The organism is Brachybacterium sp. GCM10030267 (genome assembly GCF_042666875.1).
Taxonomy (GTDB): domain Bacteria; phylum Actinomycetota; class Actinomycetes; order Actinomycetales; family Dermabacteraceae; genus Brachybacterium.
Genome location: NZ_JBHTCX010000003.1, coordinates 226,793 through 284,463, shown reverse-complemented (window position 1 = coordinate 284,463; position 57,671 = coordinate 226,793). Strand labels below are relative to the sequence as shown.

General features: G+C 68.3%; 51 protein-coding genes (1 of these 51 cut by a window edge). 29 read left to right on the top strand and 22 right to left on the bottom strand.

What is annotated here, in order from left to right; translation table 11 throughout:
- Positions 1–260: 260 nt before the first annotated feature.
- The 6 genes from ACFQS2_RS03750 (at position 261) to ACFQS2_RS03725 (ending at position 6,713) form a co-directional block, all read left to right on the top strand.
- Positions 261–1,952, top strand: coding sequence for a purine-cytosine permease family protein (locus tag ACFQS2_RS03750; protein WP_377018988.1), 1,692 nt, complete (start codon positions 261–263; stop codon positions 1,950–1,952).
- A gap of 3 nt (positions 1,953–1,955) precedes the next feature.
- A complete protein-coding gene (locus ACFQS2_RS03745; RefSeq protein WP_377018989.1) occupies positions 1,956–2,675 on the top strand; it encodes an urease subunit gamma in 720 nt (239 codons plus the stop codon).
- Between the two features lie 3 nt (positions 2,676–2,678).
- Positions 2,679–4,382: an urease subunit alpha gene (locus tag ACFQS2_RS03740; protein ID WP_377018991.1), complete on the top strand. Its 1,704-nt coding sequence runs from the start codon at positions 2,679–2,681 to the stop codon at positions 4,380–4,382.
- A 3-nt stretch (positions 4,383–4,385) separates the two neighbouring features.
- On the top strand, positions 4,386–5,054 hold the full coding sequence (locus tag ACFQS2_RS03735; RefSeq protein ID WP_377792775.1) for an urease accessory protein UreF: 669 nt from the start codon (positions 4,386–4,388) through the stop codon (positions 5,052–5,054).
- A 127-nt stretch (positions 5,055–5,181) separates the two neighbouring features.
- Positions 5,182–6,006 (top strand): urease accessory protein UreG, encoded by an 825-nt coding sequence (gene ureG, locus ACFQS2_RS03730; RefSeq protein WP_377019698.1) that lies wholly within the window; start codon positions 5,182–5,184, stop codon positions 6,004–6,006.
- Positions 6,003–6,713: an urease accessory protein UreD gene (locus ACFQS2_RS03725; protein WP_377019652.1), complete on the top strand. Its 711-nt coding sequence runs from the start codon at positions 6,003–6,005 to the stop codon at positions 6,711–6,713. Before ureG ends, ACFQS2_RS03725 begins: the two co-directional genes overlap by 4 nt.
- Positions 6,714–6,724: 11 nt before the next feature.
- Here ACFQS2_RS03725 and ACFQS2_RS03720 read toward each other — a convergent pair whose 3' ends face one another.
- The 5 genes from ACFQS2_RS03720 to ACFQS2_RS03700 all read right to left on the bottom strand — a co-directional run bounded on the left by ACFQS2_RS03720 (position 6,725) and on the right by ACFQS2_RS03700 (position 12,923).
- Complete coding sequence (locus tag ACFQS2_RS03720; RefSeq protein WP_377792774.1) at positions 6,725–8,731, bottom strand: GMC oxidoreductase; 2,007 nt, start codon at positions 8,729–8,731, stop codon at positions 6,725–6,727.
- Positions 8,718–9,560, bottom strand: coding sequence for a carbohydrate ABC transporter permease (locus ACFQS2_RS03715; protein WP_377019654.1), 843 nt, complete (start codon positions 9,558–9,560; stop codon positions 8,718–8,720). Before ACFQS2_RS03715 ends, ACFQS2_RS03720 begins: the two co-directional genes overlap by 14 nt.
- A gap of 2 nt (positions 9,561–9,562) precedes the next feature.
- Positions 9,563–10,426: a carbohydrate ABC transporter permease gene (locus tag ACFQS2_RS03710; RefSeq protein ID WP_377019655.1), complete on the bottom strand. Its 864-nt coding sequence runs from the start codon at positions 10,424–10,426 to the stop codon at positions 9,563–9,565.
- A gap of 37 nt (positions 10,427–10,463) precedes the next feature.
- Positions 10,464–11,774 carry an ABC transporter substrate-binding protein gene (locus ACFQS2_RS03705; protein WP_377019656.1) on the bottom strand — a complete coding sequence of 437 codons (1,311 nt, stop codon included), beginning with the start codon at positions 11,772–11,774 and terminating at the stop codon, positions 10,464–10,466.
- 129 nt (positions 11,775–11,903) lie between these two features.
- A complete protein-coding gene (locus tag ACFQS2_RS03700) occupies positions 11,904–12,923 on the bottom strand; it encodes a LacI family DNA-binding transcriptional regulator (protein ID WP_377792773.1) in 1,020 nt (339 codons plus the stop codon).
- 126 nt (positions 12,924–13,049) lie between these two features.
- Here ACFQS2_RS03700 and ACFQS2_RS03695 point away from each other — a divergent pair, with 126 nt between their 5' ends.
- Positions 13,050–14,474, top strand: coding sequence for an Nramp family divalent metal transporter (locus ACFQS2_RS03695; protein WP_377019658.1), 1,425 nt, complete (start codon positions 13,050–13,052; stop codon positions 14,472–14,474).
- On the opposite strand, the gene ACFQS2_RS03690 is transcribed toward ACFQS2_RS03695, so the two are convergent.
- The 5 genes from ACFQS2_RS03690 to ACFQS2_RS03670 form a co-directional block, all read right to left on the bottom strand.
- The gene (locus ACFQS2_RS03690) at positions 14,444–15,928 is read right to left on the bottom strand and encodes a four-carbon acid sugar kinase family protein (protein WP_377792772.1); all 1,485 of its coding nucleotides are present in this window, start codon (positions 15,926–15,928) and stop codon (positions 14,444–14,446) included. The genes ACFQS2_RS03695 and ACFQS2_RS03690 overlap by 31 nt on opposite strands.
- A gap of 38 nt (positions 15,929–15,966) precedes the next feature.
- Positions 15,967–17,469, bottom strand: a complete 1,503-nt coding sequence (locus ACFQS2_RS03685) for a GntP family permease (protein ID WP_377019660.1) — start codon at positions 17,467–17,469, stop codon at positions 15,967–15,969.
- A gap of 124 nt (positions 17,470–17,593) precedes the next feature.
- Positions 17,594–18,313 (bottom strand): FadR/GntR family transcriptional regulator, encoded by a 720-nt coding sequence (locus ACFQS2_RS03680; protein ID WP_377019661.1) that lies wholly within the window; start codon positions 18,311–18,313, stop codon positions 17,594–17,596.
- Between the two features lie 60 nt (positions 18,314–18,373).
- Positions 18,374–19,723, bottom strand: coding sequence for an NAD(P)H-dependent oxidoreductase (locus ACFQS2_RS03675; protein WP_377019662.1), 1,350 nt, complete (start codon positions 19,721–19,723; stop codon positions 18,374–18,376).
- Positions 19,724–19,899: 176 nt separating this feature from the next.
- Positions 19,900–20,634, bottom strand: coding sequence for a GntR family transcriptional regulator (locus ACFQS2_RS03670; protein ID WP_377792771.1), 735 nt, complete (start codon positions 20,632–20,634; stop codon positions 19,900–19,902).
- 94 nt (positions 20,635–20,728) lie between these two features.
- On the opposite strand from ACFQS2_RS03670, the gene ACFQS2_RS03665 reads away from it, so the two are divergent.
- From ACFQS2_RS03665 to ACFQS2_RS03600, 14 genes are all read left to right on the top strand, one after another.
- Positions 20,729–21,556, top strand: a complete 828-nt coding sequence (locus ACFQS2_RS03665; RefSeq protein WP_377019664.1) for a sugar phosphate isomerase/epimerase family protein — start codon at positions 20,729–20,731, stop codon at positions 21,554–21,556.
- A gap of 28 nt (positions 21,557–21,584) precedes the next feature.
- Positions 21,585–22,358, top strand: coding sequence for an SDR family NAD(P)-dependent oxidoreductase (locus ACFQS2_RS03660; protein WP_377019665.1), 774 nt, complete (start codon positions 21,585–21,587; stop codon positions 22,356–22,358).
- A 46-nt stretch (positions 22,359–22,404) separates the two neighbouring features.
- Positions 22,405–22,923: a TRAP transporter small permease gene (locus ACFQS2_RS03655; protein ID WP_377019666.1), complete on the top strand. Its 519-nt coding sequence runs from the start codon at positions 22,405–22,407 to the stop codon at positions 22,921–22,923.
- Between the two features lie 21 nt (positions 22,924–22,944).
- Positions 22,945–24,258: a TRAP transporter large permease gene (locus tag ACFQS2_RS03650; protein WP_377019667.1), complete on the top strand. Its 1,314-nt coding sequence runs from the start codon at positions 22,945–22,947 to the stop codon at positions 24,256–24,258.
- Positions 24,259–24,316: 58 nt separating this feature from the next.
- Positions 24,317–25,345: a TRAP transporter substrate-binding protein gene (locus ACFQS2_RS03645; RefSeq protein ID WP_377019668.1), complete on the top strand. Its 1,029-nt coding sequence runs from the start codon at positions 24,317–24,319 to the stop codon at positions 25,343–25,345.
- A gap of 44 nt (positions 25,346–25,389) precedes the next feature.
- Entirely contained in the window at positions 25,390–26,256 is an 867-nt protein-coding gene (locus ACFQS2_RS03640) for an NAD(P)-dependent oxidoreductase (protein ID WP_377019669.1), read from the top strand.
- A gap of 192 nt (positions 26,257–26,448) precedes the next feature.
- Complete coding sequence (locus ACFQS2_RS03635) at positions 26,449–27,807, top strand: NAD(P)H-dependent oxidoreductase (RefSeq protein WP_377019670.1); 1,359 nt, start codon at positions 26,449–26,451, stop codon at positions 27,805–27,807.
- A gap of 173 nt (positions 27,808–27,980) precedes the next feature.
- On the top strand, positions 27,981–28,850 hold the full coding sequence (locus ACFQS2_RS03630; RefSeq protein WP_377019671.1) for an NAD(P)-dependent oxidoreductase: 870 nt from the start codon (positions 27,981–27,983) through the stop codon (positions 28,848–28,850).
- Positions 28,851–29,133: 283 nt separating this feature from the next.
- Positions 29,134–30,465 (top strand): purine-cytosine permease family protein, encoded by a 1,332-nt coding sequence (locus tag ACFQS2_RS03625; RefSeq protein WP_377019672.1) that lies wholly within the window; start codon positions 29,134–29,136, stop codon positions 30,463–30,465.
- A 37-nt stretch (positions 30,466–30,502) separates the two neighbouring features.
- Positions 30,503–32,053 (top strand): hydantoinase/oxoprolinase N-terminal domain-containing protein, encoded by a 1,551-nt coding sequence (locus ACFQS2_RS03620; protein ID WP_377019674.1) that lies wholly within the window; start codon positions 30,503–30,505, stop codon positions 32,051–32,053.
- Positions 32,050–33,138 (top strand): DUF917 domain-containing protein, encoded by a 1,089-nt coding sequence (locus ACFQS2_RS03615; RefSeq protein ID WP_377019676.1) that lies wholly within the window; start codon positions 32,050–32,052, stop codon positions 33,136–33,138. The genes ACFQS2_RS03620 and ACFQS2_RS03615 overlap by 4 nt, the downstream gene beginning before the upstream one ends.
- Positions 33,135–34,226: a DUF917 domain-containing protein gene (locus ACFQS2_RS03610; protein ID WP_377019677.1), complete on the top strand. Its 1,092-nt coding sequence runs from the start codon at positions 33,135–33,137 to the stop codon at positions 34,224–34,226. Before ACFQS2_RS03615 ends, ACFQS2_RS03610 begins: the two co-directional genes overlap by 4 nt.
- 41 nt (positions 34,227–34,267) lie before the next feature.
- Complete coding sequence (locus ACFQS2_RS03605; RefSeq protein WP_377019679.1) at positions 34,268–35,386, top strand: DUF917 family protein; 1,119 nt, start codon at positions 34,268–34,270, stop codon at positions 35,384–35,386.
- The gene (locus ACFQS2_RS03600) at positions 35,383–36,885 is read left to right on the top strand and encodes a PucR family transcriptional regulator (RefSeq protein ID WP_377019680.1); all 1,503 of its coding nucleotides are present in this window, start codon (positions 35,383–35,385) and stop codon (positions 36,883–36,885) included. The genes ACFQS2_RS03605 and ACFQS2_RS03600 overlap by 4 nt, the downstream gene beginning before the upstream one ends.
- Positions 36,886–36,968: 83 nt before the next feature.
- On the opposite strand, the gene ACFQS2_RS03595 is transcribed toward ACFQS2_RS03600, so the two are convergent.
- Genes ACFQS2_RS03595 through ACFQS2_RS03580 form a run of 4 tightly spaced genes read right to left on the bottom strand, consistent with a single transcriptional unit; the run spans position 36,969 to position 40,664 of the window.
- A complete protein-coding gene (locus ACFQS2_RS03595) occupies positions 36,969–38,000 on the bottom strand; it encodes a glycine betaine ABC transporter substrate-binding protein (RefSeq protein WP_377019681.1) in 1,032 nt (343 codons plus the stop codon).
- 6 nt (positions 38,001–38,006) lie between these two features.
- A complete protein-coding gene (locus tag ACFQS2_RS03590) occupies positions 38,007–38,780 on the bottom strand; it encodes an ABC transporter permease (protein WP_377019682.1) in 774 nt (257 codons plus the stop codon).
- Positions 38,773–40,029, bottom strand: a complete 1,257-nt coding sequence (locus ACFQS2_RS03585) for an ATP-binding cassette domain-containing protein (RefSeq protein WP_377019683.1) — start codon at positions 40,027–40,029, stop codon at positions 38,773–38,775. The genes ACFQS2_RS03590 and ACFQS2_RS03585 overlap by 8 nt, the downstream gene beginning before the upstream one ends.
- Entirely contained in the window at positions 40,026–40,664 is a 639-nt protein-coding gene (locus tag ACFQS2_RS03580) for an ABC transporter permease (protein ID WP_377019700.1), read from the bottom strand. The genes ACFQS2_RS03585 and ACFQS2_RS03580 overlap by 4 nt, the downstream gene beginning before the upstream one ends.
- A 363-nt stretch (positions 40,665–41,027) precedes the next feature.
- Here ACFQS2_RS03580 and ACFQS2_RS03575 point away from each other — a divergent pair, with 363 nt between their 5' ends.
- Entirely contained in the window at positions 41,028–42,068 is a 1,041-nt protein-coding gene (locus ACFQS2_RS03575; protein WP_377792770.1) for a hypothetical protein, read from the top strand.
- A gap of 35 nt (positions 42,069–42,103) precedes the next feature.
- On the opposite strand, the gene ACFQS2_RS03570 is transcribed toward ACFQS2_RS03575, so the two are convergent.
- The 3 genes from ACFQS2_RS03570 to ACFQS2_RS03560 all read right to left on the bottom strand — a co-directional run bounded on the left by ACFQS2_RS03570 (position 42,104) and on the right by ACFQS2_RS03560 (position 45,388).
- On the bottom strand, positions 42,104–43,348 hold the full coding sequence (locus ACFQS2_RS03570; protein ID WP_377019685.1) for a HipA domain-containing protein: 1,245 nt from the start codon (positions 43,346–43,348) through the stop codon (positions 42,104–42,106).
- Entirely contained in the window at positions 43,345–43,884 is a 540-nt protein-coding gene (locus ACFQS2_RS03565) for a helix-turn-helix domain-containing protein (protein ID WP_377019686.1), read from the bottom strand. Before ACFQS2_RS03565 ends, ACFQS2_RS03570 begins: the two co-directional genes overlap by 4 nt.
- Before the next feature lie 256 nt (positions 43,885–44,140).
- On the bottom strand, positions 44,141–45,388 hold the full coding sequence (locus tag ACFQS2_RS03560; RefSeq protein ID WP_377792769.1) for an MFS transporter: 1,248 nt from the start codon (positions 45,386–45,388) through the stop codon (positions 44,141–44,143).
- 253 nt (positions 45,389–45,641) lie between these two features.
- On the opposite strand from ACFQS2_RS03560, the gene ACFQS2_RS03555 reads away from it, so the two are divergent.
- Positions 45,642–45,971: a hypothetical protein gene (locus ACFQS2_RS03555; protein WP_377019688.1), complete on the top strand. Its 330-nt coding sequence runs from the start codon at positions 45,642–45,644 to the stop codon at positions 45,969–45,971.
- Positions 45,972–46,013: 42 nt separating this feature from the next.
- Here ACFQS2_RS03555 and ACFQS2_RS03550 read toward each other — a convergent pair whose 3' ends face one another.
- A complete protein-coding gene (locus tag ACFQS2_RS03550) occupies positions 46,014–49,235 on the bottom strand; it encodes a DEAD/DEAH box helicase (protein WP_377792768.1) in 3,222 nt (1,073 codons plus the stop codon).
- Between the two features lie 287 nt (positions 49,236–49,522).
- Here ACFQS2_RS03550 and ACFQS2_RS03545 point away from each other — a divergent pair, with 287 nt between their 5' ends.
- From ACFQS2_RS03545 to ACFQS2_RS03525, 5 genes are all read left to right on the top strand, one after another.
- Positions 49,523–50,632, top strand: a complete 1,110-nt coding sequence (locus ACFQS2_RS03545; protein WP_377019690.1) for an alcohol dehydrogenase family protein — start codon at positions 49,523–49,525, stop codon at positions 50,630–50,632.
- Complete coding sequence (locus ACFQS2_RS03540) at positions 50,622–51,653, top strand: proline racemase family protein (RefSeq protein WP_377019691.1); 1,032 nt, start codon at positions 50,622–50,624, stop codon at positions 51,651–51,653. The genes ACFQS2_RS03545 and ACFQS2_RS03540 overlap by 11 nt, the downstream gene beginning before the upstream one ends.
- Positions 51,654–51,747: 94 nt before the next feature.
- Positions 51,748–52,083, top strand: coding sequence for a CHY zinc finger protein (locus ACFQS2_RS03535; RefSeq protein WP_377019692.1), 336 nt, complete (start codon positions 51,748–51,750; stop codon positions 52,081–52,083).
- Positions 52,084–52,201: 118 nt separating this feature from the next.
- On the top strand, positions 52,202–52,465 hold the full coding sequence (locus ACFQS2_RS03530; protein WP_377019693.1) for a type II toxin-antitoxin system Phd/YefM family antitoxin: 264 nt from the start codon (positions 52,202–52,204) through the stop codon (positions 52,463–52,465).
- 5 nt (positions 52,466–52,470) lie between these two features.
- Positions 52,471–52,845 carry a type II toxin-antitoxin system VapC family toxin gene (locus tag ACFQS2_RS03525; protein WP_377792767.1) on the top strand — a complete coding sequence of 125 codons (375 nt, stop codon included), beginning with the start codon at positions 52,471–52,473 and terminating at the stop codon, positions 52,843–52,845.
- A gap of 187 nt (positions 52,846–53,032) precedes the next feature.
- On the opposite strand, the gene ACFQS2_RS03520 is transcribed toward ACFQS2_RS03525, so the two are convergent.
- From ACFQS2_RS03520 to ACFQS2_RS03505, 4 genes are read right to left on the bottom strand one after another with little or no spacing between them, the layout of a single operon-like run.
- A complete protein-coding gene (locus tag ACFQS2_RS03520) occupies positions 53,033–53,986 on the bottom strand; it encodes a ribokinase (protein WP_377792766.1) in 954 nt (317 codons plus the stop codon).
- Entirely contained in the window at positions 53,983–55,038 is a 1,056-nt protein-coding gene (locus ACFQS2_RS03515; protein WP_377792765.1) for a phosphotriesterase, read from the bottom strand. The genes ACFQS2_RS03520 and ACFQS2_RS03515 overlap by 4 nt, the downstream gene beginning before the upstream one ends.
- Positions 55,035–56,081 carry a DMT family transporter gene (locus ACFQS2_RS03510; RefSeq protein WP_377792764.1) on the bottom strand — a complete coding sequence of 349 codons (1,047 nt, stop codon included), beginning with the start codon at positions 56,079–56,081 and terminating at the stop codon, positions 55,035–55,037. The genes ACFQS2_RS03515 and ACFQS2_RS03510 overlap by 4 nt, the downstream gene beginning before the upstream one ends.
- Before the next feature lies 1 nt (position 56,082).
- On the bottom strand, positions 56,083–56,847 hold the full coding sequence (locus ACFQS2_RS03505) for a glutamine amidotransferase (RefSeq protein WP_377792763.1): 765 nt from the start codon (positions 56,845–56,847) through the stop codon (positions 56,083–56,085).
- 144 nt (positions 56,848–56,991) lie between these two features.
- Between ACFQS2_RS03505 and ACFQS2_RS03500 the strand changes: the two genes are divergently transcribed.
- Positions 56,992–57,671: the 5' portion of a LacI family DNA-binding transcriptional regulator gene (locus ACFQS2_RS03500; protein ID WP_377792762.1), read on the top strand. 319 nt of this gene lie beyond the right edge of the window; the window shows 680 of its 999 coding nt (coding positions 1–680); the start codon lies at positions 56,992–56,994; its stop codon lies off the right edge, out of view.

Below are 57,671 nucleotides of genomic sequence, written 5' to 3'. Positions count from 1 at the left end.
ACACAGGCCGGCGGGCTCTCGGAAGGCGCGCAGCACGTCGCCGGATCGATTCAAGAGCTGCATTCATGAGACGGCGGGTCACGGTCGGGTCACGGCGCATTCCGCGGGAGGCGTCGGCTCCACAACATCCCTACGGTTCCCAGGTCGCGGGCGAGGCGGTTCCTCCTCTCGCCCGCGGCACGTCCCCGCACTGCTCCCCGCAGCATCCGTCCCCCGCAGAGTCTGTCCCCGCAGGCCCCGTCCCCCGAAGGAGAGGCGCGATGAGCATCGACGCCGACAACGCGACCCCCGCCAGCCCACCGCCCGGCGCTCCGGCCCCGACGGTGTCGGCCGACGCCCGCGCCGCCACCGCCGAGAGCCTCGAGGACTACACCCTCCGCTTCGCCCCGCGCTCCTACCGCCAGTGGACCCCGGCCGTGGTCGCGACCTCCGCCCTCGGAGGCATCGCCTACCTCGCCGACTTCTCCATCGGCGCGAACATCGCCCTGAACCACGGCACGATCAACGGCTTGATCGGCATCCTCGTGGCCGCCGGGATCATCTTCCTCAGCGGATTCCCGCTGGCCTACTACGCCGCCCGCTACAACCTCGATCTGGACCTCATCACCCGCGGCTCCGGGTTCGGCTACTACGGCTCGGTGATCACGAACGTCATCTTCGCTTCGTTCACGTTCATCTTCTTCGCCACCGAGGGCTCGATCATGGCCCAGGGTCTCTTCCTCGGCTTGGGGATCCCTCGCTGGATCGGCTATCTCGTCTCCACCCTGATCATCTTCCCGCTGGTCATGTACGGCATGAAGGCTCTGTCCAAGCTGCAGGTGGCCACCACCCCGGTGTGGCTGGTGCTGATGGTCATCCCGGTCGCCTACCTCGTCTTCTCCCATCCCGGCTCGGTCGAGACCTTCTTCGACTACGGCGGCGAGGACGGTGAGGGCGGTGTCAGCTTCGCCGCCGCGATGCTCGCCGCGGGCGTGTGCCTCTCACTGATCGCGCAGATCGCCGAGCAGATCGACTACCTGCGGTTCATGCCGCCGCGCACCGCGGAGAACCGCCGTTCGTGGTGGGCGGCGACGATCCTGGGCGGGCCCGGCTGGGTCATCTTCGGAGCGATCAAGCAGATCCTGGGTATGTTCCTGGCTGTGTACCTGGTCGCCAACATCCCCGGCGCCCGCGATTACGCCAACGAGCCCGTCCAGCAGTTCCTGACCACCTACGAGCAGCTCATGCCCGGGTGGATCGCTCTGGTGCTCGCGGTGATCCTGGTGGTCATCTCGCAGATCAAGATCAATGTCACCAACGCCTACTCCGGGTCCCTGGCCTGGACGAACTCCTTCACCCGCGTCACCAAGCGCTACCCGGGCCGGCTGGTGTTCCTGGGCGTGAACCTGGGGATCGCGCTGATCCTCATGGAAGCGAACATGTTCGACTTCCTCGATTCGATCCTCAGCTTCTACGCCAACGTGGCCATGTCCTGGATCATCGTGGTGGCCACCGACATCGTCATCAACAAGTACATCCTGAAGCTCTCGCCGAAGAAGCCGGAGTTCCGCCGCGGCATGATCCACGACTGGAATCCCGTGGGGATCGTCGCGCTGGTGCTCTCGGCCGGTGTCTCGATCGCGATCTTCTTCGGAGCCTTCGGCCCGGCCGTCCAGCCCTTCTCCCCGCTGTTCGCCGTCGGCATCGCCGTGGTCGTCACGCCGCTGATGGCGATCGCCACCCAGGGCCGCTTCTACCTCCGCCGCACCGACGACGGCATCGAGGAGCCGATGTACGACGAGGACGGCAACCCGTCGGGCGAGACCCTGTACTGCCATGTCACCGGCATGGACTTCGAGCGGCCGGACATGATCGCCTCCGCCAAGGTGGGCCCCGAGGGTGAGAAGCTCTACCTCAGCTCCCTCGCCCTGACCACCGACCGCACCGGAGAGCATGTTCTCCCCAAGGAGTGATTCGTGAAGTTCACGCCGGCCGACACCGAGAAGCTGCTGCTGGCCACCGCGGGCATGGTGGCACGGGACCGTCTCGAGCGCGGGGTGCGTCTGAACCACCCCGAGACGGTCGCGCTGCTGAGCTGCTGGGTGATCGAGCGTGCCCGTGAGGGCCGCAGCGTCGAGGAGCTCATGGTGGAGGGCCGGCGTGTTCTGACCCGGGAGCAGGTGATGGAAGACGTTCCCTCTCTGCTGGCCGACGTCCAGATCGAGGCGACCTTCCCCGACGGTCGCAAGCTGGTGACCATCCACGACCCCATCGACGGAGCCGGCGCCGGTGACGGCCCCGGCGCGCTGAGGACAGCCGACGGGGAGCGCGTCCTGAACCAGCGCGCGGAGGAGGACCGGCTGACCCTGGTGTTCGAGAACACGGGGGATCGACCGATCCAGATCGGCTCGCACATCCACCTGCCGGACGTGAACTCCGCGCTCTCCTTCGACCGCGAGGCCGCCCGGGGGTTCCGGCTCGACATCCCTGCCGGCACCTCGATGCGCTTCGAGCCCGGCGCCTCCCGCGAGCTGGACCTGGTGCGGCTCGGCGGGGCGCGCCGCGTGCCCGGCATACAGATCCGACCAGGGGAGCCCTCGGCCGACGGCAGGCAGTCGGCCCCAGCCGTTGACGGGGCCGGCCCGTCGGCGAACGGCGGATCCGCCCCGTCGCCCGCTCGCAAGAAGGAGGTGTGAGTGATGGTCACGATCAGCGCTGCACGCTACGCCGCCCTGTACGGCCCCACCGCCGGCGACCAATTGCGCCTGGGTGACACGGACCTGTGGATCCAGGTCGAGGAGGACCGCACCGTCGGCGGTGAGGAAGCCGTCTTCGGCGGAGGCAAGTCGATCCGTGAATCGATGGGCCAGGGCGGGACGACCCGTGCCCAGGGCGCACCGGACACGGTCATCACGAATGCTGTGGTGCTGGATCACTGGGGTGTGGTGCGGGCCGACGTCGGCCTGCGCGAGGGGCGCATCGTCGCGCTCGGCAAGGCAGGCAACCCCGACGTCTCCGACGGGATCCACCCGGATCTGCAGATCGGCCCGTCGACCGACGTCATCGCCGGGGAGGGCAAGATCCTCACCGCGGGCGGCTTCGACATGCACGTACACCTGCTCTCGCCGTCCCAGATCCACGAGGCCCTCGCCACCGGGATCACCACCGTCGGCGGCGGAGGCACCGGCCCCTCCGAGGGCAGCCGCGCCACCACCGTCACGCCGGGTGCCTGGCACCTGGCCACCATGCACCAGGCCTTCGATCAGTTGCCGGTGAATCTGCTGCTGCTGGGCAAAGGAAACACCGTCTCCGCCGAGGGGCTCGCCGAGCAGGCGCTCGGAGGCGCCGCCGGGTACAAGGTCCACGAGGACTGGGGCGCGACGCCCGCCGCCATCGATGCCTCGCTCCGAGCCGCCGGGGAGCATGGCCTGCAGGTCGCCCTGCACTCGGACTCGTTGAACGAGGCCGGGTTCGTCGAGTCCACGATCGAGGCGATCGGCGGGCGCAGCATCCACGCCTTCCACATCGAAGGCGCCGGCGGCGGTCACGCCCCGGACATTCTCGAGATCGCCTCCCTGCCCAACGTGCTGCCGGGTTCGACGAACCCGACCCTTCCGCACACCGTGAACACCGTCGCTGAGCACCTGGACATGCTCATGGTGTGCCACCACCTCAAGGCGTCCGTCCCCGAGGATCTCGCCTTCGCCGAGTCCCGCATCCGCGCCACCACCATCGCCGCAGAGGACATCCTGCACGACATGGGCGCGCTGTCGATCACGTCCTCGGACGCCCAGGCGATGGGCCGGATCGGCGAGGTCATCACCCGCACCTGGCAAGTCGCCCACGTGATGAAGCAGCGCCTCGGGTCGCTCGGGGACACCCTCCCGGCCGACAACGAACGCGCCCGCCGTTACGTCGCGAAGTACACGATCAACCCCGCGGTCGCCCACGGCGTCGATGCGCACATCGGATCCGTGGAGCCGGGGAAGATGGCTGATCTCGTGCTGTGGGATCCGAGGTTCTTCGGCTCCCGCCCCTCGCTCGTGCTCAAGGGCGGCACTATCGCCTGGGCAGCGCTCGGGGACCCCAACGCCTCGATCCCCACCCCGCAGCCGGTGCTCATGCGACCCGCCTTCGGCGACGCGATCGGGGCACGCACCTCCGTCTCCTTCGTCGCGCCGTCGGCCCTCGAGGACGGATTGCGCGATCGCCTGGGGCTGCAGCGGCAGCTGCTCCCGGTCGCCTCGACCCGCGAGGTCACCAAGGCGGACCTGAAGAACAACGATGCCCTGCCGCGCATCGACATTCGGCCGGACACCTTCGAGATCAGCATCGACGGTGAGCCGGTCGAGCCCGCGCCCGCCACAGAGCTGCCCCTCGCCCAGCTGTACCAGATGTTCTGATCGATGAGTTCGACCCTGGCGATGCTGCTGGCGGATTCCCGTCTGCCCGTCGGCGCCCATGTCACCTCCAATGCGCTCGAGGCAGCTCTGCGCACCGAGCTCGAGCCTGCCCAGGTGGGGGACTACCTCACTTCGCGGATGCTCACGGTCGTCCCGGTCGAGGCGGGCACCGCCGTGGTCGCCCGGCAGCTCGGGCTGCTGAGCCCGCGTGCGCCCACGGCTCCGGAAGACGCGCGGATCGAGCATCTGCACGCCGAATGGGCCGCCCGCACCCCGAGCCGCGCCCAGCGCGAGATCACCGTGGCCCTCGGCGATGGCCTGCGGCGCCTGGCCGACGTGCTCTGGCCGGGCGCCGTCCCCGCCGCCGGCCTGCCCCGACCGATCGTGCTCGGACTCATCGCCGCCGCGGCCGGTCTCGGCGCCGCCGACCTCGTCCGTCTGGTCGCCTACGACGACGCCCAGACCGTCGTCGCCGCCGGATTGAAGCTCGAACCGTCCGATCCCCGCGCCGCCACCCGCCTCGTCCTCGAGGCCTGCGTGCGGCTTGAACCCCAGGTGGCCGCGCTCGCCGCGCTCACCGACCCGGCGCAGATCCCCTGCACCGGGGCCCCGCTGACCGAAGGCTGGGCCGAAGCCCAGACGCAACTGCCCAGGAGGCTCTTCCGTGCCTAAGAACACCGCCGCCACGTCCACGACTCCCGCCACGTCCACGACTCCCGCCACGTCCACGACTCCCGCCGCGTCCACGACGGCCGCCACGACCCGCGCTCCGGCTCCCGGAGAGACGCCCCAGCGCGCCCTGCGCCTGGGCGTGGCCGGCCCCGTCGGCACCGGCAAGAGCTCGCTGATCGCGACCATCTGCCGCGCCCTGGCCGATGAGATCCGCATCGGTGTGATCACCAATGACATCTACACCGACGAGGACGCCCGCTTCCTCCGCTCCGCCGGCGTCCTCGATCCCGACCGCATCCGGGCCGTGGAGACCGGCGCCTGCCCGCACACCGCGATCCGCGACGACGTCACCATGAACCTCACCGCCGTCGAGGACCTCGAACGCGACTTCGCCCCGCTCGACCTGGTTCTCGTCGAATCCGGCGGTGACAACCTCACCGCCACGTTCTCCCCGGCACTGGTCGACGCCCAGATCTTCGTGCTCGATGTGGCCGGAGGCGGCGACGTGGCCCGCAAGGGCGGTCCCGGCATCGGCCGCGCGGATCTGCTCGTGGTCAACAAAGTCGACCTCGCGCCGCACGTCGGCGTGGACGTCGAGCAGATGATCGCCGATGCCACCGAAGCCCGCGAGGGCGGGCCCGTTCTGGCCGTCTCCCGCCAGCTCGAGGACACCGTCGCCGCCCTGAAGGCGTGGGTCCTCGAGGTGCTCGCCGCCCAGCGCTCCGGCACCCACGAGCCGCAGGACCCGGGCCCGATGGCCCCGCACTTCCACGCCGATGCGGACGGCGGAGTGCTCCATTCGCATGAGGACGGCGATCACGACCATGCCCATGCAGGCGACAGCGCCGGCGGCGGGCACGACCACGCCCACCCGGCCGAGCGAGCCGGATATGACGGGGCTGTGACGAGCGAGGCGGAAGGCAGCGCACCGGCTCCGACTGCCTCCGCATGACGCGGATCTGTATCGAGCCCTCGGGTGGCGGAGCGGTCCGGCTCGACCTGGAAGCCGGCCTGTTGCAGCCGCGGCTCGTCACCCGGGGCCCGAACTCGGCGCATGTGGCCCTCGTCGCGGCCGGAGCGATGCTCCTCGGCGGCGATCATGTGACTGTGGACGTGCACGTCGGAGCTGGATGCGCCCTGGAAATCGAGGACGTCGGCGGCACCGTCGCCTACGAGAGCCGCGGTTCCCGCAGCCGTTTCGACGTGCGCATCGTCGTGGAGGACGGCGGCTCGCTGATCTGGCGGGCGCACCCCTTCGTCGTCACCGACAGCGCCGAGGTAGACCGCGACACCACCATCGCCCTGGGGGAGAACGCGTGGCTGCTGCTGCGCGAGACGCTCGTGCTGGGCCGCACGGGAGAGCAAGGTGGCGAGCTCGTGGCGCGCATGCACGCTCGCACTGCCCTGGGCGCGCCCCTGCTGCTCGAGGACCTGGCGCTGTCCGGGACAGAGCCGCGGGCCGGAGTGCTGGGCGAACATCGGGTGCTCGACAGCGCGATCCTGCTGGGGCGGCGGCCGGAGTCCGGAGCGCAGGGCAATGCAGCCGTAGCCGCGCCGACCATTCTCGAACTCGACGCGCCCGGCGCGATCGCGCGGGCGGTGGCGGACCGAGCGCACAGCACCGGGGTGGAGGCGCAGTTCGAGGCGTGGGCGCTGTGAGCCCTCTGGGGTCAGCTTGAATTCACGAGGCCCTCGCTGATCCGCAGCGCGTTCGCCAGGATCGTGAGCACGGGGTTCACCCCGCCGTTGGTCACGTGCGTCGACCCATCGGCGATCACGATGTTCTCGTGCCCCCATACTCGGCCTTCTGGCGTGACGACCGAAGTAGCCGGATCCGTGCCCATGCGACATGTGCCGGCCTGATGCTGACCGCCGCTCGGAGGAGTCGGGCCTTCGAGTGTCGGCATCGGGCGAACTTCGGCTGCGCCGGCCGAGCGCAACCACGCCGTGGCGCGGTCGCTCAAGAGATCACGACCGCGAAGATCTTCCGGGTGCAGGCTCCCCTCGAGTCGCACGATGGATCGTCCGATGCGATCCGTTCGCGCCCGATCGAGAGTCACCCGTGACTGGCTCATAGTGACCTCTTGGACAGGGCCCATGACTCGGGCGAACCGCAGCATGGCCCGTTCCATGGCGGGCGAGCCCAGCGCAGTGTCCGCATTTATCAGCCCGGTCTCGTAGAGATAGCGTTGTGTGCTCGCAGGCGTCGGGACGAACTCATTGGCGAGGATTCCGCCGCCGACGACGCCATCATTTCCGTGACGGAAATCAGATGTCGAGATGACAGGGCCGGGGCCGCGGAGATCGACGACCTCCTCGGCGAACAGGGCCGATGCCCCGCCGTAGGCGTGGCCCTGCAGATGCCGCCCTACCTGGTCGGAGTGATTACCCAGGCCCGTAGGGTGATAATCGTCAGCACTGTCCAGCAGCAGCCGTGCGGTCTCGATAGCCCCGGCCGCGAGCACGACCGATCCGGTGGCAATCGTTCGCCGCCAGATCCGACCGTCGCGCTCGCCGACGAGGTCGACGCCGTGCGCCTGCCCGTCGCGCCCGACGAGGATCCGGGATGCCTGGGTGTCAGGCAGGAGAATGGCGTTCCCGGTCTGGAGCGCCGCGGGCAGGGTGGTGTTATGGCTGCCGGCTCTCGCCCCGACCGGGCAGTCGAATCCGACGCACTGAGAGCACTGGATACAGGCCGCGCGCCCGCCGTACGGCCGAGTGTTGATCAACAGGGGCACCGGCTGGGTGCTGACACCGAGGCGTTGGGCAGCCCGTTCGAGCCGGGTACTGATCGGGGATGCGGGAAGCGGTCCCATCGGCAGAGGTGCGCTGCGCGGCCCGTCCCACGGATCCCGAGATGGGCCCCCACTGACGCCGAGCTCCTGTTCGATGCGGGTGTAGTAGGGCTCGAGGTCGCGGTAGGTGATCGGCCAGTCGGCCAGGCTGCTGCCGTCGGGGACGCCGTAAGTCGAGGCCATGGTGAAATCCCGAGGAGTGAAGCGCCAGGCTTGCGCGCCGTACACGCGGGTACCACCGCCGATGGTGATGGCGTTGTTGTTCCACAGCGGGTCCGAGGCGCGTACGGTGCGCAGCTGATCGGAGGGGAAGACCACCTGACGCTCCTCGGAGGTCCGCCCGGGGCCGGAATTGGGGAATTGACCGGATGCGGCCCGCGGCGTGTGCAGGTGCTCGGTCAGGAGCGAGGAACGCTCAGGCAGCGTCCCGCGCTCGATGATGAGAACGCGCCATCCGGCCTCAGCAAGCGTCTTCGCAGCTATTCCGCCCCCCGCGCCGGAGCCTACGACGATCACGTCGTACTGGTCCTCGAGATCCTCCGGGCCCGCGAGACTCCGTGGCGAGATCTGCAGCGGTTCGAGTTGGGCGGGACGGGGTGCGGTCCACTCTCGGACGTGGGGGGCCAGCGTCGGTCCGACACGCTCGATGCTGAGTCCGTGCTCGTACAGCGCATCGCCGATGGCCGCGCGCACGGCGGTTTCCGAGGTGCTGGGATCGCCGCCGGACGCGAGGATCGACTGCCGCATGGCCGGCGCATCCTCGGCGCCGAGGTCGAGGATGCGAGTGGCGAGGTGATCGATGAGCGAGTCGCGGGCGACCGCGGGGTCCAGGGCTCCTGCGACGAGGCGGCGTACGGCGGGGAAGAGGTCACTGTCCGGCAAGCGAGCCTCCGATGCCGCCGACGCTGAAGTAGCGATTCAGGAACGCGAAGACCAAGACCGGGGGAACCATCATCACCACGGCGCTAGCCATCACCGGTCCCCAGTCGGTGGCGTTCTGCTGGAAGAAGGTCTGCAGTCCGATGGGCAGGGTGAAGTTCTCATCGGAGCGGAGGAAGACCAGGGCGATTAGATAGTCGTTCCAGGCGAGTAGGAAGGAGTAGATAGCCGTGGAGAGTACCCCCGGTAGTGAATTGCGCAGGATGATCCGCACGAATCCTCCCAACACGGAGCAGCCATCGATCCAAGCCGCCTCCTCGAGGGAATCAGGAATCGAGTCGAAATATGCAGCCATCATCCACGTCGCCACAGTCAGCGACGAGGCCACGTAGATCACGGTGATCCCGGACAGTGAATCGACCATGCGCAACTGCGTGAACACCATGAACAGCGGGATCACGAAGATCACCACAGGCAGTGACTGGACGACGAAGATACCCAGGGAGAACACCGAGACGGCGCGGGATCGGCCTCGGGAGATGACGTACCCGGCCGGGGCGGCGACGACCACCGAGATCAGAGTCGCGGCCAACGTCGAGAGCAGGCTGTTACGGAGCCAGATCGGAAGGTTCGTTCCGGTCAGGACGTGGCGGAACGATTCCAGCGTGGGCCCTTGAGTGGCCGACGAGACCAGTGGGCGGAATGCCAGACCGACCACCACCAGGATGGGGATCAGACAGATCAGGGCGATGATCGCCAGGACGATCGGACGCCAAAGATCGGAGCGCCGGGTCGATGGCCGTACGTGCACGGCGGGGGAGACGGTGGCCATGGTCAATCGGCCTTTCGGATGCTGCGGAACAGAGCCAGGGAGATGCCGATCAGGGCGGCGGTCATGATGAATGCGACGGCGACGCCGTATCCGGGCTGGAAGGACTGGAACACGGACTGGTACGCGAGGACGACCAATGAGGTCGTCGCTCCGACGGGTCCTCCGCCGGTGAGCAGGAAGATCGTCGGGAAGTCGTTGATGGTGAACATCGACATCAGTACCCAGCTGATGTACGTCGACTTCGCCGTCAGCGGCAGCGTGATGTATCGCAGTGCGGAGACGCGTCCAGCGCCGTCGACCCGCGCCGCCTCGTAGACGGTCCCGTCGATCCCTTCGAGTGCGGCGGACATCATGAGAAACATGAAGGGAAAGCTGATCCAGATCTTGAACAGACAGACGATGATGACCGCCATCGTCGGATCAGCCAGGAAGAGCACGTCGGGCATGCCGAGCGCCGCGAAAAAACGGGGAAGCGGGCTCGAGGCGGTCGCAACGAGCCAGTTCCAGCTCATCGAGGTGACAACGACAGGCACCACCCACGGCAGGAGGAAGGCGACTTTGAGCGCGGTCCGGCCGCGGAACGGCCGGCGGAAGGCCAGAGCAAGGGCGTACCCCACCACCCAGCTGCCCAGCACGCCGCACAGTGTGAACAGGATCGTGAAGCGGACGGCCTTCCAGAAGGTCGCATCGCTCAGCACGGTCGCATAGTTCTTGAGGCCAACGAAGGGCCCCTGGGCGATCAGTGAGCCGTCGTGGAGGGACTGCTGCGCCGCGTAGAGCACGGGGTAGGCGTTGACGGCCACCATGAGGACCAGGGCGGGGGCGGCGAGGGCGGTCATCGTGAGGGCACGCTGGTGTCCTCTCATCGAGCGACTCCTGACATCGGTTCCGGGCACGACGTGGTCAGACGAGCTTCTCGAGCTCGCCCTGCAGCGTTTCGAGCATTTGCTTCGAGCTCTGCTCTCCCTGAACCACCCGCTGCACGAAGGCTGCGGCAGCTTCGCCGCCATCGACCGAGTTCAGCGCTCCGAACGCGGCAGGTGCCTTCGCGCCGAGCGTCTTGCCGACCGGCTGCCACTCCTCGATGGCGACCACCGCGTTCGGATTCGAGGCGATCTTCTCGTTCGCCGCGAGCCGCTCGGTCACGGGCAGATCGATCATGACGTCCTGCAGCCAGAACTCGTCGGTTTGCGTGGCCCACCAGGCGGCGAACTGATCACTGGAGGTCTGGTCGGGAGTGTTCTCGTACAGCATGATTGCGTTGATGTAATAGATGGTGCCCTGCGAGCCGTTGGTGCTCGTCAGAGGGCTCATCACCTTCAGGTCCGAGGAGACGGGGTCCTTCATGACCTTGTCGAAGCCGGTCTGTCCGAAGCCCATCGCGATGCGGCCGTCCGCCCAGTCGGAATCGAGATTGTCCGAGGTGTAGCTAGCGGCGCGGGGGTCGATGATCCCTTCGCCGACCATCTCGAGCACGAAGTCCAGGGCCTCGATGTTCTCGTCGCTGTCGGCATTCGGCTCGCCGTCCTCGGTGAACAGACCGCCGCCATTGTTGATGAAGAGTCCGAAGATGCTGTGCTGGGCGTCGGTGGCGCTACTGCTGGCGGCCATGCCGAAGCCGATCTTCCCTGCGGCCTTGAGCTTCTTGCCAGTGTCGAGGTATTCCTGCCAGGTCGTAGGGACGTCGGCTCCGGCCTCCTCGAGCATGGACTCCCGGTACCACAGCACTCGCAGGTCCAGGCCCCAGGGGATCCCGGCGTAGCCGTCGTCGGTCTTCATCGCCTCCAGCAGGCCCGGCAGGAAGTCGGCTTTACCCTGCTCATCAAGGATCGAGACCGCTCCATCGGCCGGGACGACGGCGCCGTCCTCCATGAAGTTGAAGGGCTGGAATGCTGCACCGGTCGAGACTGCGGGGCCGGTACCCGAGGCCACCGCGGAGGTGAAAGTCTGATACCAGTTGGCCCAGGGGATCGACTGGTACGTCGCCCCTAGAGCTTCCCCTTCCGGCGTGTAGCCGGCGGCGAGCTCCTTGGCGACGGCGGTGTAGTCGCTTCCGGTTCCCCAGACCATGTCCCAGAAGACCAAGTTCTCGCCGGATGACGTGGGGGACCCGCTTCCTGAGCCACAGGCGGCGAGTGCTGCGCCGGCGGTGAGGGCGGTGGTGCCGGTCAGCAGCGATCGGCGGGTGATGGGGTGGTGGCGGTGCGTGGACATGTTCGCTCGTCTCCTTTGATGGCGGAACACCGGGCGCTGCGAACGCTGCGCAACCGGTTGCGTAAACTGTAGGAGGCGTGGGTCACGTCATCAAGAGACGGCGGGGGATGGAGCCGAGACGGGGTGGATTCAGTCCGTCGAGGCGCGGGCGTGCAGGATGGGATCGGCCGGAGGAGTGGACGTGCCGGGCTCGTCGGAGTAGACCTTGGCGAGCAGCCCGCGCGTCCACAGACGGCCGAGCCCGGCGATGTCGTGCTGGAGCGACGTGAGGGTCGGATCGCTCAGCAGGCAGAGGTCCGAGCCGAGCCATGAGACCACCGAGACATCTCGGGGGACCGCGCGACCGGCAAGGCGCAGCTGGGCGATGGTCTCGATCGCGGCCAGCTCGTTGTCGACGACCACCGCGGTGAGGTCGTGGGCGTCCTGCATCGACACCGCTTCTTGTGCGATGTCCGTGGGACCGTGAGAGGTGCAGGCGGTGGTCACGGTGTCGAATCGGGTTCGCCAGGCGTCGAGCGCGTCCAGGCGACGCCGGGTGGCGACGAACTGAGCCGGCCCGCCGATCCAGCCGATCCGGCGGTGCCCCTTCTCCAGCAGGTGGCTCATGATCTCCCGGACCCCGGTCGACTCGTAGTCGGCCGCGCCGGCGGCCGCATTCGCGTCGGAGGGCTCAAAGTCGACCAGATCGGCCACCGTGGACATCGGGATGTCGCGCTCACGGAGAAAGGCGGTGCGGGGATCGTCGATCTCGAGATCGGGGAGCAGGATGCCGTCGACACGTCGCTCAGCGTGCCACTGCGAGTACACCTGCAGCTCGTCCTCCATGGTGTCTACGAGCTTGAGCACCAGGTTGTACGGCGTGCGGGACAGCTCCATCTGGACGCCGATCAACTGATCCATGGCGAACGGGTCCACGGTCGAGGACTTCGGGGTCCGCCGCATCACCCATCCGATCGCACCGGATTGGGCACGCGAGAGGGACCGGGCCGTGGAGTTCGGCCGCCATCCGAGTTCGTGGGCGAGATCGAGCACGCGGCTTCGCGTCTCCTCCGAGACACCCGGCTTCCCGGACAGAGCTCTGGAGACAGCTGACTTGTTGACACCCGCCTCCCGTGCGAGGTCGGCGATGGTGACGCGATTTTGCGGCATACCCCAGTATGTCTGTGCACACGGCATGGCCGACGCAGGCGTCGAAGGCAGCGGGGAGCGGCCGACAGTTACGCTTCGGGATGCCCTGACCACTCATGCGCACGTGCTGAGACAAAGGAGTCACCGATGACTGCCTCTTCCCCCGCCCCGGGCCACGACGGCCCGCCCCCGGCGCGGTTCGTCCGCGGCGACCCGTACCACCTCGATCACTCGGAGGTGAAGGATCCGCCGACGGGCTGGATCGCTTCCTCGAAGTTCTTCGGCCCGGGCCTGATCGTCTCGGCGTCCGTGGTCGGCGCCGGCGAGCTGATCACGGCCACCTCCCTCGGTGCCGAGGCCGGGTTCGTGCTGCTGTGGCTGGTATTCATCTCGACCATCGTCAAGGTGGCGGTGCAGGTGGAGATGGCTCGCTACGCGATCGTCACCGGTGAGGGCGCGATGGAGGGCTACAACCGCGTCCCGCCCCGGTTCGGCCGCATCAGCTGGGTCTTCGCGATGTGGGCGCTGATGGCGATCAGCAAACTGGTCCAGACCGGCGGACTCATCGGCGGCATGGCCGCGGCCCTGTCGATCCTGCTGCCGCTGGGCTTCGGCCCCCTCTCACCGGCGGCCATGACGATCTGGGGCATCGTGGTCACCGCCGCCGCGATCGCCACGTTGATCGCAAACCGCTACGGGCTGATCGAGAACGTCGCCACCTTCCTGACCATGGCGTTCGTGGTGGTCACGATCTTCGTGGTGATCGGCCTGCCCTTCAGCGAGTTCGCCTACAGCGGGGGCGACCTCGCCTCCGGCTTCAGCTTCCAGCTGCCGCTCGGCGCACTCGGCATCGCCATGACCATGTTCGGCCTGACCGGCGTCGCCTCCGAGGAGATCACCGCCTACACCTACTGGTGCCTGGAGAAGGGCTACGCCCGCTGGTCCGGCCCCAACGACGGCTCCGAGGCCTACCGCCGCCGCGCCAACGGCTGGATCGCCGTGATGCAGAAGGACGCCATCGTCTCCTGGGTCATCTACACCGTCTCCACGGCGGCGTTCTACATCCTCGGCGCGGCCGTGCTGAACCCGCAGGGCCTCGTGCCCGAGGGCAACGAGATGATCCGCACCCTCTCGGAGACGTTCAGCGGCGTCTTCGGCGAGACCGGCCGGATCGTCTTCCTCATCGGCGCCCTCGCGGCGCTCGGCTCGACGATCTGGGCGGCGATCCCCTCCTGGTCGCGGTCCTGGACCAACGCGCTGTCCATCGTGGGCGTCTTCGACTGGACCGACAGCCGACGACGCAACTGGTGGATGCGGTTCTTCATCGCCGCCCTGCCGACGGTGTGGCTGCTGACCTTCCTGTGGATCAACGAACCGCTGGTGATGATCATGGTCGGCGGTATCGCCGGGGGCATCTTCCTGGCCGCGGTGGCCGTCTCCGCGCTGTACCTGCGCGGACGCATCGAGCCCGTGCTGCGCGGTGGCGGGTTCATCAAGGTGGCCCTGATCGTCAGTGCGGTCGCGATCATCGCCCTGGGGATCTACTCCGCGGTGACCACGGTGGTGGGGTGAGCTGCGGACTGCTGAACCTGGCTGAGCCGGTCGACCACCTCGCGCAACGACGCGTCATCCCCGACATTGCCGGCGAAGACGACGAACGGCAGCCCTGCGATGTCGCCGTCGACGCTTTCCCACAGAGAGACGATGCCGGGCAGCATCGGTCCGCGAACCAGAGCGCGCTTGATACCGAGTCCCTGGGTGGCGACATCGGACGAGGTGATGCCGCCCTTGGCGATGATGAACGACGGGGGGCAGAGCTCCACGACGCGCTGCGTGAATCTCACGAGGGCGGCAGAAACTCGGCGCGCGATTCGCAGCGAATCATCCTCATCTATCCCGCGGATGACATCGCGGGACGTGCTCACCACCACGTGGCCTTGGTGCAATCCGTCTACGGCCGCGGCCACGGCGGCATCGACGGCGTCATCCAATGAGGAGGCGAGCAGGGCGCGCACATCGATCTCCACGTCCCGGCAATCACCTCGGGCTGTGAGCACGGCGAGCTGTCGCGTCGTCATGGGCACATGGGATCCGACAACTATCATCCCACCCCGCCCACTCGGTGCGTTGGCTGCCGTAATCTCTTCAAGCTCGGAAAGGCCGAGCGGCTCCGCGACGGGCTGCGCGATGAGCGCACGCACGAACGGGGGGCCGACTCGGTAGACGAAAGTAGCGCCGGCTGCGCGCCGCTTATGAAGCGCAGCAGCGAGAACCTGCATGTCGGCTTCAGTCACCACGTCGGCCGTGACCCATCGTCCACCAGTGAGATCAGCCAGGGCCTCGACAACCGCGGCCACTCCGTCCCGGATGGTCGGCAGGGAAAGGTGCACGACATCGTCCTCACGAATCGCTCCACCCGATTTCTCCTCCACCCAGGCGCGGAGCTCCGAGTTGCGGTATCCGAAGGTTGCGTCCTGCGCGAGGGGAGTGCTCGCCGCTGGAGTCGCTGACCCGTCGCTTGAGCAGACGTAATGGATCCCGTCGATGGTCACTCGTCCGGCATCGGGAAAGGCCGGCAGGACGATCACCGCATCGGGAGAGTGCGGTGAGGAGGCGGAGTCGGCGAGCGCCTCGTCGATCACATCGATATCCAGCGGAAAGTGCCCACGGAGAGTCGAGTCGGTTCGGGAGACCACTTCGATATCAAGGCCTGCCGCCGATGCGGTCGTCGCGGCAGTGGTGACGACGTCACGCATGACGGACGCCGCGGCGCGAGGTTCCAGGCTGCGCGCGTTCGTCTGCACGTAGATCGCGGGGCAGCCAGTCTCGAACGCCCAGAGGAAATCCTCGGCCTTCCACCTGGTGAGAACTGGGAGCCCTCGCACCGACTGGGTGCCGGTGGGATCGTCATCCAGGACGATCCACCGGATGGGGGGAGCGGACGTCAGCTCTCTGGCTACATCTCGTTCTGAGAGCGCAGCGGGAGCGGGCTTGTCGCGGACGAGGTCGTCGAGTGTGGTTGTCATATGCGTCTCCGAGAAGTTGTCGATACGGGGAGAAGAGCTCAGAAGATGAGGTCCAACACCAGGCAACTGACCAACCCGATGACGGACATGGTGGATTGAGCCAGGGTGTAAACCTGCAGCGCACCGCGGGTGGTAAGGCTGAGCATCTGCTTGAAGATCCAGAACGTGTTGTCGGTGACATGCCCGCCCAGACCGGCTCCCGTTCCCGCAGCGAAGAGTACGAGGATTAGCGGTGCCCCCATGGAGGCGACGATCGGTCCGACGAGCGCGGCCGCTGTGATGGCCGAGACGGAGCCCGAACCTTGTGCGAGTCGGAAGAGAGCCGCGATTATCCAGGTGAGCAGGATGGGCAAAGAAGCATTGGCCGAGAACAACGAGCTGAGCATGTCGCCGACGCCGACTTCCGAGATGATCAGCCCCAGGGACCCGGCAACGCCGTTGAACAACAGGATCGAGCCCGAGATCTGGGCACCTCGAGTGAGGATTCCGTCGACTTCGTGCCGTCCCATCTGTGGCCACACCATCACGATGCCCACAAGGAGACCGATCATCAGCGCCACCACGGGTTCCCCGAGGAAGGTGACGGCGTTGTCCTCCATGCCGGTGGCGACGGCAATGGTGCGAGTGATGATCAGGACGAGGGGAATGATCACCGGAAGCAGGGCCATGACGAGCGGGTATCGATGCTCGACGTGGTGGGATGACGAGGCGTCGGTGGCCCCGGAATCCTCATGCACGGTGCTGTCGTCGCCGCCAGGTGTATCCACGGAGATGGCACCGGACCCGTTCTTCGTCTGCGGCTCGCGTGAGGCGTCATCCGCCAACCCCGACTCGGAGCGGGAGCCGGAGGCCGGGTGCACGGCACCGACCCCGGCGGATTCTGCCCCGACGTGCGCCTCCGCGAAGCTCTCCATGTCTCGCGCCGGATTCCAGGTGTACGTCATGATCGTCGAGTGCAGCGCCACGCTCGTGCAGATCAGGAAGATCCCGTACGGGACGCCGAGAGCGATCACCATGCCCACGTCCAGTGAGAGCGAGCTCGCCATGGCGAGCGCGACCGCACCGGGAACCACCATGTGGAGACCGACCTGCAGCCCGATCGCCAGGGCCCCGGCAAGCGGAGCGACTGACTTCCCGGTCCGCTTTGCGATCGTGTCTGCGATGGGCGCAAGGATCACCAGAGCGACATCGAAATAGATCGACGGGAAGATGATTCCCGAGGACAGGCCGAGGACATATTTGGAGCCTCGGGGGCCGACAACGCTCAGTAGGGCGTCCACGACGCGGACCATGGTGCCGTTCGCGGTAAGGATCGTACCGATGAAAACGCCGAAACCGATGATGAGCCCGATCTCGGCCATGAGGTTCCCGAAACCGGTGTTGACGGCCGCAACGGTCTCGGAGAACCCGAGTCCGCCCGCGATCCCCAGATAGAGGGCGCCGACGATGAGGGAGACGACGGGATTGATCTTGGCTTTGGCGATGAGGACGATGATGCCGACAACGGCGATTACCAGGTGTACGAGGATGATGGTGTCCATGGGACAGTCCTGTCTTCGGACGACGATGTTCGAAAAGACGTGCGCAGAGGTCACGGCCTGCCCGGCGTACGGGCGGCCGCCTCGGCGGATCTAGTATTGGTCGCGCTTCGTTGCGCGAACGAGCTCAGGCCCGGCCGCGGAAGAAGTCGGAGATGTGGGCAACGACCAGGGCGGACGCCCGCTGCCCATCGCGGTCGCGAATCGCAGCGAGAATCGCCCGGTGCTCCTGCCGTACGTCCTCCGCGCGGTGTCGCCAATCTGGCAGCGCGTTATACGCATCAATGATCTGCGAGTGCACGGCGTGACGGAGGATCTGCATGAAGTCGCGAGTTAGGGAGTTGCCGGCCGAGCGGGCGATGGTCGCGTGGAACTCGACGTCGAGACGGTTGAACTCTCGAACCGCGATGTCGGGGACATCCATGGCCTGAAGGATGGCATCGAGTTCTTCGATCGTCTGCTCGTCAGTGACAGATGCGGCTCGGAGGCAACTCCAGGATTCCAGCGCCATTCGGGTCTCGACGATGTCGTCGTAGGAGTACTGGCCAAGCGCGAGCTGCAACTCGAGGACATCGCCCATCGAGCTGCGGGGGCTGCCCGTGATCACGGCACCACTGCCTCGCCCCCCACCGACCCGTACGTCGATGATGCCCTGCGACTCGAGAATCCGCAGTGCTTCCCGCAAAGAGGCCCGAGAGCAGCCGAGCTGTTCGGCGAAGTCCCGCTCATTCGGCAAGTGCATCCCTGCGGTGAGCCGGCCATCGAGGATCCGTTGGCGGATCTGGTCGACGACCTGTTCATAGGTGCGCGTGCGGGTGACGGAGGACCATCCTTCAGTCTCAGACATGAGTCCTCCTTACGGCGTAGGGGCGTCCGGGCCAGCGGATGACCGGCAAGAGACGTCGATCTAGGCTGCCATCGTACGGAACTCCCCTTCCAGCTCCCTGCGCAGGGTCACGGCAGCTGTGTTCTCGTCGACTTCTACGTCATCCCATGTGACGATGTCGCCCTGCGCGACCGGGCGCACCACCCTTGCTCCGTGTGAGAGGCCGAGCGGGAGTGCGCCTACCGCAAGAGAGCGACGAGCAGGGGCAAGCTTCCCGAAGACGGTGTATCCGCCTTCACCGTCCAGGGTGTCGCCAGGGGACACCGGTTTCTTCGTCGTCGTCACGACGTCCCCGCGAAAACCGGTGGGGTGGCCGGTCGGCTCGCCGCGCAGAACGGCGGAGGCGATGCTGACACCGAGTTCGAGCCCGATCATGTGGTACGGGCGGTAGAGCGAGCCGTATCGGCCTGATTCGTCCGTGTGAAGCCCATATTCTGCGAAGCACTGGACTGCGTAGTCGGTTCGTGCCTCGAACGTGACGTAGACACCCCACCGCAGGTGCCGCTCGATCTCTGTGCCGTCCCGATTCATCGATGAGGCGATCTCGACTGTGCCACGCCGCGAGAGGCTGCCGCCCCGTGCCCGTTCACGAAACACCGTCGGCAAGTCGTCGATACCGGCCGGAGGGAAGAGTAGGCCCTCATTTTGCGGTTCGAGGCCCGTGCCGTTGGCGACAGCGGCCATCTCGATTGCAGACTTCGTGCCATCGAGGAAGGAGTTGAACATCTTGGGGTTATAGTCGCCGCTGGCGAGCTGCTCCTCGGTAAAGCCGTAGTAATTCCATACGGTGTCAGGTGTTGACGCGTTGTACTCCGGCAGATACTTCGTGCCTTTCCCGGCAGCCACGATGTCGAAGCCGACGGTCCGGCCCCAGTCGACCATCTCGGCGATCAGAGCAGGTTGATCACCGTAGGCCATGGAATACACGACGCCTGCCGCCTCGGCGCGGCGCTGGAGGAGCGGACCGAGCATGCTGTCCGCCTCCACGTTGACCATGATGACGTGCTTGCCGTGATCGATGGCCGTCAGTGCGTGATGGGTTCCCACGAGGGGATTGCCCGTGATCTCCAGGATCACCTCCACTGAAGGATGGGCAATGAGGGCTTCGCTGGATTCGAGCAAGCAGGTGTTTCCCGCCTTCGCCGCGGCATCGAGCGTCGGCGCCCCGAACCGCTCTTCGTGCCATCCGGTGCGCACCATCGCCGCGCGCGCTTTCTCGAGGTCCAGATCCGCGACCCCGACGACATGGAATCCGTCGGAGGTCGCGGCTTGGGTGAGGAACATCGAGGCGAACTTGCCGGCGCCGATGACCCCGACCCGTATCGGACCGTCAACTTCCCGGCGTTTCTGTAGCAGCGTATAGAGGTTCATGATCAGGGCCTCCTGGGCGTCGTTGGCGGGAGATCGGTGGTCATATGGTCTGACCATCAGTCCGAAGGTACGGGCAGGTCGCGATGGCGTCAAGTACGAGGAAGGTTTCTCGTCGGGGTCAGGACCGCTTTCAGTCCAGGAGGTGGCCGGGTCCCCTTCGCGCGGCGCGCAACGCCCTATGGGCGAGTGCTGAGCCGGCCTGCATCGCGCTGGTCGAGCTCGAAATCCTCGAGCACGTCGAGGATGTGCGCGTTCATGCGCTTCTCGAGGTCGTCTGGGTTCTCCGCGACCAGATCGATGACCTCCTGGTGACGTGGAGCGGCTACGTTCCTACGAGCCCTCTCAGCGCCGGCGAACATGATCGACATTCGGACCACGCCAGAGATCTGCTCCCAGGACTGCAGCAACGATTCGTTCCCGGAGACCCGGCACAGCGTGCGGTGGAACTCGACGTCGGCCTCGAGGCTCGCATGCAGCGACTCGCCCTCAGCTGCGCGCATTGCCTCGAGGGCGCGTTCCAGCTCGGACAGCGCGGTGACCTTTTCCGAGCGGGGCAACTCGGCAGCCGTCCGGGCGGCAAGGGTTTCCAGCGCGGCGCGGACTCGGAAGGCGTCGCGCACGGTTCGGGCATCGAGCGAGCGGACGTGGAGTCTGCCGCGCCCGTCCGTTACAGCCAGGCCTTCCTGCTCCAGCTGACGCAGCGCCTCCCGGAGGGTGCCGCGACTGATCCCCAACTCCTTCGCGAGGCGCACCTCGGCGAGGTGCATGCCGGGTTCGAAAGTGCCCATCACGATCGCCTCGCGCAGCGCTACCAGCGCCTGCGAGCGGAGGTTGCTGACCTGGAGCGGGGGGAGCCCGGTTGAGTGGGAAGTCATCTCCGCATTGAACCGCGATTCAAGCAGATGTGGCAACTGTTGACAGTAGAACAGTAGGACCGTACCGTCCTCGTCACGGCGGATCGCCGCCGACGCACCCCGGACAGTGGAGTCCCCAGAGGAGTCAGAGTTGCCCCTTCATCCGCACGTGGTCTGTTCGACCATCAGCTTTCGCCGGCAGCCCTTGGATCGCGCGCTGTCCGTCATTAGCGAGCTCGGATTCGCGGAGGTCGATCTCGGAGCGCTACCGGGCGTGTGCGACCACGTGCCCTACGACCTCACGGGCGAAGCCGTCGGGAGGGTCGCCGAGACCTTTCAGCGCTTCGGGTCGACAGTCCGCTCGATCAACGCCGACATCGGGGATCTCAATCGTGCGCTCGACGAGGGAGAGCGCGCGGGTCGCGAGGCGCACCTGTGTCGTCTGCTCGAACTCGCCGACTCCGTCGGCGCGCAGGCGATCGTGCTGCCGTGCGGCTCTCAGGGCCAGGAACCCCTCGATGGCCTGAGGGCAGATGTCTCGCGCGTCGCCAGTGCCCTGCGGTGGGCGGCACAGATCGCCTACGGCCGTGGCGTCCAGATCTGGGTCGAGGCCCAGCACTCAGGCCGGCTCTGCCACAGCCGCGAGCGCGCCGACCTCCTTCTGACCGAGCTCGAGGACAGCGACGTCCGCACCGTTCTCGATGTCAGCCATGTTGTCGCCGCTGGGGATGACATTCCCAGCTGGATCGAGCGCTGGGGACACCGCATCGCCCACGTCCACCTCCGTGATGCACGCCCTGGAGACATCCACCTGACACCCGGCAACGGCGATGTGGATTTCCCTGCCGCGATCGCAGCGCTCAAGAGCGCCGGATACGCGGGCGCCTACTCCCTCGAACTGGAGACCGCCGACGTGGCGGAAGAAGACCGACCGGCGGCGGCCCTGCGCGCCGGCACTTTCATCTCCTCCCTTCTCTGACCGCACCCGCACGAACGGAACTGACTCCATGGATCTCTCACCTGCCACTCCGCGCACCGCCGTCGTCACCGGCGCCGGCTCTCCGCGAGGCCTCGGGCGAGCCGCAGCCCGCCGGTATGCCCGCGAAGGGTGGGCGGTCGTCGTCGCCGACCTCGACGCCGAAGCTGCCGCGGGCACAGCTGCCGACATCTCCGAAGAGTTCGGGACGCCGGTTCTGGCGCACCAGGTGGATGTCGCTGCGGCCGACTCGGTCGATGCGCTGCACGCGGCAGTTCACGCTGCGGACCTGCCGCCTGTCGGCGCCGTGGCGACGATCGCCGGTGTCGCGTCCCCGACGCCCTTCCTCGAAGTCACTCCCGAACTGTGGGAACACGTCTTCGCTGTGAACTCGACCGGGACCTTCCTCACGGTGCGCGCATTCGTACCGGACATGATCGACGGTGGCTATGGCCGAGTGGTGACGATGTCCTCGGTCTCGGCTCAGCAGGGAGGCGGGGTCTTCTCGAAGACCCCGTACTCCGCTGCGAAAGCTGCGGTACTGGGCTTTACGCGGTCTCTCGCCCGCGAACTCGCTCCCTACGGGATCACCTGCAATGCCGTCTCACCCGGAGCAGCAGACACCGACATCCGCGCAGGAGCGACCGACGAGAACCGCGAAGCAGCGTTGTCCGCTTCGATCCCCCTGGGCCGGCAGGCCGCGCCCGACGACATCGCAGCCCTGATCGTCTTCCTCTCGAGCGAGGACGCCTCGTACATCACGGGCACCACCCAGAACATCAACGGCGGCGCGTACATCGCGTGAGTGCCCCCGCACGTCGTGCGTGGCGGAAACCGAAGGAGGTACCGGCATGGACCGCATCTTCAGGGTCGGGACGAAAACCCTCGACGTGGTCGAAAGGGTGGTGATGATCGCTGCCCTCGTCGCCCTGGGAGGGATCGTGCTCACGGTCTTCTGGCAGGTGGTCGCCCGATATCTGATCTCTCAGTCGACTGCCTGGGCGCCAGAGCTCGCCCAGACGGCCTTCGTCTGGACCGCGCTGCTCGCGATACCGCTGGGAGTGCGCCGTGGTCGGCACATGCTCGTGGACATCTGGCGCGGGCGCTCCGTACGAGTGCAGAAGATCGTCTCTGCCCTCGCGTCGGCGGTGGTGATCGGCATCTGCGCCACGCTCGTCCTCTACAGCCTGGAGATGCTCGCCACGTCGTTCCAGCGCGACCTGCCCAGCCTCGGCATCTCCTCGGGATGGCAGATGCTCGCCGTGCCCGTCGGCTTCGGTCTCTGCATCCCCTTCCAGCTCGAAGTCCTCCTACGCCAGCTCGTCACATCGGCCGCCAGCCCGGCGGACCGCCTCGAGCAGACTCTCTGAATCGGGAAGGAACAAAAGGCCATGGGTGGAATGCTTCTGGGCTCCTTCGGTACAGGAATCCTTGCCCGCGTACCAGTCGGCTTCGCATTGGCCGGAGCCTCACTGCTCACGCTGTACCTGATGACCGGTAACAACATGGCCATCGGTGCACAGCGCATCGTGGCCGGTATCACGCCATACCCTCTGTTGGCCGTGCCCCTGTTCATCCTCGCCGGCGGACTGATGAACGTGGGCGGGATCTCCAAGCGGCTGCTCGGACTCGCCGACGCCATCGTCGGTCGATTCACCGGCGGCCTGGCGCAGACGAACGTGCTGTCCTCCGTGTTCTTCGGCGGACTCTCCGGCTCATCGGTCGCCGACGTCTCCTCTCTGGGCCGGATCCTCATCCCGGCGATGAAGGAACGCAACTACACCGGCGCGTACGCCGCCGGAGTGACGGCGGCCTCCGCCATCGTCGCCCCGATCCTTCCGCCCAGCATCACTCTCATCCTCTACGGAGTCGTCACCGGCACGTCGATCGGGCAGCTCTTCTTCGCGGGTCTGATCCCGGCTGTCATATACATGGCGGTGCTCATGACCACGGTGTACGTGACGGTGAAGCGGCGAGGATTCGATCTGGAGTCGAGCCGGACCATTGACCCGACCGAGATCGGCCGAACCCCGAAAGAGGACATCCCCGCCTTCTTCCCGGCGCTCTTGCATGCCATCCCCGCTCTGATGCTGCCCGTGCTGATTCTCGTCGGGATCCGCGGTGGCATCTTCACCCCGACGGAGGCGGCAGCGGTCGCGGTGGCCTATGCCCTGATTGTCGGCGCCTTCGTCTACCGCGAACTGACCCCCTCGAAGATCGTCCAGGCGATGAAGGACTCCATCGGCCTCATCGGACTGATCCTGCTCGTGATGGCCTCCGCCCAGCTGTACTCGTGGGCGCTGACCTCGGGAGGGGTGCCGCAAGCGGTAGCGGGTGCACTGCTGGAGCTCTCTGACAGCCCCATCGTCTTTCTCCTCCTGATCAACGTGCTCCTACTGGTCGTCGGGATGTTCATCGAGGCCAACGCCGCCATCATCATCCTGATCCCGATCCTGTACCCGGTCGCGATGGAGCTCGGCATCGACCCGTTGCACCTGGGGATCGTGATCGTCGTGAACATGGGGCTCGGGCTGGTGACGCCTCCGGTGGGCCTCAATCTCATGCTCGCCTCCGAAATCGCCGAGGTCGACATCTTCCAGGGCGCCAAGGGTGTCTGGCCCTTCTTCGCCTCCGGCGTGGTGTTCCTACTGCTTCTGACCTATGTCCCCGTACTGAGCACCTGGTTGCCCAGCGTCACGTTCTGACCCAGCGGCGGGCAATCCCGCCCGTCGCACCGCCTCCTATTCGATGGAGTGTTCAACGATGATTACTCGCCGACAGACTCTCAACGGCATGGCAGCGCTCGGAGCGTCCTCGCTCGCCCTCGCGGGGTGCTCTGGACTGCGCCCCAGCAATAGCAACGGTGGATCCGACGGCAGTGGGGCCGGATCCCAGACCCTCGTGCTCGGGCACGCCGGATCGGAGACGGACCCCCGCCAACAGGGTTCGGAGCAGATCAAGGAGCTGATCGAGGAACGAACCGACGGTCGGCTGACGGTGGAGATCCACGCGAACTCCACCCTGGGCTCCTGGGAGGACATGATCGAGGGCCTTCAGCTGGGCACGACCCACATCGTGATCGAGTCGATCCTTGCCCTGGAGTCGTATACGGAGCTCGCCGCCGTCGAGACCACGCCGTTCCTCTACGAGTCCGACGAGCAGTTCTTCGAGGTCTGGAACGGGGCGCTCGGCGATGAGATCAAGACGGCGCTCACAGAAGAGACGGGCTTCGAGCTCCTCGGGAACATGTTCCGCGGTGCACGGAACCTCACCGTGAATCAAGAGGTCTCCACACTCGATGACCTCGCGGGCCTCACGATCCGCACCCCCTCGACCCAGACCATGGTGGAGACGTGGGAGCTGCTCGGCGCACGCGCCGAGGCGATGCCCTGGGACGAGGTGTACTCCGCCCTCGAGCAGGGCGTCATCGACGGCCAGGAGAACCCTTTGGACGTCGCGACCTTCAACTCCCTCTACGAAGTGCAGTCCCACCTCACGCTGACTGAGCACATGTACGCCAACTATCACTTCCTGATGTGGGGCGATACCCTCGCCGGCTTCTCCGAGGAGGATCAGCAGATCATCCGGGAAGCAGCCGATGAGGTCGGCACCACCTACACCGAGCGCACTGTCACCAACCTCGAGGAGTACCGCACCACGCTGGAGGAGGAGGGGATGACGATCGTCGAGCTCGAGGACCGGGAGGCGTGGGTCGCCCAGGTCGAGCCGCTCATCGAGGGGATGCCCGATCAGGTCACCACCTGGGTGGAGCAGATCCGGAGCGGCGCGTGAGCACGTCGATCGACACGGGCCCACGCGCCGGCACGGACACTGAGATGAGCGTCGTCGTCGTCGGGCTCGGCGCCATGGGCCTGCCCATGGCGCAGAACCTGGCACTGGCCGGATTCGACGTCACCGGTGTCGAACCGTCCCCGTCCAAGCGGGAGGCGGCCCGTGAGTTCCCGGTCGTCGACACGCTCGCGGACGCTCCGGCCGCAGAGGCCGTTCTGGTCATGGTCGCCACCGCGGAGCAGCTCACGGACGTGGTGGATGACGTGGCGGGTACTGCCCTGTCGAAGAGCACCTGGATCATCGCCGCGACCGTCGGCCCCGATGCCGCCCGCGCCGAGGCCGAACGTCTCCGGTGTGCCGGCGTGCGCGTTGTCGACGCTCCGGTAACCGGGGGTGTCGCCGGGGCGCGGACCGGCACGCTGATGATCTTCGTATCTGGTGCCGACGAGGACGTGCGCCGCGTCAGGTCCGTTCTGTGCGCTCTCGGCACCCCGGAGCCAGTAGGGGCCCAGGTCGGGGACGGGCAGGTGACGAAGATGGTCAACCAGCATCTGTGCACGATCCACCTCGCCGCCGCCGCGGAGGCACTGTCCCTCGCTGGGCGGCTAGGGCTCGACCGGGCCCGGACGCTCGACCTGCTCGGCCGCGGCGGTGCCGCCTCCTGGATGCTTGCCGATCGAGGCCCCCGGATGCTCTCGCCCGCGTCGATCGCCAACTCGACCGTGGACATTTTCGTCAAGGATGCCCGACTGGTCCAGGAGACGGCGGCACGTGCCGGCGCGCCGGTTCCCCTGCTCGACAGCGCCGGGAGCCGCTTCACGGTGGCGGCCGAGCGGGGGCTCGGGTCGGCGGATGACGCACAGATCATCACGCTCTACGACGGCGACGGCGATCACGGGGTCGAGGACTGATGAGCGCGAAAGGAGGAGTTCGGAGCATTCCAGAGGCGCACGTGCCTCCCAATATTTCCGTACCGCCTTAGCCCGGTCCTCCCGCTTGATCTCACGGGGCCTCTCGGGCGGCGCCGAACAACGACATCCACTACTGATACAGAGCGCGCTCCACCTGGCAAGGGCGGACGCCTCGATCTGAAAGGCACACCTATGAATCTGCACGAACTCCTGCGCGGACGGCAGGATGCGGGCGATCCCATCAAGATCGGCCTCATCGGAGCAGGCCGCTTCGGCACCATGTTCCTCTCCCAGGTACGCAACACCCCGGGCATGCACGTGGTCGGCATCGCCGACATCAACACCGAGCGCGCCCACGGGGCACTGGACCTGGTGGACTGGCCGAGCGATGCCGTGGCAGGCAGCGTCGAGGAGGCCCTGTCCGGCGGCGGCACCGCCGTGGTCGGCGACGCGGGGGCACTCCTCGATGTCGATCTCGATGTCATCGTCGAAGCGACCGGAAACCCGATCGTCGGCACCGACCACGCGTTGCGGGCGATCCGCGGCGGCAAGCACATCATCATGGTGACGGTCGAAGCTGACGCTCTGTGCGGCCCTGCGCTGGCCGCTGAGGCCAAGAAGGCCGGTGTCGTCTATTCCCTCGCCTATGGCGACCAGCCGGCGTTGATCTGGGAACTCGTGGACTGGGCACGCACCTCCGGCTTCACCGTGACCGCCGCGGGCAAGGGCGCCAAGTACCTTCCGCACTACCACCAGATGAATCCGGACAACGTCTGGGAGAACTGGGAGTTCTCGAAGGAGCTCACGGACTCGGGCCAGTTGAATCCCTATATGCACACCTCCTTCCGCGACGGCACCAAGGCCGCGATCGAGATGGCGGCCGTCGCCAACGCCGCCTCCCTCTTCCCCTCCGACGACGGTTTGACCTTCACGCCCGGAGATGTCGAGCAGATCGCCACGATCTGTCGCCCCGAGGCCGATGGCGGGGTGCTCCGACGCAATGGCTCCGTGGACGTGATGAGCTCGGTGACCCGGGACGGAGAATGGATCGAGCACAACACGCAGGAGGGCGTTTTCGTAGTGGTCGAAGCGACCAACGACTACGTCTCGAGCTGCTTCACCGAGTATCCGTGGCATCCGGACCCCTCCGGCCGCTACGCGGCGCTCTACCGTCCGTACCACTACGTGGGCCTGGAGCTCGGAATCTCGATCGCCAACGCCGTGCTCCGCGGTGTCGCTACCGGCAGCCCAGCAGGATTCTGCGCCGACGTCGTCGCGACCGCCAAGAAGGACCTCACCGCCGGCGATGTGCTGGACGGTGAGGGAGGATATTGCGTGTACGGGAAGCTGATCTCCGCGGAGACCTCGGTCGCTCGAGGGGCGCTTCCCGTCGCCCTCGCCCACCATGTCCCGCTGACTCGAGACGTAGCGGCCGGCGAGACCGTCACCTGGGACGATGTGGAGATGCCCGCCGGCATGGAGACGATTCTCGAGATGCGGAAAGCAACCGTTGACCTGTTGAAGAAGGCGAGCGACCCCGCGCTCGTCTGACCAGAGACCGCTGGTATCGGGGAAGCCCGCCGGTGGGGCGCAGCGGCCGATTCGGCGGCTGCGCCCCGACCGGGCGAGGCGCGACCAATCACTGCGAGCCGTGGGCAGGAGGCTCTGTGAGGCTCACGAACTCCGCGCATGAGCGGCCAGGCGACGTCTCCGAAGGAGGAACCATGGAGCATCCGGACGTGTCCGTGGTCGGTCTCGGCCCGATGGGGCATCCGATCGCGCACAATCTCTTGGCCGCACACAGAACGGTGGCGGTGTGGAACCGCACCCAGAGTCGCGGGGACGACCTCGTCGCGGCCGGCGCTCAGCGGGCCAAGACCCTTGAGGAGGCCGCTGCTCCGGTCATTCTGTCGGTCCTGCCGGATGTCCATCACCTGCGTGGGCTGCTCACGCCGTCGGTCAAAGCCGCGTGGGCGCGAGCGGGGGCTCGTCTGGTCGTGCTCTCGACCACTGGGCCGGACCAGCTCACGGCGCTGGCGGCGGAGCTCGACGTCGACGGGATCCGTGTCGTCGACGCGCCTGTCTCGGGCGGCGTCGCTGGCGCCAAGGCGGGTCGACTGTCGATCATGGTCGGCGGCGCCGCGGACGATGTGACCGCCGTGCGTGGTGCACTGGAGAGCATCGGGGAAACAGTCGTGCACCTCGGGCCACTGGGCAGCGGGGCCACGGCGAAGCTGTGCAATCAGGTGGTGGTCGCCGGCACTCTTGCCTCACTCGGCGAGGCACTCGGGTTGGCTCGGCGCAGCGGGCTGGACGTCGAAGCACTGCTTCCCCTGCTCGAGGGCGGGCTGGCGCGGAGTGAGGTCCTCGCCCAGAAGAAGCACAACCTCATCGCCCGCGACTATCCCTTGGGCGGATCGACCGCGAACCAGGTCAAGGATCTGCTGTACGCCGCGGAGGCTGCGGGCAGCGTGGAGCTGCGGGCGCGGTTGATCCCGGTGCTGATGGGGATGTTCGAGGATGCCGTGCAGGCGGGGCACGGCGAAGCGGACCATGCCGCGGTCCAGGAGGTGTTCCTCAACGCGGACGAGTGACAGGGTGTCGCGATGCAGGGGCGCCCCGAGCCCAGGCGCACCTCGGCGGGAGCGACGGCGCACGGGCGGTGGGCCGGGCGCCGCGGCGGACTATCCGGCGTGCTGCACTCAGGCTCGGGTTCGGGAGGACTGGACCCAGGTCCGCCTCGCCTCTGGTCGGGGAGCAGGATCCGCTCAGCGCTGTTGAACCTGCACACCTCGCATCGCACTGTGTGCACCCTGCACATCGCCCGGCTCCTCGAGAGTTCCTAACGTGTCCGGCAACCCCACTCGAGGAGAGCTGATGGCACGATCGGAACACGTCGACGATTACGCGCTCTCGCGCGTCCCCACTGCGGCGCGAAAGCACTGGTTCGGTATCGCGGTCCAGCGCTTCGGGCAGGTCTCGGCCCTCTCGCAGTTCCTGCTCGGCGCGACGCTGGGCTACTCGATGACGTTCATGGACGCCTTCTGGTCGATCCTCTTCGGCTCGCTCGTCGTCGAGGTGATCATGGCGATGGTGGGCATCGTCGCCATGAAGGAGGGCCTGAACACGGCACTGCTGGCACGGTGGACGGGCTTCGGCGAGGTCGGTGCTTCCCTCGTGGGCCTCGCGGTGGGAATCAGCCTGATCGGCTGGTTCGGCATCCAGTCGGCGATCTCGGCGGATTCGCTGAACACCTTGATGCCCGACCTGCTGCCCGTGTGGATCTGGAGCGTGGTCGTGGGTCTCGCCGTCACGGCCATCTGCGCATTCGGCTTCGTGGGTATGCAGTGGATCGCCAATGTCACCGTGCCGCTGTTTCTGCTGCTGGTGGGCTGGTCCGTGACCTCCCAGCTGTGGAAGCACGATCTCGGTGAGCTCGTGACCGGCGCTCCGGCCGGGCCTTCGATGTCGGTCGTCTCCGGATCTGCCCTCGTCGCTGGCGGCATCATGGTCGGCGCCATCATCACCGGCGACATGACCCGCTTCAACCGCTCCGGCGCGGACGTCATCAAACAGACCGTCGTGGGCACCAGCGCTGGTGAGTTCGGTATCGGACTGGCCGGCGTGCTGCTGGCGCATGCCGCGCGCACCGGCGACGTGGTCGCGATAATCACGACCTCGGTGGGTTTCGTGGGCCTGCTGATCGTCATCACCGGCACGCTGAAGATCAATGACTGGAATCTCTACTCCTCCGCCCTGGGCTTGGTGAACTTCGTATCGACCACGTTCCGGGTGAAGTTGAATCGGATGTGGACGACGATCGTGCTCGGCGTCGTCGGCACGATCCTCGGTGCCGCCGGAATCCTCGGTCAGTTCGAGTCGTTCCTCAGCTTGCTGGGCGTGGCCTTTCCGCCGATCGCCGGGATCATGGTGGCCGAGTACTTCGTCGTGAAGAAGTGGCGACCGGAACTGGAGGCATCCCGCTCCAGCGGCCTTCTGCCCGAGTTCGCGCCTCGCATAGTGCCCGCCACGCTCGTCATCTGGGCGGTCTCGGCGGTGATCGGCTACGTCGCCACCTGGGGAATCCCACCCGTGCTCAGCCTGCTGCTGGCGATGGTGCTGTACAGCATCGCGGGCAGGTTCGGCTGGGTACGCGGGGTCGGCACCGTCAAGACCCCTGGCACCCAGCCCCAGACCGTCGCGCCCTGACGCCTCTCTCACCGGACTACCCGAAGGACGAATCCTTATGCACATCGGAATCGACGTCGGCGGTACGAACACCGACGCCGTCCTCATGGACGGCACCACCACGCTGGTGGGCGTCAAGCACTCGACCACGGCAGATGTCACCACCGGCATCGTCCAGGCCATCGAGGCGATCCGCGCGCAGCACGCTTTCGACGGCGCCGACATCGACGCGGTCATGATCGGCACTACGCACTTCATCAACGCCCTGGTCGAGGCCAAGCGCCTGGCGCCCACGGCCGTCCTGCGCCTGGGCCTGCCCGCCACCCGCGCCCTGCCGCCGCTGGTGGACTGGCCCGAGGAGTTGACCGACGCGCTTCACGCCCGCCCCTATCTCGCTCACGGCGGCTACGAGTTCGACGGGCGCCCCATCTCCCCGCTGGACCCGGAGGAGCTCGCCGCTCACGCCCGCGACATGGCCGCCCACGGCATTCGCTCGGTGGCGATCTCCAGCGTGTTCAGCCCCGTCAACCACGACCTCGAGGAGCGGGCCGCCGGGATCATCCGCCAGGAGCTCGGCGAGGACGTCGCCATCTCCCTCAGCCACGAGATCGGCCGCATCGGTCTGCTGGAGCGCGAGAACGCCACGATCATCAACGCCGCCCTGCGGGAGCTCGCCGGCGAGATCGTCGACGGACTCACCGCAGCGGTGCGGGCCAACGGCATCCAAGCCCCGATCTACCTCAGCCAGAACGACGGCACGCTCATGGACGAGGATTTCGTACGCCGCTACCCGGTGGCGACGTTCGCCTCCGGCCCCACCAACTCGATGCGCGGCGCCGCGGCTACCAGCGGCCTGACCACGTGCGCGGTCATCGACGTCGGCGGCACCACGGCCGACGTCGGGCTGCTGATCGGCGGCTTCCCCCGCGAGACCGCCAACGAGGTCAAGGTCGCCGGCATCCGCACCAACTTCCGCATGCCCGACGTGCTCTCGATCGGTATCGGCGGCGGCAGCATCGTCGACGTCGAGACCGCCGAGGTGGGGCCCGAATCGGTGGGCTACCGCCTCACCACGGAAGCGCTGGTGTTCGGCGGCTCCACCCTGACCGCGACGGACATCGCCGTGGCCGCAGGACGCGCCGAGGTCGGCGACCCCGCCCTGGTCGCGCACCTCGACCCGGCACTGGTCGAGCGCGTCCTGGCACGGATCGCCGAGCGCGTCGCCGAGGCGATCGACCGCATGCGCACCTCGCCCGCACCGCTCCCGGTCGTCGTGGTGGGAGGCGGCTCGGTACTGCTGCCGGATGAGCTGCCGATCTTCGGCGCCGTCCACCGGCCCGAGAACTTCTCCGTGGCCAACGCGATCGGCGCCTCCATCGCACAGGTCGGCGGCGAGATCGACTCGGTCACCTCCATCGCCGCGGGCACCCGCGAGGAGACCATAGCGGCGGTGAAGCAGGAGGCCACGGAGAAGGCGGTCGCCGCCGGGGCCCGCCCCGAGACCGTCTCGATCGTCGACTTCGACGAGGTTCCGATCCCGTACCTGCCCGGCAACGCCACTCGGCTGCGCGTCAAAGCCGTCGGCGACCTCGAGATGAGGGCTCGATGACCGGCAGCATCGCAATCGCGGACATCGACGACCTCGCGCGCGGCGCCGCGGTCCTCGGCGCCGGCGGCGGGGGTGACCCCTACATCGGCGCCCTACTGGCCAAGCAGGCCATCACACGCAACGGACCGGTCACCATGATCGCGCCCACGGACCTGCCCGACGATGCCGTCGTCGCGACCGTGGCCATGATGGGCGCCCCCACCGTGATGGTCGAGAAGCTGCCCAGTCTCGATGAAGTCATGGGTCCGCTGCGCGCTATGTCCGACTATCTCGGCAAGACGGTCACGCACGTGGCCTGCGCCGAGGTGGGCGGGGTCAACTCCACGATCCCCATCGCCGCCGCGGCCGCGCTGGACCTGCCGCTGTTGGACGCCGACGGGATGGGCCGTGCCTTCCCGGAACTGCAGATGGTGCTGCCGACCCTCTATGGCGTGGCCGCCTCCCCGCTGGCCTTCGCCGACGAGAAGGGCAACGTGGGGGTGCTGCAGACGGTCGACAACATCTGGACCGAACGTCTGGCGCGCGTAGCCGCTGTGGAGATGGGCAGCTCCATCATGATCGCCGGGTTCCCGATGCCTGGGCACACGGCCCGTGAGGCCATGGTGGCCGGCTCGCTGTCTCAGTGCCGCTCCGTCGGCGCCGCCATCCGCATCGCTCGCGACGAGAAGGCCGACCCGGTCGCCCGTGCCGCGGGGGTCCTCGGCGGCCGCGAGCTGTTCGCCGGCAAGGTCATCGACGTCGAGCGCGCCACCACCGCCGGCTTCGCCCGCGGCACCGCTCGTCTGGAGGGCGAGGGCACCCTGACTCTGCGCTTCCAGAACGAGCACCTCATCGCCGAGCTCGACGGCACCACGCTGGCCACCACCCCGGATCTGCTGATCGTGCTCGAGCACGACACCGGTGAACCGGTGACCACCGAGGCGTTGCGCTACGGCCAGCGGGTACGGGTGATCGCCGCTCCGGCTGACGAACGCTGGCACTCCGCGGAGGGTCTGGGGATGGTGGGCCCGGCCTACTTCGGCTACGACCTACCCGCCCACCGCTTCGACGGCACCATCTCGGAAGGATCGGAGGCAGTGGCATGAGCTGGACCCTGACCGCAGCGGACCTGCCCGACCTCGCCCGCGGCGCGACACTGCTGGGCACCGGAGGCGGCGGCGACCCCTACATCGGCTCCAAGCTGGTCGAGCGGGTCCTCGGCCACGGCGAGATCACAGTGCTGGACCCCGAGGACCTCGACGACGACGCCTTCGTCATCCCCACCGCTCAGATGGGCGCGCCCACCGTGATGGTCGAGAAGATCCCCGCCGGGACCGAGCCCACGCTGGCCCTGCGCACCCTCGAATCGCATCTGGACCGGACAGCGGATGCGACCATGCCGATCGAGTGCGGCGGAATAAACTCGATGATCCCCTTCGTCGTCGCCGCCGAGACCAGTCTGCCCGTGGTCGACGCCGACGGCATGGGGCGCGCCTTCCCCGAGCTGTCGATGGAGACCTTCGCGGTCTACGGTGTGCACGGCTCGCCGCTGGCCCTCGCGGGGGAGCGCGGCGAGACGGTCGTGATCGATACGGCTGAAGACGACCGGCAGATGGAGTGGCTGGCGCGTGGCGTCACGATTCGCCTGGGCGGCGTCGGACACATCGCCGAATACGCCATGTCCGGAGCTGACGTGCGCCGCACCGCCGTGCCCCGCACGATCTCCATGGCTCTCGCCCTGGGGCGCGCGATCCGGCAGGCGCGGGAGCAGAAACGCTCTCCGTTCGACGCGATCGCCGACGTCCTCGCGTCCACCCTCTATTCGCACGTGCGTGAACTCTTCGTCGGCAAGGTCACCGACGTCGAGCGTCGTACCACGGAGGGCTTCGCCCGTGGTCGCGCCCACATCGAGACTCTCGATGGGGCCGGTGAGCCGCTCGAGATCGCCTTCCAGAACGAGAATCTCACCGCCCATCGGGGCGCGGAACTGCTGGCGATCGTGCCGGATCTGATCTGCGTGGTCGACCACGAGTCGGCCGAGCCGATCACTACCGAGGGGCTGCGCTACGGCCGGCGGGTGCGGGTGCTGGGCATTTCCACGCCCGAGCTGATGCGCACCCCGGAGGCGCTGGCCGCCTTCGGCCCGTCGGCATTCGGGCTCGAGGAGGACTTCGCGCCGGTCGAACGGCTCTGAGGCCACGAGCCCGGGCGCCCGGCGCTCATAGACTGACGGTCATGGTCAGGCAGCTCGCGCATGCGGATATCGAGGCGCTCGCCCACGGGAGCGCGCTGCTCGGCTCGGCAGGGGGCGGCGCCACCACCTATCTTGAGCTGCTGGTGCAGGGTCTGCCCCTTCCCGTCGACCTCCACGACCCCGACCAGCTCGATCCGGAGACGCCCTGCGTGGCCGCGGCCTTCGCCGGATCCACGATGGTCCTGGCCGAACGTCTGCCCGGCGACCACGCGTTCGCACCGCTGATGGACGCCGTCGACCGGTGGACGGGGCGCCCGGCCACCGCCATCTGCTCGCTGGAGATCGGTGGCATGAACGGACTGACTGCGCTGGTCGCCGCTGATGGCCGCACGCTGGTCGACGCCGACTGCATGGGCCGCGCCCTGCCCGGGATCGACCAGCTCAGCCTCGCCGTGGACCGTCTGCCGGGGCTGGTGTTCGCCGCCGCGACCCGTTCCGGCGTGGTGGTGACACAGACCGGCGAGCCGGCCGAGGCCGAGGCGATCGTGCGCTCCGCTCTGGCCGAGGCCGGCGGCACCGGGCCCATTCTCGCCGGCGGCTTCACCGTCGGTGACCTGATCGAGCACGCCGTCCCGGGCGCGATCAGCGGAGCCCTCGATCTGGGCCGCGCGGCGCTGGAGGCGGCCGAGGAGCCACTGACCGAATACGCGCGGGCGCTCGGTGGGCGCCTGGTGGCCAGCGGCCGCATCCGACAGGTCGAATCCACCGAGGACCCCCAGGTGCAGTGCTTCGCCATCGAGGGCGACGCAGGCGAGGTCCACCGGCTGATCACCCGTACCGAGACGCTCGCGGTGACGACGGACGGGCAGCTGGTCGCCGGAGCCCCGGACGTGCTGGCCGTGATCGATGCCCGCACCCGTGCCGTGCGGGAGGTACCCCAGCTGGGCCTGCTGCAGCAGGTCGCGGTGATCGAACTGCCGATCGCCTCCTGGTGGCGTCACGACCCGGCTCGCCTGGCCCACGTCCTGCCCTCCCGGTACGGCGTTCCCCGACTGGATCGCTACGACACGGCGGGCAGCGCCGAGGACACAGGCAGTGCCTCCGGTGCGGAGTGCTCGCACGGTGCAGACCGACGGAACGACTCGGACCACGCCGCATGAATGCCCTCGACCTCGCCGGTCTTCTGGCCGAACCCGATAACGGGGGAGCGGTCCACGTCGCCGGGCCTGCGGTGGCAGAATGGCAGCGCGCAGAGATCGCGCAAGCGGCCGACGAGCTACGGCCCGGTGGGGGCCGTCTGGCGATCATCACCCATCCTCTGCCGCGGGAATCCTGGCGCGTGGACGCGCTGCTGCGGCGCGTCTGCGACCGCGGGTACTCCGGCCTCGCACTGCCGGGGGCCGAGGAGATCGACGAGAGCTCGCGGCGGCTCGCGGACCGGCTGGATCTGGTGGTGCTCGCGGCCCGGGAGCCCTTTGTCCTGGCCGAGGCGACCTGGCGGATCTCAGAGGCGCGCGGAGCTCTGTCGTTGGATCGCGTCGGCCGGTTGGCCACTGCGTTCCGCTACCCGGCCCGCGACCTGCGTGATCTGCTGGCACACTTGAGCGCCTCCGCCGGGTGCGGGATCGCCCTTCTGGATGCAGACGGCGTGCTGGAGGAAGCCGGCGGCACCCTCGGCAGGGCGAGCGAGGCGATCGACTGGAAGCCGTGGACAGATGTGCAGGTTACCGACGGGATGGCGGTCGCCAGCGTGCGTGTGGACCGGGCCTCGCGCGCCGGGCTGCGGTTGGCGTTCTTCGCCCCCGGGGTGAACCAGGCCCAGCGCAGCGCGATGGCCGTCGCCGCTCAGGTGGCGATGCCCGCCGTGGCCGCCCGGATCCTCATCGACGAGATCGACGCGGTCAGCGACGCCTCGGCCTCGGCCGAACTGCTGCGGGACTTCCTCGACCGTGCCGAGGGTGATCCCGGGGACGTCGCGCGGCGCATGGCCGAACGGGGTTGGCGCACCAGCGGGTACCACTTGGGGTTCCGAGTCGTGGGGCGATCACGCGTGATCACCAGCGACCTGCTGCGTCGGTCGATCGCGGCCCTGGGCGAGCTCGAGATCGAGAGCCACGTGACCACGATGGGCCAGGGGGTCACGGGCTGGCTGCGCTTCCCGACCCGGCCCGCGCCGGCCGAGGTGGACCATCAGGTGCGCGCGCTGCGCGCCGTCCATGGCCAGCTGCGGTCGACGTTCAACGTTGCCACCGGCGTGGGCTCGCTGCGGGCCGAGGAACCAGGGCTGGAGCTGACGTTGCGGGACGCGACGGAGGCCGCGCTGCTGGCTGCGGACCGCGAAGCCTCGGAGTGGTTCGTGCGCTTCGACGCCTTCGGCATCGAGCAGTTGCTGCTGGCCCGCACCGAGAGCGACACCTTCGTGCCGGCGGCCGAGGCGCTCCTGGCCCCTCTGCGGGAGGGTGATGATCAGCTTGTCGATACCCTGCACGCCTACCTCGAGCATGAATCAAACATCGCCGCCACCGCGGCGGCCCTTGGCCTGCACCGCAATACCGTGACCTCGCGGATGCGCCGCATCGAATCATTGATCGGGGCAGATCTCCACGACCCCTCGAGCCGGCTGGCGCTGCACCTGGCATGCCGAGCGGTGGCGCGGTGAGGACGTACTCTCGTGCGGGCCCGGCACGCTAGAACGAGACGCACCGGCCCCCCGCGCGGAGGCGCCGTACGGGCACCCCGCGCTCAGGGCTCCGTGACCAGCCCCTGCTCGACCATGTACTCGAAGGCCACGTCGGCCGGGAGCTCGCCGCCCTCGTCGACCCGCAGGTTCAGCTCGCGCAGCGCCTCGTCGGTGATGAAGGGCGTGACCTGGGCGTAGACGTCGGCGAGCTGTGGGTAGGTCTCCAGGGTGGTGGAGTTCAGGACCGGGGCGACGTTGTAGGCGGGGAAGAAGCCGAGGTCGTCCTCGAGCACGGTGAGGTCGAGGCTGTCGAGGCGGCCGTCGGTCGTGAAGACCTCGCCGAAGTTGCATGAGCCCCGGTCGGTCGCGGTGTACACGGCGCCGGTGTCGTAGATGCTGATGTTGTCCGCAGGCACCCCGTCGGCGTCGCCGCGGGGGATGCCGTAGGTCTCCAGCATCGGCAGCAGCCCGTCGGCCCGGGAGTTGAACTCGGCCTCGACGCAGAGGGTGCGTTCCTCGACGGGAAGCTCCGCGAGGTCGCTGAGCGTGCGCACTCCGCCGAGCTCCTCGATGGCCTCGGTGCGCACGGCGAAGGCGTAGGTGTTGTTCAGCGGTGCGGGCTCGAGCCAGGTCAGGTCGTTCTCGGCGTCCGCCTCGCGCACGGCCTCCCATTGCTCCTGCTTGTCCGGGATGCCCTCGGTCTCCCCGAGGTAGGTCAGCCAGGCCGTGCCCGTGTACTCCCAGGTCATGTCGGCGCTGCCGGAGGTCATCAGCTCACGCGCCGGGACGCTGCCGGGCACGTTGGTGAGGTCGTTGACGGTGAATCCGGCGGCCTGGGCGGCGAGCACGCCGATCTTGCCGAGGATCAGCTGCTCGGTGAAGTTCTTCCCGGTCACGGTGATGGTGGCGTCGTCCGGCAGGCCGTCGATGGGCTGGATCGAGCCGGGGGCGACCTCGGGCGTGTAGGCGGTGGCCGGGCGCAAGCCGCAGCCGGCCAGGGGGAGCAGGGCGAGGGCACCGAACTCGCGGCGTCCCAGGCGGGAGCGGGCGGCGGAGGTGGCCTTGGAGGGCGCGGAGGTGGTGCGGGGCAGCATGCTCGATCACAGTCCCTTCGGTCGGGCGATGTGCTCGACGACGCGTCCGAGCCAGTCGATGAACAGGGCGAGCAGCGCGACCAGCAGGGCGCCGGCGCTGAGGACGTCGAAGAGGTAGAGGTTCACGCCGGTGGTGATCAGCAGGCCGAGGCCGCCGCCGTTGACGAAGGCGGCCAGCGAGGCGGTGCCCACCAGCAGCACCAGTGCGGTGCGCACGCCGGAGAGCATGACGGGCACGGCCAGCGGCAGCTCCACGCGCAGCAGCACCGCGAGGGAGGTCATCCCCATGCCGCGGCCGGCCTCGACCAGGCGCTGGTCGACGCCTTGGATGCCGATCATCGTGTTGCGCAGCACCGGGAGGACGGCGTAGAGCACCAGCGCGATCACCGCGGCCCGGAAGCCGTTGGGGATGAGCGCCGCCAGCAGCACGATGAGGCCGACGGCGGGGGCCGCCTGGCCGACGTTCGCGATCGCGAGCACGGGTTCGGCCACGGCCCGCATCGGGCCTCGGGTGAGCAGGATGCCCAGGGGGATGGCGATGACCAGCACGATCACCGTGGCCACGAACGTGAGCGCGAGGTGCTGCCCGGTCAGCTCCAGCAGCGAGGACGGGTTCAGGGTGGTTCGCTCGGATTCCGACAGCGGCGCGAACGCGAGCCAGATCCCGAAACCGACGAGGATGGCCAGGAGCACGGCGATCTGCACGCCGAGCGCCCGCCAGCCCCGGATGGACTCGTCCGTGGCCGTGGAGGTTTCTGCTGGGGTCCCGACCTCAGTCATCGGCGGAAGCCTCCGCGTCCTCGGCGGGAACGGCCGCGACCGTGCCGGTGTTGGTGCCCACCGGCGCATCGGTCGAGCGCTCGGCGGCGGCTTCGCGGGCTGCGGTGATCGCGTCCATCACGGTCTCGACGTCCACGACGCCCTCGAAGACGCTGTTGCGGCCGGTGACGAGGCAGGCGCCGGCGCTGGAGACGAGCATGGTGTCCAGCGCATCGTTGAGGGTGGCGCCGGAGCCCACGGCCGGCAGCGCCGGGTCCAGCTCCGTGGGCAGCTGCTGCATGCGGGACAGGGCCCGACGGGAGGGCCAGGCAATCGGCCGGTCGCGCTTGTCGGTGACCACGACGTGGTTGTGTCCGATCTGCTTCGCGCGCTCCAGGGCCTCGGCCGCGTTTCCGCCGGCGGGGGCGACGACGGCTTCGATCGTCTCGACCTCGCGCACGCGGCGCAGGGCGAGCTGCTTCAGCGCCGCGCCGGAGCCGATGAAGTCCTCGACGAACTCGTCGGCGGGCTCGGCGAGGATCCGCTCGGGGGTGTCGTACTGGACGATCTGGGCGCTGTCGCGGAAGACGACGATCCAGTCGCCGAGCTTCACGGCCTCGTCGAAGTCGTGCGTGACGATGACCATCGTCTTGCGCACCTCCTGCTGGATCCGGATCAGCTCGTCCTGCAGGCGCTGGCGGGTGATCGGGTCGACCGCCCCGAAGGGCTCGTCCATCAGCAGCACCGGGGGATCGGCGGCGAGGGCGCGGGCCACGCCGACGCGCTGCTGCTGGCCGCCGGAGAGCTCCTTGGGGTACCGGTGGCGGTACACGTCGGGGTCCAGGCCCACCAGCTCGAGCAGTTCGTCGATACGGGCGGTGATGCGGGCCTTGTCCCAGCCGAGCATCTTGGGCACCAGCGCGATGTTCTGGGAGACGCTCATGTGGGGGAAGAGCCCGCCGGCCTGGATGACGTAGCCGATGCGGCGGCGCAGCTGGTCGCCGTCGATCGAGGTGACGTCCTCATCGCCCAGCATGATGCGGCCCTCGCTGGGCTCGATCAGGCGGTTGATCATCTTCAGCGTGGTGGTCTTGCCGCAGCCCGAGGGGCCCACGAGCATGACGACCTGGCCCTCGGGGATCTCGAGGGTCACGCCGTCCACGGCGGGGCGCGCCTGCCCGGGGTAGCGCTTGGTGACGTCCTCGAGGCGGATCGAGCGTCCGCTGATCTCGTGGTCCGCGGGTGCGGTGGTCTGGTCGGTGTCGGTCAACGGATGCCCTTCGAGGTCGTGAGCCTGCCGATGCCCAGCAGGATGAGGTCGAGGATCAGTGCCAGCAGCACCACGCCGACGATGCCGGTGATGACGGATTCGATCGCTCCCGCACCGCCCAGGCGCGAGAGCCCCTGGAAGATGAATCCACCCAGTCCCGGTCCGAGCACGTAGGCGGCGATGGCGGCGACGCCCATCACCATCTGCGCCGAGACCCGCACCCCGCTGAGGATGACGGGCCAGGCCAGCGGCAGTTCGACGCGGAAGAACGTGCCCAGGCGGCTCATGCCGACGCCGCGGGCGGATTCGATGACGGCGGGGTCGACGCCGGCGAGGCCGACGATCGCGTTGCGCAGGATCGGCAGGGTCGCGAAGAAGACGATGACGATCACGGCAGGGGCCACGCCGAACCCGAACGGCGCGACCATCAGTCCGATGAGGGCGAAGGAGGGGATCGTCAGCCCGATCGCGCTGACCGCGTTCGCGACGCCGCGACCGGTGGGACTGCGGTGGACCAGCGCGGCGATCGCCACGGCGATCAGCGTCGCGATGGCGACCGATTGGACGACGAGGCTGAAATGCTGGAACGAGGCGAAGATGATCTCACCGGAGCGAGAGCGGACGAATTCGCCGATGTTCACAGAAGCGCCTCAGATGTCGTCTCGGATGCAGGCCGGAATCTTGCATGCGGAAGCTCCCCGATGGTGTTCATGGGGCGCCCCGCTGGTCGTCGACGCTAGAGGGCGGGGCGGGGGAGGGCAAGCGAGCGGCGTCGATTCGGGATGCGGAAGGGGTCTGGCGCGGCAGGTCGAGTGAGTGGCCGGCGGGTTATCAGGGGAGGTCGCGGCGGGGATGCCGGCTCGACGGAGCGACGCAGATCACGAAGGGGTAACGGGTGCGCTGCCTCGGCCGCCGGCGACCCTTGCCAGATCCGTGGGCGGCTCGTGTTCGTCGGCCCACGCGCTCTTGTGCCGGGGCGGACCTAGTGACCCGGACACATGTACGTGTCGGCCGCACGTGAGCGCGATGGCGGCCAACCCGTCGTTCCTCCCCAGACATGCACGATCCACAGCGATGCCCATGTCGTGGCGCTCGCTCAGCGGTGCCACCACGCTCGGGGAATGACCATCGACTATGCGCACGGCACCGGTCCCGACGACCTCAGTGACATTCCCGAACCGCGCGTCCGGCAGGTCCCATGGTTCCTCGGGGACGCTCCGACGTCGACCACAGAACCGGCCGACGCAGCCCGACCGGCCGCTATGGCGGTGGGGCTCGACCAGTTACCGTTCTTCCGGACGATGCGACATCTGGTCGACTTCATCGGGGAGGGCCGACGGCTCACCAAACGGGGCGACCTGTTCGCGGTGGACCGCCGGCAGGTCGAAAGGTCTATCTTCGGCGACGCCCCGATCGATACGTGGTGGCGGCACCGCGGCGACTCACTCACGCAGTTCGTATGGAGCGTCTTGATCCGGCACGGTGTGCTTCTTCGCGCGGACGGATCGGTGCGTGTCTCCGAGGGGCACCGAGCATCCTCGATGGCCGGCACGGTCCCCGGTCTGGACGTCGATGAGGCACAGTCCATGATCGAGATCGGGCTCGAGCATGCCGACGTCGGCACCGGCCTGTGGTTCGGCGGGACGGGGGGAGTTCTCAGCGAGGACAGTCTCGTTGCCCTTCTGGTGGCGAGCGGACCGGACGGGCTGGTGCTCCCGGACCACCCCGGGGACGCGGAGCTCATCCATTGCTCCGAGACTGTGCACTTCCTGGTCGGCCTTCTGCGCCATCCGCATATCCGTGACGTGCCGATCGACCGTCGCACCGGGCATGTCGTAGCCGCCGAGCTGTGGCGGCTCGTTCGCGTCTCCCTGAGCATGGACAATCTGGTCAGCAGGGGGCTGGTGCTCGGAGGGGGTTGCGACGATGAGGCAGAGCGAGATCTCGGGAGAACCTATCGTGCACCTGTCGAGGTGCGTGGAGCAGTCGCCAGGATGCGCGAGCGGCGCGCCGCGACGGATCTCGGTGACGGCTCGTGACGTAGGCAATCAGGACAGGCGTTGCTGCGTGAGTCTTAGGCGGGGCCCGTGAGGACTGCCAACGCGCGTGAGCAATGTGCGCCCACGTCTCTGCGGGTCCGTTCCAGCTGCGCCGCACCCTCGGGGTCGACGGGGACTTCATCGCAGGCGATCCGGAATGCATCCGGGATCGCTCGGGCCGTTTGTATCGCCATTTCAAGGACGTCATCAACCAGAGCCTCGCCGAGCAGATCCGCGGCGAACTTCTCCACGTGGTGGCGACGTATCCGCGAAAATTCCTTCTCGCCGCCGATGCCCATCGCCACCTTCGGCCAGTCGGCGCCGTATCCCAGACCTGTGGAGACGTCGTACAGGGGAGCGAGCGCCACGTCATCCGGCGTCAGCAGCACCGAGTAGTTCTTGGCGTGCCCGTCGGGAGCTCCGATTAACCAGTTCGCGAGCACTGACCGCACGAACGTGATGATGTCCATGCCCGAGGCGCCGTGCAGGGTCAGAAGTTCCACCACATCTTTCGCGGTCACGTTGTACTTGGCGCCGGGAAGGGTGGATGTCGCCTGGCAGAGATCTTCCTGATGGGCGCGCAGCAGCTGGCCGTCCGGCGTGGGGACGCGGTCGAAGCGCGCCACGACGATCGCAGGCTCGCCGTCGAAGAGCATGTACTGCGAGGGTGCGGTGGGCATGCCCAGAATCTGGAAGGTTCGCAGCGAGACGTGCTCGATCAGCGCCTGCTTGTTGAGTCCGCGAACCCCTGGCTTGACGATGTGAGTGGTCGGCTCGGCGCCGTGCGCCACGAACCACCTCTCGTCTTTCCGGCGAAGCGTGAACTTGGACTGTGCTCCGGCCAGGGACCAGTGTTCATGTCCTCCCAGCCACGGTTGGTCAGAGTTCTCTCTGAGGGCTCTGATGCGTTGGCCGATGTCTTGTTCTGACACAGGCTCCAGGCCACCGGCGCCCAGGTCAGCCATCACCTCGTCCGAGAGGAACTGGATCGCGCCGGGGCAGTCCCGGCCGATGACCGACAGCAGTGCGAAGGGGTTGTTGGCGGAGACGTGGAACTGGGTGGCGATGGCTCTGCGTGCATCTTCTGAATCTGGCAGCAGTCCCTCGATGTAGGCGCGCGCCTTGCGCCGCTGGACTGGCTTTGTGCTCGGCGCGAAGGCCAGAGAGACGCGCGCGGTGTCCTCCAGGGGCGGGGTGACGAGTTCGAGCGCTCCTCCGCGGATCTCGTCGAGATACCCGATCACTCTCCCGTTGGTGACCATGTGCAGACGTTTGATCACGCGTCAGCTTCGTTCTCGTGGTCGTCGTGCTGCGCTTCGCTGCGGGGCCCGCGCGCTAACGAGGCTGCCATGGAGGCTCGACTGGCTTCGATGGCTCTGAGCAGAGACTCCGTGGACCGGGGGGAGGCGGCCTTCATCGCTGCCGCGAGGGCGGGGGCAGTGTTCTTCTGCATGATCCTGGCGATCGCGTCCGGTCGCGTCTGTCGGATGGCGTCGATAGCCGCTTGCGTGATCGCGTTCGTGGAGACCTGAGGGATTACGGGCATCTGAACCTGTGGCATCGGCACCGTGATCTGCCGGGTCGTCGTCTCGTGGGGGCCGTCGTCGCTGGTGAGTTGGACGTCCAGAGTCTCGAGGACGGAGAGGATCTTGGTGAGTTCCGCGCGGGGCCGGGTTCCTTGTTCGACGCCGATCAACCAGTCGCGAGAGACCCCGGCTGCGCGGGCGAGGTCGGCCTGGGTGAGGTTCTGAGTAGTGCGGGCGTCTCGGATGGCGGCCCCGATGTCCTGGGGCGTGCGCAGTCGACGGCTGGTCATACAGCGATAGTAGGCGCGCCGACCGCTAATGTCGAGGTACTACGACAAGCGCAGTTGTCGACAAATGTCGACATTGCGCAGTCTGGAAGGAGTGCCTGCTTGTCACGCTGTGTCGACGTACGGCGACGTGGCGAAACGTCGACGTAGGACGACATAGGAGACTTCGTGCCCCGACCTGCACCCATGTCGCCCGCTTCGGTCGGCTCATGAGCAGCCAGACGACGACGGTACTGCTGGGAACCTCAGGTGGTGCGAATCAACTCGACGCCGACACCTCGACCGAGGCCGTCACAGGCTCATCCCGCGCCTCCTGCCGCCGGTGCACGAGATACGACCAACCGGCGATCCCCAGCCCCAGGACCGCGAGCACGACGCCCGTCCACGCCGGGGCGACCAGGCCCCAGCCCGCGGCGAGCACGGCGGCGCCGAGCGCGGCCCCGAGGGAGTTGCCGATGTTCAGCGCCGAGTGGTGCAGCGCGGCGGCGAGCGAGGGGGCGTCGGGAGAGGCGTCGAGCAGGAACAGCTGCAGCGAGGGGCCCATCAGCTGGGACGTCACGGCGATCGCGAGCAGCAGGACCATGCCGGCGATCGCCTGGTGGGCGACGAGGGCGAACACCGCGAGGCTGAGCATCATCCCGGCCAGGCCCAGGAAGATGGTGCCGTAGATGCTGCGGTCGGCGAGGCGACCGGCGAGCAGATTCCCCGCCGTCATGCCGATCCCGAACACGAACAGCGCGAGGGGCACCGCCCGCTCGCCGAGACCCATCACGCCCGGCACGATCTCGCCGATGTAGCTGTAGACGGCGAACATGCCGCCGAAGCCGATGGAGCCGATGCCGAGCCCGAACCACACCTGGGCGCGCCGCAGGGCCCGCAGCTCGCCGCGGATCGACGCAGCCGCACCGGTGCCCTCGGGCTCCGGCACCAGGCGCCAGACGGCGACCGTGCTGGCCGCGGCGATCACCACCACGATCACGTAGGCGGAGCGCCAGCCGATGCTCTGGCCGAGCGCCGTGGAGGCCGGGACGCCGAGCATCGTGGCGATGGTCAGGCCCAGCATCACCAGCGAGACGGAGCGGGCCCGTCGGCCGACGGGGGAGAGTCGCGCGGCCACCAGGGAGGCGACGCCGAAGTAGGCGCCGTGGGGGAGCCCGGCGAGGAAGCGCGCCGCGGCGAGGACCGCGAAGTCCGGCGCCAGGGCCGAGAGCAGGTTGCCCGCGCCGATCAGTCCGATCAGCAGCACCAGCAGGCGGGCGCGCGGGGTCCTCACGGCGGCGATCGTCACCAGCGGTGCGCCGACGACCACCCCGAGGGCGTAGAGGCTGATGGGCATGCCGGCCTGGGAGATGCTCACCTCGAGCGAGTCCGCGATCTGCGGCAGCAGCCCCATGCTGGCGAACTCGGTGGTGCCGATCGCGAAGGCGCCCAGGGACAGCGCCAGGATGACCAGCCGCAGGCGACCGGCGGGCAGCGGGGCGGGGGAGTGCGAGGGGTTCGAGGACACGGTGCTCCAGCACGGATCGGCGGGGATTCGCTGCCGACGCTGGAAGCGGTGAGTACCCATCGAGTCTATCGGCGCGGGCGGTGATGGTGGTGGCTGGAGGACGGCCGGCCGACAGGGCGGGCCGCGGCCCGCTGCACGACGAGGTGCGGACCGTTGCGTGCCCCGCGCGCGGACGGCGGTACTGTGCTGACGTGCCGGCCGCAGCCGCCCGGCAGCGCGCGCCCGAGGATGCCGCGCGCTGATCCTCGATTCGTTGGGACGCACCTTGGAACACATCACGATCGCCGGTTACTCCGAGCCCTTCCCGGCTTCCGAAGTCGCCGTCGCCCTGCTCCATGACCGGCTCGAGACCGCCCGCGAGAAGCGCGGCCCCGAGGCAGCCCAGAGACTGGAGAAACTGGTGGGGGAGCGGATCGGTCTGGAGCTCGCAGAGGGCAAGCCCAGCATCGACCTGGCGACCATGCGCTCGATCGTCGACTTCGTCGAGCTGCCCGAGGAGGAGGACAACGTCTCGGGCCTCGGGCGTGCGGTCCGGGGCATCCGGGAGAAGCTCGCCCAGCGGGGCGGGCCCGTGGAGGGCTGACGGTCCGCTCCCTACTCCTGAACGGGACCCGACTCTCCCAAGCTACTCCTGAACGGGACCCGACTCTCCCAAGCACGCCGCGAGCTGTTGGAAGTAGTTGTACTTCGACCACGCAGCCCTGTCGCCGATCACGTAGAGCCTACGCTTCGCGCGGCTCGCTGCGACGTTGACGAGGTTGACGGTCTCCGATGCCCACGACTTCGCGCCGGGGGCCGAAGGATCCCCGCCCAGCACGAGGAAGACTACGTCGGCTTCCCGGCCTTGGGCAGTGTGAATGGTTCCGGCTGTGAGATCCGGATGTCGGCTCGTGAGGTCGGCAAGCCGGTCCGCGATGGTGCGGAACGGGGAGATCGCGATGACCTCCGAGGCTTCGACGCCTTCGGCCCGGAGCTGTTCGAGCTCGCGCAGGAGACGGCTGATCTGGTTCTCCTGCAGGTGGGTCCCAGTGGTGCGTGCAGGCTCATCGAGCCAGCTGCTGGGCGTGATCCGCGGCCCGTCCGGAGTGTCGAAGAGGTCTGAATGCTTGAGACTATCGAGCGTACGAGGCACGCCGCTGACCATGATCCCGTCGTAGGCGATCTCGTTGCACAGGCGGAACATCGGGTCATCGCAGCGCCGGTGGACGGTGAGTGGCGCGCTCACCCACACCGCCTGATCCCCCCGCCCCAGCGTGGTGCCGTAGGGCGAGACGCGGTCGGCGAGAGTCTGCACCGATGCCTGCGGCGGAATCCACTCGGAGCTGATGCCGAATGCTGTAGCGATGTCCCGTTGCGCCTTCTGCGGCATGGTCACGACAGGTTGGAGCTGCAGGGGATCGCCCACAGCGACGACCCGTTGCGTGCGCCAGATCGCCCCCGCGGCGTATTGCGGGCTCGCTTGCCCTGCTTCGTCGATGAAGAGCCAACCCAGCGCCTCTCGGCCGAGACCGGCGAACATGCGCGCGTAGGACGCGAAGGTCGTCGAGACCATGGGCACTACGAGGAAGAACGTCTGCCAAGCGGCGAGGACCTTCTCCGGCTCGAGGTCGCGGGGAGCGCTCCCCGCGACGACGTCCATAGCTGCACGGAGCCCTTTCAGCATGTCGTCGGCGGCATTGGCCAGAAAATCCTCGTGCAGTCGAAGCGCCGCGAGGAACAGTTCAGAGCGAGCCCAATCCAGCTCCGCGTCGAGCCATGGGGCGTGGAGCTCGCGCTGCTCGCCCGTCCACCCTTCCCCCGGGTATCCGGGGCCGACGGCATCGCTGTCCGCAGCGATCTGCCGGCGCAGCTCGCTCACCTTCGCCTCGGCGCGCCGCCGGTTCATGCTCGCGTCGGCTGCGTCGGTCTGGAGAGTTCGTGCCTGATGATCGAGACGCTGTGCGAGCGCGCGAGCCTGCCCGAGGGAGTTCTCGGCAGTGTCTCGTCGTTCCTCGAGGGGTTCGAGCTTCGCTCGCCACGTCCGGGCCGCCCCGCCGAGTGAGAAGAGAGTCTCGAGCCAGCCGGGCTTGGTCGCCAGGTGACGGTCCCATGCTGCCGATACCTCCGCGAAGTCGGCCTCGGCCTGTTCAGTGACGCCCGCGTGGTCGCGAACGGCGTCGCGGGCGAGGCGAAGATCGTCACTGCGCTGCGCGGCGCGACGGGCGAGCTCCTCCGCGTGCGCGAGCGCCGAGCCCAAGCCCTTCCGTCGCTCTTGCGCTGCGCGGCGCTGCCCCATGATCGCGTCGACCCGCTTCTCGGCGGTGTGGAACGCGGTCCGGGCTTCCGCCCAGGTCCGGTGCGGCGCCTTTCCGTCCTTCCAGTCCTTGAGCCGAGATTGCATGCGCGGCTCTGTGCGTTGGGTGCGTTCTCGGGTGTCCCAGGTGGTCTTGTCGAACCAGAACTCGCTTCGGAATGCGCTGCGATTGTTCTTGTTCCCCAGTCGAGCTGCCACAAGACCCCAGGCACGGGGGATGTCGTCGCTTCCCTCCCCGCCCTGCCGGGTGGAGCCCAGCGTCGCCGAAGCGATGTCGGCGAAATACTCAGCCTTCCCTCGCCAGGGCTTCGCGATGGCGTCCTGCGCGGGGACCTCAGTGCTCACGTTTTCGACCGCCGCGTTGTTCGCCGAGGCGACGACCATCTCGAAACCTGTGAGCTCGGGACGGAGCTGACGGATCGTTCGAGGGAAATCGCCGGAGCGCCACGTGTGCGTGGTCGCCGTGAATGCCGCCTCAGGGCGAGAGAGTGCGGCCAATCGTCGCGCACGTTCAACCACGTTCCCGGCGAGGACGTCGCGCAGCATTGTCGTCTTCCCGGTGCCCGGGGGACCGTTGACGCCCATGAGGCCGGCTCCCTTCCCGAGGTCTTGGAGCGCGCGGTTGACGGCGAACTGCTGGCGGAGCGCGAGGGTGTGCTCGGGTGCTGACGGCCAGCGCCCCTTCGGCAGGCGGTCGACGCCGGCACCGTCATCGACGGTGGTGTGGGCGGTCATGACGTCGACCCTGCGATCAGCCTCGACGGCGGTGGGGCTGAGGTACTCGGCCAGTGCACGGGGGCAGCCCCCGCTCCGCGTCGCCGTCTGGACCGTCGCCAGATCCTCGAGGAAGAAGCTGTTGAGGAAATCGCTGTCGAACGCCTCGTCCCCGTCCCGGTCCTGGCGGACCACCGAGTCGATGACGATGCGCGAGGTGGCGAGGTCGTCGATCCCCGTGATCCCGGCGGCGGCGTGCGTCGTCCGAAGCAGAGCCTGCAGCGACTCCTGGTCCTGCGGGAGCTGGCGGTCCGCTGAGGAGAGATCACGACGCGCGCCTTCGACCTCGTCCACTTTGTCGACGAAGTCGCGGGCCGCGCGGGGGAACTCCGCCGTCCACCGGGGGCTGCGCGTCGTGGAGCCTGTGATGAGACGGGCCACGGCCCACAGCGCGGAGGATAGAACCGCGGAGTCAGGCACGAGCACACCGTGCTGGTCTAGCACGACGCCGGCGCATGCGCTGCGCCCGGCACGGCGCTCGTCGTACGCGTCGCGGTCCTCACCGAAAGCCCGATGAAGATGCTGATATGTGTCCTCGAGCTGATAGACGCCGAGGTAGACGGTATGACGCCAGGAATTCGGCTTCTTCCCCGATGGCGCGGGCGGGGCCAGCGTCTGCCACGGCAGCGGGTCTCCGAACCGCCATTCGACGGTTTGCCGGTCGCTCGGGCGTGTCGAGCGCTTGGTCAGCTTCGGCACCGGTTGCGGACTGAAGAGCTCCAGCATCGACCAGTACTGAAGGATTCGCTGACGTTCGTCTGTTTGGTTCCCCATCCCCATAGGTCGATTGTGCCGCCGATCGCAGATGTCTGCGGGCTGCGTCACAAACTGGTCGGGTGCAGTGATCCTCCGGCACCGCCGCATGCGTGGACCGCGATGGGACGAGCCAGGTGGCCCAGTGTGTCCCCACGTCCGCTGCTGCGAGAGGTGGTGCCCACCCATCCGCGTCCCGAGAGCGGGGTACGCCACCGTGACCTCGCGCCCCTAGACTCGATCGCCAGAGGCGGGAATCGTCCCTGATGACGCGCGACCGCATGGCCGCGCGATCCGAGTACGGGAGGCCATCGATGACGTCGATACCGCAGACGATGAGCGCGGTCCAGCTCGTGGGCCACGGCGGGCTCGAGCAGCTCGTCTATTCCAGTGATGTCCCCACGCCCAGCCCTGCCGCCGGCGAAGTGCTGATCGATGTGCACGCGTGCGGGATGAACAACACCGACGTGTGGGTGCGCGAGGGCGCCTACGGCAGCGACACGGAGCCGCAGGAGGTCTCCTCGTGGCGGCGCGGCCGCTCCACGCTGGAGTTCCCCCGCATCCAGGGCACCGATATCGTCGGCCGGATCGCCGCAGTGGGCGAGGCCGTCGACGAGGGCCGCATCGGCCAGCGCGTGATGGTCGACTTCAGCATCTACAACCGGCCCGAGGGCGATGAGTCCCTGGCCGATATCGACTACATCGGTCACGGCCGCGACGGCGGCTACGCCGAGTACGTCGCGGTCCCCTCGGAGAACGCCTACGAGATGAGCGCCCAGATCACCGACGCGGAGCTGGCCACCTTCTGCTGCGCCTACCTCACCGCCGAGCAGATGCTGGTGCGCAGCCGACTGGCCGAGGGAGAGCGGGTGCTGGTCACCGGCGCCTCCGGCGGCGTCGGCTCCGCCATCATCCAATTGGCGCGGGCGCGCGGCGCGATCCCCTACGCCGTCACCAGCCCCGGCAAGGAGGACGCGCTGCGCGAGATCGGCGCCGAGGACGTCATCCTCCGCGGCGCGGGAGACCTGGTCGCCGAGGTCGAGCACGTCGTCGACGCCCCCGTGGACGTGGTCGCCGACCTCGTCGCCGGCCCCATGTTCAATGACCTGCTGCGGATCCTGCGCCCCGAGGGTCGCTACTCCACCGCCGGCGCCATCGGCGGACCGGTGGTGGACCTGGACCTGCGCACGATGTACCTCAAGCAGCTCGAGCTGCACGGCTCCTCGCAGGGCACCCGCACCGCGTTCCGGCGCCTGGCGGGCTACATCAACGACGGTACGATCCGGCCGCTGCTGGATCGCACCTTCCGCCTCTCCGACTTCCACGACGCCCAGCGCACCTTCATGGGCAAGACGTACATCGGCAACCTGGTCGTCGTGCCCGACCGGCACTGGGAGAACGTGGGAGCACCGCATGCATCGTGAACGCGTGATCGAACTGATCGACACCCAGGCGGGCGGAGACGTCAGCCGCATCGTCACCTCCGGCATCGAGCCGTTGCCGGGACGCACCGCCCTGGAGAAGGCGCGCTTCCTCCAGCAGGAGGGCGACGGGCTGCGCCGGCTGCTGCTCTCGGAACCCTACGGTGACCCGGCGATGTCGGTCGACCTCATCGTCGAACCCGGCCACCCCGAGGCCCAGGCCGGCTACATCATCATGGAGGCCATGGGGTACCCGATGTACTCCGGCTCCAACACCCTCTGCGCCGCCACCGCTCTGCTCCAGAGCGGCATCATCCCGATGACCGAGGGCCTGCAGCAGGTGGTGCTGGAATCCCCCGCGGGGCTGGCCCGGATCACCGCCCGCAACGTCGACGGGCGCGTCGAGTCGGTCACCACCCAGGGCGAGCCCGCCTACGTCGCCGAACGCGGCCTGTCGGTCAACGTCCCCCACTACGGCCGGGTCGAGTTCGACCTGGTCTGGAGCGGCGCCTACTTCGCCATGGTCGACGCCGGCGCCCACGGCTTCGAGCTCACGGCCGACGAACAGATCGCGCTGGCCGCCTTCGGCGACGCGTTCGTGCGCAAGGCCCGCCCCGGCCTCCGCCAGGAGCATCCGACGCTGGGGGACGTGGGCCCGCTGCCGTTCGTCCACTTCATGGGGCGGGTGCGCACGCTGGAGAGCGGCAAGGTCGAGTCCCGCTCGGCGACGTACGTGCATCCGGGCGTGATCTGCCGCAGCCCGACGGGGACCGGCACCTCGGCGCGGCTGGCGCTCATGGCCGGGCAGGGAGACCTCGCCCCCGGGGACACGCTGGAGACGATCTCCCCGCGCGGCAACCGCTTCGTGGGCGCCGTGATGGGCGAGACCACCGTGGGCGATTTCCCGGCGTGGGACTCGACGATCACCGGGCGGGCTCGGCTCATGGCGCACTCGCGGATCACCGTGGACCTAGATGATCCGCTGGTGGACACGTCGGACTTGGAGAGCCTGCTGACGCCGTGAGCAGCGGGACGGAGAGGACCGGCCGACGGGACGGCGCGAACCGGCCGACGGGTGGAGAGCCGCCCGTCGGCGCGGTGGTGCCCTCGGTGGCGCGATGAATGAGCCTGAGGCGACGGTGCCGGTGGTGCACGGGCCCACGGCGGATGCGCAGACACGGTGCATTCATTACGGGACGGCGCTGGACGTGATCGCCATCCGCTTCGCGTGCTGCGGCGAGTACTACCCGTGCCATCTGTGTCACGAGGAGACCGCGGGCCACGCCTCCTTCCCGTGGCCCGCCGGGTCTCGGGGGGAACAGGCCATTCTGTGCGGGGTGTGCTGGAGCGAGCTGACGATCGATGAGTACGTCGAGTCGTCGAATCGGTGCCCGCGATGCGGAGCCGGTTCCAATCCGGGGTGCGCGCTGCACCATCACATGTACTTCGAGTAGCTCGCGGGGGCGGATCGCACGCAGGCACGCGCCGCTCCGTGGGGGCCAGCTCCGGCCCGCCACGTTCTGTCCACATCAGGTAAGTACTAGAAGTAGTAGCAACGGCTAGGATGGTCTCATGGCCGACGTGACGCGCACCGAACTGAACCAGCAGACCGCCCGGGTCCTCGCGCGCGTTCAGGCCGGTGAGGACGTCACCGTGACGGACCGGGGGGCCCCGATCGCGCGCATATCACCGGTCGAGTCCGACCGGCGTGCTCGACGAGCGGCAAGCGGCGCCCTCCGTCCTGCGGCTCAGCGGGGCGTTCCCGAGATCTCCTCCCCGATCCGTGGGTGGAGCGCGCAGCAGATGATCGAGGACATGCGCGGAGAGCGGCTGTGATCTACATGGACACCTCTGCGGCTTACACGCTGCTGAGTCGAGAGCCCGGGGTCGCGGAGGTCGAGGAGCTCTTCCGCGGCGGAACGGCCTTGATCTCCTCGCGGCTGCTCGAGGTCGAGCTGCACGTAGCTGTCGATCGCCGAGGCGGCTCCCACGCGGATGTCGAGGCGATCGTCAGCAGGGTCGACCTCGACGCCGTCGACGACGAGGTCATCGACCATGCCCTCTCGCTCCGCTCCGGCCTGCGGGCGATGGATGCTCTGCACCTGTCCACGGCACTGCTCTATGGGGAGGCGATGGCGGCGATGGCCACGTTCGACAGGGAGCTGGCGGCCGCGGCGCAGCAGTTCGGGTTGGAGTTGAGCCTCGAGCGGGGGTAGCGCGGGACGCGCGTCTGGCCAGAACTGAGGGCGCGGAAGGTGTCGTTCTGGGCGGTATGGAGCTGGCGCGGTTCTGGAATGCACGCTGACGGCGGTCCCCGAGGACCGGGGCGCGCTGCGCCGGCGCTCAGCTTGCCTTCGTCGTTCTCCTCGGGGATTTCACGGCCGGGGAGCCGCCCGGCTTGCCCTACGCAGGCAATTCGTCCCCCTTCTCCGGGTAGGACGGCTGCGCCCCGTGCCTGGTCACCGCGTAAGCACCCACGCGCGCCGCTCGCCGGCACGCCTGGGCTGCGCTCTCACCCCGGGCGAGCCCCACGGCCAGTGCGCCGACGAACGCATCGCCGGCGCCGGTTGTGTCGACGGCCCGCACCGCCGGTGAGCCGATCTCGGTGACCTTGTCGTCGGCCCCTGCCGCCAGGATCGCGCCGCGGGCTCCGCGGGTCATGACCACGCTGCGCACTCCTGCCTCGCGCAGCAGTCGCACCGTTGTTGCATCATCGTCCGGAGCGTCGGCGCCAGTCAGTGCCGTCAGCGCGAGACGTGCTTCCGATTCGTTGACGACCAGGGGATCGGCTGCGGCGAGCGTCGTCTCTTCGACGTCGATCACCGGCGCGAGGTTCAGCAGGAAGCGGGTCCCGAGTTCGGCGCAGAGCTGTCCCAGCTGATCGACGGCGGCGGCAGGGATCTCTCCCTGGGAGACGACGAGGTCGCTCGCTTCCACAGCAGCCCTCAGCCCGTGGACGTCCGGCGCGGTCCAGGAACCGTTCGCCCCGGGGATGATCACGATGTTGTTCTCGCCGGCGTCGTCGACGGTGACCACGGCCAGTCCGGTCTCGGACCCGGGCACCTGTGTGGTCGCACTGATGTCCGCACCGGCGCGGCGCAGCAGGCCCAGTGCCAGGTCGGCGTCCGCCCCGGTGCCGGTGCGGCCGGCGAAGCGGACGTCGCCGCCCAGGCGCGCTGCGGCGCAGGCCTGATTCGCGCCCTTGCCGCCCGGTGAACGGCGCGATCTGGTCCCCACCAGCGTCTCGCCCGGCGCCGGGTGGCGCGGCACCGCGAGGACGAGGTCGACATTGACGGACCCGACGACGAGGATCCGGCCCTCCCCGGTGCCGCTGTGCCCGGCGATCGTCGAGGTCACTGTCCAGACCCTCCGAGGTATCGCTGGGGGTTCGTGGTGATCAGCCGTTCGGCTCGCTCGGAGTCCACGCCCCGCGCGGCCAGCAGCTCCAGGAAGACGGTCGGTACGAGGACCAGACCGCTCCCTCCCAGATGGCTCCACATCTGTTTGAGGAACAGATCGTGACTGAGCAGGAGCTGGTCGCCGTACCCCAGCTCGATCAACCGGGCCACGGCGTCGGCCGTGTCCACGATCGAGGGGGAGACCCCCTCGCCGGGGAAGGAGATGTCCAGGCCGATCATGTCGAACTCGAGCCAGATGCCACGGTCCAGGAGGCGGCGCTGGTAGTCGAGGTCGATCCCGGAGGGGTCGCTGTGGGCGAGGGAGACCTGTGCGGGATCGGCGCCCATCTCGTCCAGGGCGATGTCCAGCACCTCGTCGCCGCGGCGCTGCCAACCGGGCATGTGGATGTTCATCGCCGTGCCGGGGCTCTCCCGCTGGGCGAGGGCCGCGGCACGGAGGCTGGTCCGCTCGCCATCGGTGAAGTCGGGGGAGACCCCGACCTCGCCGATCATGCCGGCTCGCACCCGCTCCTCGCCGACGCCGTCACGGAGCTCGCCGAGGATGTGGCCCGCGAGCTCGTCGACGCTGTGCCTGCTCAGGCGGTCCCCTTCGAACTTCTCCAGGTAGGCGCCGGTGGACATGACCACGTGCACCCCCGTCTCCTGGGAGATCCGCACGAGATCCGCGGGGGAGCGGCCGATGGCGTCGGACCCGGTGGCGTCGACGATCGTGCCTCCGCCGACGCCCTGGAAGGCGGCCGCCTCGGCCCGGACCCCGGCGGGGTCCTTCGGGGCGACGTTGTCGGCGCTGCAGTACGGATCCTGCTTGAGAGCCCACTGCAGGGAGGCGTCCACGGGACGATCGGCGAGGACCTGGCTGAAGGAGTATGTCGGCTCCACGAGGCACGAGCTCAAGTCGTTGAACAGATGCTCGTGAGGAAGGACCACGCCGAGCTCGGCGGGATCGACGGCACCCGCCACCGTCTGCACCGTTCGCGGAGACTGCGTCATGGGCGCGCCTCCTGCGACTGGGGTTCCTGCCCGTCGTGCGCGGCCAGCTGCCGAGCGCCGTCCTGCGTGCGCACCTGTTTCGAGGGGATCATGGCGATCGCGGAGGCGCACAGCGCCACCAGGGCACCGAGGATCGTCACGCCGTGCACGGTGCCCATCCCCGGGATCAGGGCGTCGATGAGGATGGAGCCCACCAGCTGGCCTGCCGTCGAGGCCAGCGCGAGCAGCAGCAGTCCCAGACGTCTCACCAGGATCGCCATCAGAGCGATCGAGGCCAGTCCCAGCGGGCCGCCCAGATACATCCACCAGGTGTCCGGCAGCGCGAAGCTCGCATGGCCTGTGCCCAGGCGGATGAGGTACGCCGCGGTGAGGAACACGAATCCGATCAGGAAGTTCCACGTGATCGCGACCAGCATCGACCCGGCCAGCTTGCCGACGTTCGAGTTACCTGCGGGCTGCCAGCCGGCGAGCAGGCCGCCGGCGAAGGGCAGCGCGACGAGTGCCAGGGCGTGGGGCGTCTCGAAGTTCGGGGAGACGACCAGCACGGTCGCGACGACGGCGAGAGCGGCACCGAGGATCCGGAAGAAGCTCACGGCCTGCTTGAACTGGACACCGATGGCGAGGCGGTCGCACACCACGCCGGAGATGACCATGCCGGAGATCAGCGCGGTCTGGAAGGTCGCGACGCCCAGTGGCCCTGCCGAGATCCCCTCGGACAGGACGATCACCGCCCCGCACAGCCCGGCGAAGAAGTTCGGCCACGGGATGGTGCCCCGACGCAGATGGTCGGGAAGGCTCGCGAAGGCGCGGCGGGTCGAGGCCCGCGGAAGAATGATCACGAACATCAGCAGCAGGCCGCTGCCGAAAGAGACGATCGAGGCGAGGTGACCGTCACCGAGATCGGCGCCGAGGCGCCCGTTGACGGCGGATTGCATCGGCCCCAGTGTCCCGGCGAGCACGGTGAACAGGACGAACAGGCTCAGGGAGGCGGTCTTCGCGACGGGCGGGCGATCGTGGACGACGTCGTCGGAGGTCGTGTTCATCTCATGCCACCTCGCCCGAGTCGTCGCCGGCCAGCCAGGTCATGGCCTGGCTGAACAGCGTCGCATAGCCGGCCCAGTCCATGAACTCCTCGGGGGCCCAGTGCGGGGAGATGTCCGAGGCGAAGGCCAGGGTGCGTCCGGCGCCGACGGTGCGGACCGCGAGCAGCGGGTGCCCCTCGATCTCGGCGAGCACGGTCGCGTCGTCCGTGGCGACCAGCTCCTGGTATCCGAGCAGGATCGGCCAGGTCGCGTCGAGGCCGGCGACGACGGGGTGGCCGGTGCCGGTCAGCGTGCCCTGCACGCCCTGCGGGGACTCCACGCGGTCATCCCAGCGGTGGATGCTCACCGGCAGGACCTCCTCGACGGCGGTGCCGGCATAGTTCGCCTTGGCGCCGAACCCCTGGAAGGAGAGATAGCCGCCGGCCATCATCAGCCCGCCGCCGTCACGGACCCAGTCACGCAGCAGATGCAGGCGGTTGGGGGCGGGGCGGCCCTGGTCGAAGACCTGCGGCGGGAGCAGCAGCGTGTTGGCGCCGATGTCCGAGAGCAGGACGACGTCGTAGGCATCGAGCTCCTCGCGGGTCTGGGGGAAGAACTCGGCCACGTCGTGGGAGCGCAGGTGGGTCACGTCGTGGCCCCGGGCACCCAGCACCTCGAGCAGCCGGGCGCAGCCGATCTGCACCTGGGTGTGGGGGAAGGGGTCGTAGCCCTTGTGGTCGATGGTCGCGCTGACCCACGACTCTCCTGCCAAAAGCACCTTCGCCATGTGTGATCTCTCCTCGGGGGCGTCCAGACCTGTGTTGCGCAACAATTGCGCAATCGTTGTGTGCTCTGACACTAGAGCGGTGGCGTTCGGATCGCAAGCCAGTCCCGCGTAGCCTGTCGAGGCAGCGCCACCGGAAGGGAACCCATGTCGATATCCGCCGTCGCCCGGGAAGCGGGTGTCTCCACCTCGACCGTCTCGCGCTTCCTCAAGGGTCAGCTCCGGCTCAGCGCGGAGACCGAGGCCCGCATCCGGACAGCGATGAAGAGCACCGGGTTCGCCGCGCCGAGCAGCACGGTCAGGCACCTCGCGCTGGTCATCCCGGAGTTGTCCAATCCCTACTTCGCGCAACTGACCCAGGCGCTCACCGACGCCGCCCACCACCGTGACCTCGAGGTCTCCGTGCTCGTCTCGGACGGGCTCGAGGCCCGGGAGCGCAAGATCGTGACCGCCTGCACCCAGGGCCGCGGCCTGGGAGCAGATGCCGTCCTGTTCGTGTCGATGACCGGCAGCGGGGCCCTGCTCGCCGAGGTGCCGGAGGACTTCCCCTTCGTCGTGGTCGACGAGAAGCTCGACGGGCCGCTGGCGGAGAACCGACCTTTCGTGGGTGCCGACAACTTCGAGGGCGCCTACCAGGCGACCACCTTCCTGCTCAGCAAAGGGCACCGCCGTATTGCGCACCTCGCCGGCCCCGGCCGCCTCGGCTCCGCCCGGGACCGGCTGCGAGGCCATCTGCGGGCATTGCGCGACGCCCACCTCGAGGTGGACCCTCATCTGGTGCTCGAGGGGACATACTCCGAGTCGTTCGGGGCCAGCGCCCTCTCCCG

Coding starts and splice junctions, on each gene's coding strand:
- ACFQS2_RS03750 (WP_377018988.1), top strand. CDS start 261: ATGAGCATCGACGCCGACAACGCGACCCCCGCCAGCCCACCGCCCGGC.
- ACFQS2_RS03740 (WP_377018991.1), top strand. CDS start 2,679: ATGGTCACGATCAGCGCTGCACGCTACGCCGCCCTGTACGGCCCCACC.
- ACFQS2_RS03735 (WP_377792775.1), top strand. CDS start 4,386: ATGAGTTCGACCCTGGCGATGCTGCTGGCGGATTCCCGTCTGCCCGTC.
- ACFQS2_RS03725 (WP_377019652.1), top strand. CDS start 6,003: ATGACGCGGATCTGTATCGAGCCCTCGGGTGGCGGAGCGGTCCGGCTC.
- ACFQS2_RS03715 (WP_377019654.1), bottom strand. CDS start 9,560: ATGGCCACCGTCTCCCCCGCCGTGCACGTACGGCCATCGACCCGGCGC.
- ACFQS2_RS03710 (WP_377019655.1), bottom strand. CDS start 10,426: ATGAGAGGACACCAGCGTGCCCTCACGATGACCGCCCTCGCCGCCCCC.
- ACFQS2_RS03705 (WP_377019656.1), bottom strand. CDS start 11,774: ATGTCCACGCACCGCCACCACCCCATCACCCGCCGATCGCTGCTGACC.
- ACFQS2_RS03700 (WP_377792773.1), bottom strand. CDS start 12,923: ATGCCGCAAAATCGCGTCACCATCGCCGACCTCGCACGGGAGGCGGGT.
- ACFQS2_RS03695 (WP_377019658.1), top strand. CDS start 13,050: ATGACTGCCTCTTCCCCCGCCCCGGGCCACGACGGCCCGCCCCCGGCG.
- ACFQS2_RS03690 (WP_377792772.1), bottom strand. CDS start 15,928: ATGACAACCACACTCGACGACCTCGTCCGCGACAAGCCCGCTCCCGCT.
- ACFQS2_RS03685 (WP_377019660.1), bottom strand. CDS start 17,469: ATGGACACCATCATCCTCGTACACCTGGTAATCGCCGTTGTCGGCATC.
- ACFQS2_RS03680 (WP_377019661.1), bottom strand. CDS start 18,313: ATGTCTGAGACTGAAGGATGGTCCTCCGTCACCCGCACGCGCACCTAT.
- ACFQS2_RS03675 (WP_377019662.1), bottom strand. CDS start 19,723: ATGAACCTCTATACGCTGCTACAGAAACGCCGGGAAGTTGACGGTCCG.
- ACFQS2_RS03660 (WP_377019665.1), top strand. CDS start 21,585: ATGGATCTCTCACCTGCCACTCCGCGCACCGCCGTCGTCACCGGCGCC.
- ACFQS2_RS03655 (WP_377019666.1), top strand. CDS start 22,405: ATGGACCGCATCTTCAGGGTCGGGACGAAAACCCTCGACGTGGTCGAA.
- ACFQS2_RS03650 (WP_377019667.1), top strand. CDS start 22,945: ATGGGTGGAATGCTTCTGGGCTCCTTCGGTACAGGAATCCTTGCCCGC.
- ACFQS2_RS03645 (WP_377019668.1), top strand. CDS start 24,317: ATGATTACTCGCCGACAGACTCTCAACGGCATGGCAGCGCTCGGAGCG.
- ACFQS2_RS03640 (WP_377019669.1), top strand. CDS start 25,390: ATGAGCGTCGTCGTCGTCGGGCTCGGCGCCATGGGCCTGCCCATGGCG.
- ACFQS2_RS03635 (WP_377019670.1), top strand. CDS start 26,449: ATGAATCTGCACGAACTCCTGCGCGGACGGCAGGATGCGGGCGATCCC.
- ACFQS2_RS03630 (WP_377019671.1), top strand. CDS start 27,981: ATGGAGCATCCGGACGTGTCCGTGGTCGGTCTCGGCCCGATGGGGCAT.
- ACFQS2_RS03625 (WP_377019672.1), top strand. CDS start 29,134: ATGGCACGATCGGAACACGTCGACGATTACGCGCTCTCGCGCGTCCCC.
- ACFQS2_RS03620 (WP_377019674.1), top strand. CDS start 30,503: ATGCACATCGGAATCGACGTCGGCGGTACGAACACCGACGCCGTCCTC.
- ACFQS2_RS03615 (WP_377019676.1), top strand. CDS start 32,050: ATGACCGGCAGCATCGCAATCGCGGACATCGACGACCTCGCGCGCGGC.
- ACFQS2_RS03610 (WP_377019677.1), top strand. CDS start 33,135: ATGAGCTGGACCCTGACCGCAGCGGACCTGCCCGACCTCGCCCGCGGC.
- ACFQS2_RS03605 (WP_377019679.1), top strand. CDS start 34,268: ATGGTCAGGCAGCTCGCGCATGCGGATATCGAGGCGCTCGCCCACGGG.
- ACFQS2_RS03600 (WP_377019680.1), top strand. CDS start 35,383: ATGAATGCCCTCGACCTCGCCGGTCTTCTGGCCGAACCCGATAACGGG.
- ACFQS2_RS03595 (WP_377019681.1), bottom strand. CDS start 38,000: ATGCTGCCCCGCACCACCTCCGCGCCCTCCAAGGCCACCTCCGCCGCC.
- ACFQS2_RS03590 (WP_377019682.1), bottom strand. CDS start 38,780: ATGACTGAGGTCGGGACCCCAGCAGAAACCTCCACGGCCACGGACGAG.
- ACFQS2_RS03575 (WP_377792770.1), top strand. CDS start 41,028: ATGTACGTGTCGGCCGCACGTGAGCGCGATGGCGGCCAACCCGTCGTT.
- ACFQS2_RS03565 (WP_377019686.1), bottom strand. CDS start 43,884: ATGACCAGCCGTCGACTGCGCACGCCCCAGGACATCGGGGCCGCCATC.
- ACFQS2_RS03550 (WP_377792768.1), bottom strand. CDS start 49,235: ATGGGGATGGGGAACCAAACAGACGAACGTCAGCGAATCCTTCAGTAC.
- ACFQS2_RS03545 (WP_377019690.1), top strand. CDS start 49,523: ATGACGTCGATACCGCAGACGATGAGCGCGGTCCAGCTCGTGGGCCAC.
- ACFQS2_RS03540 (WP_377019691.1), top strand. CDS start 50,622: ATGCATCGTGAACGCGTGATCGAACTGATCGACACCCAGGCGGGCGGA.
- ACFQS2_RS03535 (WP_377019692.1), top strand. CDS start 51,748: ATGAATGAGCCTGAGGCGACGGTGCCGGTGGTGCACGGGCCCACGGCG.
- ACFQS2_RS03530 (WP_377019693.1), top strand. CDS start 52,202: ATGGCCGACGTGACGCGCACCGAACTGAACCAGCAGACCGCCCGGGTC.
- ACFQS2_RS03525 (WP_377792767.1), top strand. CDS start 52,471: ATGGACACCTCTGCGGCTTACACGCTGCTGAGTCGAGAGCCCGGGGTC.
- ACFQS2_RS03515 (WP_377792765.1), bottom strand. CDS start 55,038: ATGACGCAGTCTCCGCGAACGGTGCAGACGGTGGCGGGTGCCGTCGAT.
- ACFQS2_RS03510 (WP_377792764.1), bottom strand. CDS start 56,081: ATGAACACGACCTCCGACGACGTCGTCCACGATCGCCCGCCCGTCGCG.
- ACFQS2_RS03505 (WP_377792763.1), bottom strand. CDS start 56,847: ATGGCGAAGGTGCTTTTGGCAGGAGAGTCGTGGGTCAGCGCGACCATC.